The sequence below is a fragment of the Clostridium sp. UBA5119 genome (genome assembly GCF_002414285.1).
GTDB classification, from domain to species: Bacteria; Bacillota; Clostridia; order Clostridiales; family Clostridiaceae; genus Clostridium_J; species Clostridium_J sulfidigenes.
This window is the reverse complement of record NZ_DHYX01000013.1, coordinates 64,889-107,811: the sequence shown is the minus strand read 5'-3', so window position 1 is coordinate 107,811 and position 42,923 is coordinate 64,889. Positions and strand designations below refer to the sequence as shown.

The window sequence follows — 42,923 nt, the reverse complement described above, 5'->3', positions numbered from 1 at the left end:
ATGGGATATTTGGGATGAATTTTTGGATGGTGATATTGATAGGAAGATAGCATGTGAATACAAACTTTATCGCAGCCCCATGTGGCAGATGGGTTTCACAAAAACTTTAGAAAATGGAGAAACTTTACTGGCTATTGGTGCTGAAGCTGATGAAAATGTTGTAACGGATTTGCAAAGCCATACTATACCAGCAGGAAAATGGGCAGTATTTACTGCAAGAGGAAGCCTCAATGGCAAGGCGCACCCAATTGATGTCATGTGGACGAAAATAACAGCAGAATGGCTTCCTAACTGTGGATATGAAAGAGCAGCAGACTATGAACTTGAAGTTTACCTACCAGGAGATACAAATGATGATGATTATGCCTGCGAAATATGGGTTCCTATTACTAAGAAGTAGATATATATATTCTAAACTTAAAAATATCTATAAAAAATAAATATTCATTGGTTAAAATACCGTAGTATTCAGTAATGATTACACGGTGTTTTAATTAATTAAATATATTATGGAAGGAGTAGTATAAATGGATTCTAAAGAAATATTAATGCTTATAGATAATATATCTCCCCATGCAAAAGAGTATGTAGAGAAAGCATTTGAAAATAATCAAGTTGATATAATATATTCTGTATCAACAGAGGAAAATAAGGGAGTATTTATAGCTGTTGACAATAAAGATTGTTGCATTTTTTATGCTTATTTTCTTAATGAAAACAGTATAGAACAAATTTTAGATATTATAAAAAATAAGACTAAAGAATATATTTTAAAACTTGACTCGAAAGAAATATGCTTTAACGTGTACGGTAATAATCTAAAAATAATTAATGAAGTGAGAAAATTAGGTTTTAAAGTAGATGTTGAAGGATATCATCTTGAATTCATTGGTAAAGAGTTACCCGAGTTAAATTGTTGTAATTTAATTGATAAAGGATTCAAAAGTGATATGTTAAAAGAATTTATTAACTTATTTGATAGTTCATATTATCAGTTATATAAAGATAATGGTTGGCAGGTAAATACTAATGCCATAAATGAAGAACAATTTTACAAAAAGCTTATTGATTTAGATAAGCATAGCCAAGTACGTTCATTCTGGATAAATAATGAGTTGGTAGGTGCATATATTTTCTGCAAAAACTATATAACTGATATCGTCGTTAAACCTACAGTTCAAAATAAAGGATATGGAAGTTATATATTAGCACATTGTATTAGAAATATGAGTATGAATGAATCTATTAGAAACATAAGACTTCGAGTAGCTAAATCAAATACTGGTGCTAAAAAGTTATATGAAAGAAATGGTTTTATTGAAATTGCTTATTTTTCAGAACATACATATGAATAAATATGATTAGCTTATTAAATTTAATACCTGAACTATTTGTAGGGATGTTAGTAAGTAAATATAAAAAAAGAGAATAATCAATATTAAATAGTTCATGATATTTTTATGAATGATGCATTTCTAAGATAGTGAAGCAAATTTAAGGAGGAAATTATGAATGCTATAGAACAAGTATTACAGACAGAATATAGTGAAGAATTTGATAAAGTAAGAAAAAATAGAATGTTTGTCAGTTATCATAAATATGGTCCTATAAAAAATAACTATGGTGAGGGTTTAATTAATTCAATTGAAAATCTAGAAATAAGATTAAAAAAGTATAAAGAAACTGGTAATACGGAATTTTTAGTTGATGTTGCAAACTTCGCTATGATTGAATTTATGTATCCTAAACATGGAAATGCTCACTTTGATAGTGAAACCCACGGTACTAGATTAAAGGGAATGACTGTTAATGACTTGAAACAGTTATGATACATAATTCAACTACATAGGTAAGATGCAAAAATAATGGTTGATAAAATTCTAGTGTAGATAAATGAGTTAGATAGAATATTTATTTTTTAGATATAACGGAGGTAAGAATGATTAAGGATATTATGAATGAAACAGGATTTAATATAGAAACAAGCAGGTTACTCCTTGTACCTATTTCAGAAGAATTCGCATATGATTATTTTACTGAATTTAATGAGAAAATAACAAAATACCAGTATCCTGAGCCTTTTAAAAGCGTAGATAGTACAAGAAAATTTATTGATGAGTTTACAGAACTTAAAGAATCGGGAACAAATTTGGTGTGTTGTATTTTAGATAAGGAATATAAATTCATTGGAAGTATAGAGATTCATATGATAGATACAAAAACTCCTGAGGTGGGTTTATGGATACGAAAGGATGAACAACGTAAGGGGTATGGATATGAAGCTATTACTGGTCTAACTAACTTTTTTCGTGAACATATGGATTTAGATTATTTTATTTATGAGGCAGATCGTCGTAATCCTAATAGTATTCAGTTAGTTAAAGCTCTAGGTGGAATAGAAGTTGGATTCAATAAAGCAGAAAGTAATTGTGGAAGTACTTTAGAGTTGAACATGTATTATATTAAATAGTAAGGTTATAAAATATCGGATTATTCAGAAATGAGTATACGATATTTTTTTATTTTCTAATTTTACTACATATACAAATATATGGATGAGAACCCGGTATAATATGGTATAATTTTATTAAGATTACTGTTTCTGGAGAATACTAGGGAGGGAGTTTAATGATACTTTTAAAAGAAGTTACGGAGAAAAATTAGAGAGAAGTTAACTCACTAGAAGTAGTAAGTTAATTATAATTATTCTATTAAAGAGAAGGGAAAATATGAAAATGGATAGTATTATTTTTGATTTAGATGGAACTATATGGGACTCAACATCTAGTGTTATAGATTCATGGAATAAAACTATAGGTAACTATGATGAGGTGATAAATAAACTTACGCTTGATGATATGAAGGGTGTTATGGGGTTAGTAATAGAGGACGTTGCATTGAAGTTTTTTCCATATTTAGAAGAAGAAAATAGACTTAAAATAGTTAAACATTGCTGTAAGGATGAATGTAATCATTTAGGCAAACATGGTGCAATTCTATATGATAGGGTAGAGGAAACTTTAAAGGAATTATTTAAAAAATATAAATTATTTATTGTTAGTAACTGTCAATGTGGATATATAGAAGCCTTTTTTAAATCACATAAGTTAGATAAATATTTTATAGATTATGAGAATGTAGGAAGAACAGGTTTAAGTAAAGGTGAGAATATAAAACTAATAATAAAAAGAAATAACTTAATTAGTTCAGTATATGTTGGTGATACTGAGGGAGATTTAAAAGCATCACGAATTGCTAATATACCCTTTATTTATGCACAATATGGTTTTGGGGAAGTTAAAGAATATGATTATGTAATTAATAGCTTTCACGAACTTTTAAAGTTTGTGTAACACTATAAGAACATATGTTTATAAATTATAATACATAGATTTATTAACAATCTGTAGATTATATTGTAAGGTAAAAAAGGGGAGTATAATCAATGAAACCTTATGAGAAATTAGTAAAGTTTTATAAAAAAGGTAAATGTGAACTTGGACTTGCCCTTGCTAATAATAATTATAAGGGATTAGGTTATGGAACTGAAGCAGTTAAATTGGCAATAGACTATGTATTTAATATATTAAAACTTAAATGCATATATGCTGATACAATGGGCTCAAATAAGAGAATGCAAAGTATATTTAATAAATTTGGATTTAAGTTTATAAATAAAGAAGAGCATTTTTATGATATGCATGATAGATGGGAAGATAAGTTAAATTATATATTAAGAAATCCAGAGGTACTGTACTAACTAAAGAAGATGATAATATTGGGGAGAAAAATGAAAGGGTGGATATTAAATGAAAAGAAAGTTAGCAATAGTGTTGTTGGTAGCAGTATTTGCAATAAATATCACTGCCTGCAATAATAAAGTTAACAGCAAAGAAAAAATTTCTACTAATAATAATGTTAAAGAAGAGGTGAAAATTGAAAGATTTCCGTACATGGCTGATTTTGGAAGAGGGAGTATAAATAACATTGAAGAACTCAAAGATGAGTGGGGAAAAAATAGTAGTGATTTAAGAGGATATGACCTTGAGAAACTTGATTTATCTGGGGAGAAAGATAAGCTTTTAAATTCAGTGTTTGATAGTAAAACAAAATGGCCAGGGAAACTTCCAGAGGAGTTTAACCCTGAAAGTTTTTTAGAGTTTCATAAAAATCCAGGTCTTGAAATAAAAAAACTTCATGAAAGAGGAATAACTGGTAAGGGGATAAACATAGCATTTATCGATTATTCTCTTTTAGTAAATCATGAGGAATATCATGATAGAGTAAAGATGTATGAAGAAATTCATTATGAACCAGAAGAAGCACAGATGCATGCTCCAGCAGTGGCATCAATTGCAGCAGGTAAGAATACTGGAGTTGCATCGGAAGCAGATTTGTATTTTATAGCATGCGAAAACTATAACTTTGTTAATAGTGAAATGGAACTAGACTTTTCTTGGACAGCAAAAGCAATTGAAAGAATTATTGAAGTAAATAAATCTTTGCCAAAGGATGATAAGATACGAGTTTTATCTATATCAGCAGGATGCAAGCCTGAAAGTAAGGGGTATAATGAATTTATAGAAGCAATTAAAAAAGCAATTGAAGAGAATATATTTGTTATAACAGTAAATATGTTTGACACATATGAGGATAAGTTTTATTTCCATGGATTAGATATAGATTCCCTTGCAGATAAAGATGATATTTCTAATTATAAAGTTACAGAATGGAAAAAGTGGGTATCAAAAATAGAGCATATTGATGAGCTTAATAAGTATTATGAAGAGAAATTTAATATGGACAAACCAGAAGAATTACTACTTATTCCTATTGATTCTAAAACGGTAGCTAGCCCTACAGGAGAGAAGGATTATGTATTTTATAGAGAAGGTGGATGGAGCTGGTGTATGCCTTATCTTGCTGGACTTTATGCTTTAGCTTGTCAAGTAAAACCCAATATTACGCCAGAAGAATTTTGGAAACAAGCTCTTGCAACAGGAGATAGCAGACAAATAGAAAAGGGAACAGAAAAATATAAGGGAAAAATAATAAATCCTGAAAAATTAATCTCTAGTTTTGAATAAGAATGCAAATTTTATGACCCGGAGTTTGGACTTCTTGAAGAATGTCATCCTGATGGAAAGATAACATCATTCTTGGAGATTTATTAATATAGGTATATCTGATATTTGTTCTAAAAATTATAAAAGTGGCTACTTCCATTTTGAAGTAACCACTTTGCTTTTTCTTGTAGAATAAATTAACTTATATATAAAATATATACATAGCATTAAAATAAATGTTACAATGAAAACATGCTTAAGGAGTGGTTATGTAGGTGATAAAGTACTGATAATTTTATAGGAGGAAAACACATGGAGTATTTTGATATTTTAAATAGAGATGGTAGTAGAAGTGGTAAAATAGCACCAAAAGATGAAGAGCTTTTAGAAGGACAATATGATTTAGGAGCGCATGCATATATACATAACTCAAAGGGAGAATTCTTAATTCAACAAAGAGCAAAAACAAAAGAATTCTTACCTGGTGGATGGGATATTCACATGGGACACGTTATAGCTGGAGAAACAAGTAAAGAAGCTATTATTAGAGAGATACATGAAGAATTAGGTATAAAGATAGATGATATAATTTTTCTTAAAAGAGTTTTTTGGGAAAAATACAATCATTTCATTGATATTTTTGTATTATGTAAAGAGATTGATACTTCAGATTTAACCTTACAAAAGTCAGAGGTAGACGATGTTAAATTTATTTCAGCCCAAGAGATGATTAATTTGATAAAATCCATGGACTACAGACCTGAAGAATATAGAACAGTTATGAATGACTATGTTAATAAAATTATTTTAAATTTTAAGTAGAATAAAATAAATATGTAACTATTTATATATGAAAATAGTTATATAGGAAACTATACAACTATTTAACTATTTAACTATTTAACTATTTAAATAGTTGTTGTCATACCAAGGGTTTCAGCGATTTTGATGTTTGAATAACATGAAATTCATAGCCACATTCATAATAAATTATCTTTATATATTGGAGGAGAATTAGCATGAAATATGCAATAGAATTATATTTTGATAAGGAAACAGAGGAAAAAATTATTAAATTAGTTAAAGGAATTGCAAGAGAGGGAATCAGTGAAAAATATTTAGAATGGAAGACTCGTCCTCATATTACCATAGCTATATTTAATGATATTGATATTGAAAAGTGTGACAAGCTATTAAAAGAAATAGCTAAGGATACAAAATGATTTCCCGCTTTGCTTTCTAGTATTGGGGTATTTAATAATACCCGAACTGTATATCTTGCACCAGTTGTATGTGATGAATTAATTGCTTTACACAAAAATATACACGAAACTTTCGCGTTTTGCGATCATAGTGGTTGGGAATATTACACAGCTGGACAATGGGTACCTCATTGTGCCGTTATGCTGGGAAATGAAGATAAAGAATCAGCATTAGTAGAGGCTACAAAATACGTAATCGAAAACTATGAGGTTTTTCCAAACAGTAGATATGAAGAAATTGGTTTTGTTGAAGTTGTAATGCCTGTAAAAGAAATAAAACCTCATAAGCTCAATATTTTCATGTAATTATAATTATTATAAGAAGTTTTTCAGAATAATTTATTTAAAAATCTAGTCTTAAAATTGAAAATAATATAATAAATAAAAATTTTAGTGAGGAAGTAATATGAAAAAAATTACTATGTCAAAGGGCGAATTGAGAAAATTTCTGGTTATGTATCAAGGTTTATCTTCATCAAAATCTTTTGATGGTGAAGATGGTATTAAGAATTTTATAAATAGAGTAGGGTGCATACAATATGATCCTTTAAATATGGTAGGTAGAAATGCTGATTTGGTACTTCAGTCCAGAGTTAAAAATTATAACCCTATGATGCTAGAAACTCTTCTTTATGATAAAAGAGAGATCATAGATGGTTGGGATAAAATGATGGCCATCTATTCTGTCAATGACTGGCCTTATTTTGAAAGAGTTAGATTAAGAAGAAAAGAAGAGATTGAGAGAGTATTGAATCATAGAAATTCAATTGAAGCAATTAACTATGTTGATGTAGCAAAGGAATATATAGAGAAAAATGGTGCTACCTTGCCTTCAAAGCTGGATATTGGACGTGTGAAAAGTGGAGTTTGGGGTCATGGGAAACTTTCCAGCGCTACCATGGACTATATGTGGAACAGCGGAATTTTGGGCGTTAAAGAAAAGAAGAACACACAAAAGGTTTATGATTTGATAGAAAACCTATTGCCAAAAGAACTACTGGAAATGAAGGAACCTTTTAATAATGATAATGATTTTTATAAGTGGTATTTTAAAAGGAGAATAGGAAGTATAGGGATTTATTGGGAGAGAAGTGGTGAAGGATGGCTTGGTCATTTTGTATCCGATAAAAATCTTAGAAAGAAAATATTAAAGGAACTACTAGAGGATGGTGAGCTTATACTTGTAAAAGTAGAAGGACTAAATGAAACTTTTTATATAAGGGCTGACGATACATCAATGTTAGATAATCTTAATTCTAGCATTGATAAAAAAGCAAGTTTTCTGGCTCCACTTGATAATCTTCTTTGGGACAGAAAGTTAGTTAAAGATATTTTTGATTTTGAATATAGTTGGGAAGTATATAAACCTGTTTCAAAGAGGCAGTATGGATATTATGTATTACCAGTTTTATATGGAGATAAGCTTGTAGCAAGATTTGAACCTGAAATACATCGAGGAAATGAACCATTGATAATAAAAAATTGGTGGTGGGAAGAGAACTATGAAGTAACAGAAGAGGTTATAGTTGCTATGATGGGATGCTTTGAAAGATTCTGTAAGTATCTAAAAGCAGATGGATTAGAAGAAAGTTCATGGAGGAAAATAAAAGGCTAGATTATAGTTAATGTTTATTATGTAAAGTTCTTGATATGATTACATCACCAACAATTCGTCAAAGATTTCAAGCTTATTTAGATTTTGATGGTGATGTTCAATATTTAGCATATGTTACAAATCCAGAATTTGATTTACAAGTTAGTAGAAAGATATAAGGGGAATTCTTTTATGAAATTTATTTATTGTCCTATATGTGGTAAAGAATTAGACGAAAAAAGTATTGGGGATGAGGGATTAGTAAGATATTGCATAGATTGTGATAAACCATATTTTGATGGCCCTGCCAGCTGTGTTGAAGTTCTAGTTATTAACGAAAATAATCAGATATTGCTATTAAAGCAAAATTATATTTCCAAAACTCATTGGGGGGTAGTTTCTGGTTATGTAAGTAATGGTGAAACATTGGAAGAGACAGTAATAAGAGAAGTTTTAGAAGAAACAGGTCAACAAGTTGAAAAAATGCAGTATGTAGAAAGCTATTACTTTAAACCAAATGAATTAATAATGGCTGGATTCATTGCCTTTGTTAAGGCAAAATCATTTAATAATTCTAATGAAGTTGATGATATTATGTGGTGTGAAATTGATGAAGTTAATAAATATATTGCAAGAGTAAATAATATGTCTGGCATTCATTTTGATAATTCAATGAAATTGCTAAACTTATAAATATTACAAAGGAAGGGTTTTATGAATAAATTTATTTTAATGGAAGAGTTAATTAGACAAGTAAAATTACCAAAAGGAATTTATATTAGGCAATTTAAAGAAACCGATTTTTCTTCTATTCAAGTATTATATGAGAAAGAAGGATGGATGACATTCTTAAAAAGATCAGAAGATGCATTAAAGGCATGGGAAAATTCTAATATTACACTTGTTGCATTAGATGGAGACATAGTAGTTGGATTAATTCGTGCATTAACAGATGGAGAAATTACTACTTATATAGCTGAAATTATAGTTGACACTAGTTATAGAGGAATGGGCATAGGAAAAGCTTTAATTGATATATGTCATAATTTATATCCGAATACAAGATTAGATTTACTTTCAACGGATGGAGCGGACGACTTTTATCAAAGAAATAGTTTTAGAACGAATATAGGATTTAGAAAGAGTTATTCTTTGGTAAGAGAAGTGTAAACTGGAATAGGATAGAGGGGCTTAATAATTTTTCAAGTGGACAATATACAATTGAATGGATTAGTGAAAGTTCTGCTATTATAAAATGTGCTGGTGAACATTATGGACAAGTTAATATAGATTAATAGTATTTCAATTAAGTTATAAATTTAAGGAGAGTATTCATAATGAAAGTTACTTTAAACAATTATTATATAAAAAATTATGAAGATAGAAATAAAAAGCAAAATTCAAAAGGAGAATTTTTAAAATTATTGGAAGAATCAAAAGTTAGTAATACTGAAATAAAAACATCAGGTAAAAGGAAAATAGAGTACATACTTGAAGGTGGTATTATAAAAGTTTATGTTAGTGATGGTAAAAATCCACCTAAGTGTATAAAGAGTATTCCAGCAAAATCTGCATCAAAGGAATTATTGGCAAGAGTGAAATGCTTAACAATAGCAGATTCTTTATACATTAATGAATTAATGAAGTCTAAAGGGGAATCTGATGAAAAGGTAAGTGGAGATACTGCCATTAATGAAGAGAGCATGATAAATAATTACGATTAAATTAAATATTTTAGGGCTGATAAGGAAATACGAGAGAGTTAGAATGTTAACTTTAGTTGACAAATTTCCATTTTAACTTGATAGAAAAGGTGTTTAGTTTTTAGTATACTATAGCTACAAGTTAACTTGGATTTTAGGAAAGGCTGGTGATAGTTATGTCATTAGGCGAAAAATTATTATATTTACGTAAAAAGGAAGGTTTATCTCAGGAGGATGTTGCAGAGAAATTAGGTGTATCTCGACAAACGGTAAGTAAATGGGAGACCGACCAAACGGTTCCTGAACTTATTAAAGCAAAATTACTAAGTCAACTTTATAATGTAAGTTATGATTATCTTATTAGTGGAAGCCATATTAGTGGTGATGTTACTGGTATTGAAATGATAGTTGATGAAATTGACTGGACAGGTGCGTGGAGTAAAAAGTATCCAATTTTGGCTTCATACCAAGGGATAAAAGGGATATATACTTATAGTGAGAAAATATCTGAGTTATATGATGCTTTTAAAATTGAGTTTGGGTTTGACGACGTGGATACTGTTTTAGTTTTAAAAGATATTCTTTACCAAAAGTATAAAATGGCAAAAAAGAAAAACAACCAATAAGAACGTAATTTGTGGTAAATTTAATATTAACAAGGTGTATTAGTATATTTTGTAATAAAAATTAATTAAATTACGTTGTCAGTATATAAGTATAAGCATATATTGTTAATGAAGTATTATTTAAAGGGAGAAAATATGTTATCTAAGGAGAAGTTTATTAAACAATCGCTAGAATTAAATCTATTCTTTTTAAGAATAATGAAGGAGCATCTAGTTTTTGTTGGTGCATCGTTAATGCCTAGATCTCAAAATTACCTTCATTATGCAGATATGTTAAAGGAACAACTAGATGGATTGCTTAGAAAGACCATAAAATTATCTAGTGGAATTATCGATCCAAACATTGGTAATACAGGAGAAATAATTACAAACTATACACTAGAAGCAGAAAGAGCTACAGAATTTTACACTGGAATTAATATCAATACAAATACAACTGAAATGGAATTATCTTTAGGAGATTATCAAAATAGTAAAACTCTAGATGGTTTATCAGAAGAAGTATTTTATTTAAATAAAGAGATTATTCCTGTAGTAAATGAAACAGCTAAGTTAAAAAATAAAATAAAAGTAAATGTATTAAAGTGCAAGATGTTTACAGGTTCTTATCCACTTTTATTGGATCATATTTTAAGAGAAGCAATGTTCTATCTTAGAATGTTAGGAAGGTTACAGGAAAGAGTTGAGATGGACATTAATAAGGAAATGGTTGATCAGGAAGCTTTCTGGAACAGAATTATGGCTGAGCATTCTAAATTTATTAGAGGCTTTTTAGATCCAACAGAAGAGGAGTTATTTAATGTTGCTAACAAGTTTGGTAAGCAATTTGATAGATTGACAGAAGAAGCACTTACTATGCACGATAATACAATTTCATTAGCACATATATCCACTGTGACTGAAGAGAGTAGAGAGGCCACTAAAGATATTAGAGATTTCAAGATGAAAGGAACAGAAGGATTATTAAATTGCAAGATTAAGTCCATAATTTTACCACTCTTAGGAGATCATGTTCTAAGAGAAGCAAATCATTATCTAAGATTGCTAAATAATTATAAAACAAAAACATATTCTTCATATAGATAAAATTGATATAAGAATAAATGGTTTTCTAAAATACTGTGAAATTTAGTGATGAATTTTACGGTATTTTTATTTTTCAATAATTAATTTATATTACTATTTAAGTATTAAAACTTGAATAATTAATGTTTAAAACCGAAGAATATATTGTCAGAAGAATGTGATATATTTTAGGATTTTCATTAAAATTATATGTTATAATTTCCTTAAAGAATTATTTGTAATTAATTTAAATATATAGTAATTATTTTAAAATAGATATGTTAAGGAGATTTATATTATGAAGGCAGAATTATATAAAAAAATGTTGGAAACTGAATTGAAATATATAAAATGTTTTTCAGATTATGCTGAACTGAAGAAATCTATCATTTTCACAGATAAAAAGCTACTTGATATGTACATGCATAATTTCGTTTTTTTGAAAGAATTAATGGAGACGGATGAACTAAGAAGCTTTATTGAAAATAAGCTTATTGAAATGCAAAAGTCAAATAATGAACATCTGCATATCATGATGGATTATAGTGTGAAGTGGGATGAGTTAAAAAACTTGATTCAAGAGCCTGAGATTACAGAATACTGTTTTATGGCTATAGAGCCAAAAGATTTTAAGAAATTAAAAGTAAAAGATGACTGCATAGTTTTAAAAGCAGATACTCTTGAAATCCTTGATGATGGATACAAGGCAGATGTACAAGCAAACAAGGCAGCCATGGGGGAAGAGTTTGCTTTAAAAAGAAGTAAAAGAAAGATGGAGGTATATAAGGACAATCCTTATTTGAACCTTTATGTATGCTACAAGGGAAAGGAACCTATAGGTAAATGTGAGCTTTTTATAAAAGATGGCATTGCAAAGATTGAGGATTTTGATATTATTAAGGAATATCAAAAACAAGGATATGGTACTTCTATGTTGAATAAATTACTAGAAGAATCTCTTAATGTTGGAGTTGATATAGCATACTTAATAACAGACAATTTCGATACAGCAAAGGATATGTATAAAAAATGTGGGTTCTCAAAATGTGGTGTTAAGACATCAATATTATTTATAAGGTAGTTATAGATTACAAATTTGAGGGGGAGAAATATGAATTTTATCGTATATACCTGAGAAGTTGATAATGTAATTAATATTATGAAAGAAGTTGCTTCTTGGGGACGCTCTGTTGGATTAAATGTATGGAAGGATGAACACCTTACAAGAGAAAAATTAATGGTAAATGTTATGGAAGAAGATTTTTGTGTAGGAAAATTTTCAGGAGCTAATGCATGTTGTATGATATTACAATGGAGTGATACTTTTTTTGGCCAAATTCAAAGGAAAATGAAGCAGGATATATACATAAACTGTGTGTGAGAAGAGAGTATGCAGGAATGGGACTACCATGCAAAATGGTTAAATTCGCGATAGAAGAATGTAAAAAAAGAAATATTAAATATTTAAGATTAGATACAGGATGGAATAATAAGAAATTATGTAATCTTTATAAGAGTCTAGGATTTGAGATAGTTGATAAGTTCTTATTAGATAATGGTGGATCATTTGCGTTATTTGAGATGAAAATAGAATAAATAAGCTAACTTATTAATAGGAAGTATCATACTGCCATGGAAAGATTATTCACATAACAGGAGGTGAAATGTTTGAGAGATTACTTTATGAAAACAGAGCGTATAGGTTTCTCAAATTGGTCAGATTGTGACATTACACTAGCTCATCAGCTTTGGGGAGAAAAGGAGGTTACTAAATTTATTTGTGCTACAGGAGAATTTACAGAAAACGATATCCATAATCGTTTAAATATTGAAATTTATAATGGCAAGGAGTTTCATGTTCAATATTGGCCTATATTTAAAATAACAACAGGAGAATTTATTGGATGCTGTGGTGTACGTCCATTTAAATCTAAACAACACTCATATGAAATTGGTTTTCATCTTCGTAAAAGATACTGGGGTCAAGGATATGGACATGAAGCAGCAAAAGCAGTAATTCATTATTGCTTTTCTAAGTTAAATGCAGACAAGCTTTTTGCAGGGCACCATCCACAAAATGTTGGATCTAAAAAACTTTTAATACGCTTAGGTCTTCAATATATAGGAGATAATTTCTATGAACCAACAGGATTGTATCATCCATCATATGAAATGACTGCTACAAGATTAAAATTATAACTTGTAGTAAGCTAAGTCCACTAGTGAACAACTCTATTAAAGGAAGGGGGAAATATCAATAGAGAATTATAATAGCACAAAAATATTTTGGGACAATATATTTAAAGCAGTAATACCAAATAAATATGAAAATGCAGATTTGGGACAAGAAGATTTAAATGACGCTTTAAAGTGGTTAAGTAGTGGGACAAATAGCATTGTAGATTATGGATGTGGAAGTGGGGCATTTTTGTTTCATTGTGCACTTTGTGGAACCAAGCGTCATGTAGGAATTGATATTTCAACAGATGCAATAACTCTTGCAAAGGAAAGGGCAAGATATTTTGAAAGGGATAGCTTTGAATTTATTCAAGGGAGCTTAGAGTGTTTAAATAAAATGGAAGAAAATATTATGGATGGTGCTATATTATCAAATATTGTTGATAATATGATTCCTAAAGATGCAGAACTAGTGTTGAGTAATATTCATAGAATAGTTCATAAGGATGGTAAGATTTTATTTAAGGTAAATCCAATATTCAATGAAAAACAGATTAAAGAGTGGGGTATTACACACTTAGGCAATGATTTATTACTTGAAACAACAGGATTATATTTATGGAATTTAGAAACAGAAAAATGGGTTAGTATATTGGAAAAATATTTTAATATATATCTTAAAAAGGATATTTACTACAATCAACATGAACAGTATAATAGATTGTTTTTATTAGTAAATAAATAGAAAAAATTTGAAGTATAAGGAGTATTAATAAAATATGCATAATCTTATAAATGCTATTCCGTTATATAATTTCTTAAAATATTGTAATAACAATTCCTCTGAAAAAATTATATTAGACTGTGGTGCTGGGGGTTCTAATCCACCTCTTTCTTTATTTTATGAATTTGGATATGAAACCTATGGAATCGAAATATCTAAAGAACAGTTGGAAAAGGCAAGCATATTTTGTATAGAACATAATACAGATTTAAATATTATATTTGGTGATATGAAAAAGATACCTTTTGAAAATGAGTTTTTTAGTTTTTTGTATTCTTATAATACATCTGTTCATATGAAAAAAGAAGATTTCTCACTTGCTTTATCAGAATTTTATCGAGTGTTAAAACCTGGAGGACTATGCTATGTGAATTTTTTAGGTGAAGAGTGTGATACTTATGGTATAGGAAAAGAAATTGGTGAAGGAGAGTTTTTACAAATTGAAGATAATGATGAAGTGATCTATTGTCATTATAAAGATAACGAAATTGAGCAAATCTTTACAAAATTTGAAGTTATATATAAGGAAAAGAAATCAGTAAAAAGAAAGCTCGATGATAAAGAAAATACATCAGTTTATCTTGAATATATACTAGTGAAAAAGTAATTGAATGGGATTAGTTGTATTATTGGAGGATGAATCAATGATTGAAATTAGACAATTAAAGGAATCTGACATGCAGCAAGCCTTAGAACTAAAGATTTTGTGCTGGACGGAAGAGTTGGCAGGTAAGGCTGAAAACACTCTATCAGTTTCTCAAGAATTGGACTTCTGGATAGAGTGGATGCATACAGGGAAAGAAAATAATGATATTCGCTTGTTAATTGGAGCATTTGAAAACGACAAGATGCTTGGAGTAGCTTTTAGCAGTTTTGCAGAAACCTTTGATATACCTGAAAAGGGTATAGGGCTGGGTATATCCTTANNAAAATAGGGGGATTTCTCTCATGATGATTATTTACACATTGAATTTCTACATGTCTATGGGTATGGAAAAAATTGTTGTCTATAACCATCATTATGCATCATCAAATCAGTTTTATCGAAAATTTTGTGGACAAGTTACAAAACAAGAATATCAGATGGAGGGTAAACTTTTGGTGGATGTATTCTTAACGGACATATTATCAATGAAAAGTAGAATGGAGCAATCTTTAAAGAAATATATAGGAGAATATGCTTAGAAGTGCATTAATGATACAGTGTACTTGGAAGAAATAGGAGGATAAGTAAATGAACATACAACTTAGAAAGTAAATTAAATACTTATCTATCAAGGTTTATAGAGGGAACCTTAGACCCTGATCTTTCTGCTAAAAAACCAGATAAGTTTATTGAAAATCTTAGGAATAATATTTTAGGGGATTTTTCAAAACGATATATTATAACTGCACAATGCAAGGATGAAGTAATAGGTATTTTAATAGCTTTACCCGGAAGTGTGAATGATATGCATAAAAAGAATATAGAAGATATTATTATAGATGTACATATAGACAATAAACCTGCCTATGATCTATATAAAAAATTTGGATTTATTGAAGTTGAGAATATAATTTAATAAAGGAATAATGTTAAGTATATTAAAGCCATAGATATTAATAATTAAATTAAATAAAAAATAATAATGAATATTTAGAAAATATGCTATAATAGAAATATTAAAAACAGAATAATTATAATTTAGTTTTAATAGTGGTAACAATTATCTAAAGAACGGAGGAAGGCTTTTGATATACATTACAGAACCTGGATTTGAACCGAAGCATATAAATCCATTTACAGAAGAAAGATATACTGATGATTGGATTGTATTTTGCTTAACTAATTCTAAGAATTATGAAATAACCAATGGAAGAGGTAATTCATCTGTATATACTTTAAAGGTAAGTAAAAAGTGTAAGCAATGGGAATTTAATCTTATGGATTTTATAGAATATGAAAATAGCTATTGTAAGAATATGATTTTGTCGGTAAATGAGGAAGACTTAATTAAAGCAAAGGAAGCATATGAAAATCATCATTATAATGAAGCTTTTTTAAGGGAAAATGAACCTAGGGTTCTTATTCATAGTACAATAATGAAAAATTGGGAAAAAATTAAGAGCGATGGATGTTTAAAGTCGTGGAATATACTAAAAAAGGAAGGCTATAATTACAAGGACAAGCCTATAGAGGAACTTCTTGGTGATCCGAAGGACTATAGTGATTATATTATGTTTTCTAACGGGAATGTTTCAAGTGAAATTGCCAAGGAAAATAATAAAATTATTATGGATGAGAAAATGAAATATAAAATAGGTGCAAGGTTATATTTTGATATTGAAAAAATAGCTAAAGATGGATTATTAGTTCGTGATGGTTGTCATCTAAAGATAAAGAGCATGTTACCCCTAGATAAATATCTAATCTGGACTGCTACATGGGAAAATCTTAATCTAGAAAATAAATATTCTACACCTGAAAACTTTACAAAAATAGCAAATGAAACCTTCAATTCTCTCTTTGGAGATGCACTTATTAAATAAAAGTTTATATATTAAAAAAGGAGAGAAGTAAATTTGTGTTTACACAAACTTACTTACTCTCCTTCATATTTTAAAGGATTAAAAAATTCTTTGTTTTAACATTTCTTCATAAATTCTTCAATTTCTTCAACAGTTTTTATAATCTCATCAGACAAGACTTTACATCCATTTTTAGTTATAACTACATCATCCTCAATTCTTATTCCTATGCCTTCTTGGGATCAATATAGGCCAGGTTCTACTGTAATTACCATGCCTTCTTCAAAAGGCGCATCATAATCTTCTACATCATGGGTATCTAGTCCTAAATGATGACTTACTTGATGATAGTAATAGTTAGACAATTCACTTTCATCCGTTATTATACCAAGGTCAATTAATCCTTCTGTTAAAGCTTTCTTTGTAACATCATTTATTGACTGAAAAGTATGACCTGGTTTAAGAGCTTTTATAGTTTCAAGTTCAGCATTTAATACTATATTATATATTTGTTTTTGTCTTTCAGTAAACTTACCGTTAACAGGGAAAGTTCTAGTTATATCTCCATGATAATAATTCCATGCTGCACCTACATCACATAAAACCAAAGAGTTATCATCAATTTCACAATTATTCTGTTCATAGTGAAGTATAGTACCATTTTGCCCACTGGCAATTATGCTTGGAAATGAAAAATCCTTAACACCATTGTTTTTTAATTCAAAATCAAAATATGATTCTAATTGATATTCCATAATATTAGGTTTAGCATTTTTCATCATAGCCTCTATTCCTAATTTAGTTTTCTCTATAGCAGCCCTAATTTCTTTAATTTCCTCTTTTTCTTTGCACATTCTTAGAATGGATAATTTAGGATATACGTTATGTATAAAAACTTGAGAATATCTTTCCTTTAAATCTTTGGCAAAGCAACCATTAGGGGTTAAATCATCTTCATAGGCATCTTTTTCTAAATCTAAGTATATATGGACTAAATTTTTAGTTGATATTAGACTATTTAAATCTCTTTTAAAGTCATCTATAAATCTTACATCATCTATTCCAGATACTTCTTTAGCTATGTCAATATCAATACTTTTGCCTATCCACTTAGATCTTTTTTCATCGCATTGCCTAATATATAAGCGTTCATCCATATTTCCATTTTTGTCTTTAATAACTACAAGGTTTATATACTCCTCATCAATTCCACATAGGTAATAGAAATTTCTATTTGGTGTGAACTTATAATTATAGTCATTTGATTTCTTCGGTGCTCTTCCAGCAAACATTATTAATATGGATCCATTAGCTAATTCCATTGATAACTTTAGCCTATTCTTCTTGAAAAAATCTTTATTCATCTCAAACAACCCCTTCATTAAGTAATAGATAATAGTTAAGTTCAAGTCACATAAAATTTTTTATAAAAGATGTTTATATAATAATATTAACCTAATTTCAGTTAGTAGTAAATGATTACATAAGTGGAAATATAAAAATTTATTCATGGATAAAAATAATTTTTTTTCTTAAAGATATCTTCAATATACATATGTATGGTAAAATATTACCTATAAGTAATAAATACAATAATTAGTTTTTATATTCCTTATCATTGTTATATTGGAGGTGAATAAATGGCAAAGATTAGAGAAATTACTTGTGATGTAGCGTGTAATAAATTAAAAAGAAAAATACCCTTTGCCTGGGATTTAAACATATACAGAGGTTGTGAACATGGCTGTAAATATTGTTATGCTATGTATTCACATCAATATTTAGACTCAGATAAATATTTTGAAGACATATATGTAAAAACTAATGTGGTTGAGCAATTGGAAAAACAACTGAGTAGTCCTTCTTGGAAAAGGGAAGTTGTGAATATTGGAGGGGTAACAGATAGCTATCAACCAGTAGAAGAACAGTATAAACTAATGCCGGATATATTAAGACTTATGATAAAGTATAAAACACCATGCATTATTTCAACTAAGTCAGATTTAATTTTAAGAGATTATGATTTAATAGATGACCTTTCTAGGGTTACCTATGTAAATATAGCAGCTACAATTACATCTATGGATGAAAATATACGAAAATTAATTGAACCAAATGGAGTAGAATCTTTAAAACGATTTACAATGTTAAAGGAATTTAGTAAAACCAATGCATCTACTGGACTTCATTTTATGCCTATTATTCCATATATAACAGATGCTTTTGAAAATATAAATTCTCTATATTTTCATGCTAAAGAATGTGATGTGGATTACGTTCTACCAGGAACTCTTTATTTAAGAGGTAGTACAAGAAAAGTATTTTTAGATTTCATAAAGAAAGAATTTCCAAAGATATATGATGACCTACTATTATTATATAAAACTGGTGGAGCAAATAAGGAATATAAAAATAATTTATATAAAACAGTAAATGCTTTGAGAGAAAAATATGGTTTATCAAGTAGTTATTCTAAACAAATGAAAGAGAAGTTAAATCAAGAATGTCATACTCAATTATCAATTTTTGATTAAAATTGGAAAATATTTAAGGGTATAGAAAGGTGTTATAATTATGATGAAGAAAAAAGATCACAATGAACTTATAATTAGAAAAGCAACAGTTGAAGATTCTAATGAAATTGTAATGTTGGTGAAACAAGTAATGGGCGAGGTAAGTTTCTTTCCTAAAGAGCCAGACGAATTTGACTTAACAGCTGAAGACGAGGCAGAATATATTAAAAATACATCTTTATTTTTAGTAGCAGAGATAAATGAGAAAATAGTAGGCTCTACTACATTACAAAGGGGTAGCACTAAAAGGACAAGTCATGTTGCAGATTTTGGTATAACAATTTTAAGGGAATACAGTGGGTTAAAAATAGGAACTTTGTTAATGGAAGAGGTTATAAAGTGGTGCAAAGAAAATCAAGTTGAGAAAATTGAATTAGAGGTTTTTGAAGAAAATACACCTGCTATAGCACTTTATAAAAAGTTCGGATTTATTGAAGAGGGAAGAAAAAATAAAAACATAAAAATCAAAGGTGAATATAAAAACACATTGTTACTAGCTAGATTTTTAAAAGACAGTTAGGTATATTTTTTTAAAGGGGAGTCTTTTGTGCAACGGGTTCCGTTTTGAGGTGCAAAGTTATAAATTCTCATAAGAAATCACAATAAAAATCTCATACAGAATCACTTAATAAATCACTAAAGTTCTAAGTTAAATAAATGACTTAGAACTTTTTTCATTATATATATAATGAAAAGGAATTTGTAAGTAAAGGTATGTATATATTCTTTATAGGTTTTAAATATTATCTTGTGTTACTATTGAGTTTTTAAATATTATTTGACTATTATTTCATTCATAATGCAATATATATTTTACATTTAGCAATTTATACTATATACTATGTAATATAAGGAGGTGCTATATGAAAAATAAACGAATGAAAATCGCTCGTATTGAATGCGATATGAAACAAGATGATTTGGCTAAAGCAGTTGGCGTAACAAGGCAGACTATAGGGCTTATTGAATCTGGTGATTATAACCCTACACTAAACCTTTGTATAGCAATCTGTAAAACACTAAACAAAACATTAAATGATTTATTTTGGGAGGGATTAGATGAAGAATAATAAAATTCAAGATGAAAGAATACTTTTGGAGAGAAGAAAAATCCAAAGCGAGGCATACGGATGGCTGGTGACTGGATTGATGATTTCTATTATTGTACAGCAATTTTTTATGAATGCTCCATTCGCTCAATATGCAGTTGAATTTTTTGCATTAATATCATGTGGGTTATTTATTTCAATTCGCCATTTTAAAAAAGGGATTGACATCTGGAATCCCAATGGTGATAGTAAGAAAAAATTATTATTAAACACAGTTATAGCAGGGATTGCTTCCGTAATTTTATTTGCAATATTAAGCGGTCAATATGATATAAAAAATTTAGCATTATATTTTGTTAGTTTTGTTCTTTTCTTCTTTGTATTTCGTTCAGTAATGATAATTATAAATAAAAAAAAGCAACAAGTTATTGATAGTAAACTAAATGAAGATGATGTTGATAATTAGACTTAGCATAATATTAAACTTGATTTCAGTATATTGGTATTAATTAAAATAAAGTTTAAATGACCGACTATTAATAGCCAGTCATTTAAACTTTATTTATTGATATTTAGTTATTTTAAATATAATATATCCTCTATTTTATATTTCTTATTTGCTATCCCAAGTCTCATAGAAGTTTAAATATGTTCTTAGAATTGTTATTCATATATTGAGCATATTTAGGATTAAAGTTAGCATATATATAACTTTTACCTTCTCCTTTGCCCCCCGATAATGGTCTTTCTAATATTGATATCTTTCTTCTTAAAGTGTTTATAGACCTCAAATCTACTTTGTACATTATCTCTGCTAATTCATAACAATTAAGATCAGATAAATCTGTAACACAATTAACATATCTGTTTCCTTCATCATTATAAGGAAATGGATGGGGTATATAATCATTAGTTTCAACAACATAATCTTTTCGTTAATTGTTTTAGTTATATATATTTCATTATTAAATATTGTATGAGCCAATAGGTCTATCGCTGATTTGTCCAAACCTTCTATTAAATTATTAGCCTCTTGCCATAATTTAATATTTTCTTTATGAGTTAAATATTGTTTATATGCTTCATTCTTATCTAATTCTTTATCAACCTTACAAGTGAAAATATGAGTATCTTTATTTGAAATACCTTCTTTATGTATCCTTAAAAGAAAAGTCAGTAGAGCAGTATCTTCATCAATTTCTTACCTTCATATCTCTCAAGAAATTCTAAACACCTTCTATATAGCCACTCTAACTTATTGTAGTAGGTGCTACTGCCAATATCTAATATTTCACATATTCTTGTTACAGGAGTTCTACTTAGTATTAGTTTCATAAATAGAGGAAGTATATCATTCTTCTTCTGATAATAAGTAAAACATTCTTTCTACTCTGGTAAGACATTTGCAATTTTCTTGCATAATTTACACTAATACTTTTGAGAGTTGCTTGAACTTTTACCACGTCTATAAAAACTATTAGGATTATCAAACGGATTTAAATCTTTTTCAGAAGAATCTTCTTTATAGAATATATAATCTGGCTCAATGGGAACTGTAGTGTTAATATCTATTAACCTTTTAATTTCTTCTGCCATTGCCCAATTTGAATAAGGAGCTGTATAACTTCTTATTACAGGATTATCAATAGTATCATCGTTAATATCATTACATTTTATTGATTTGAAATTCTTTCCTGTAATCATATATCCAGAAGCATTCCCCTTTAGGTTCTTATACTTGAATTGCTCTTTCCCATACCATTTAAAAAAAGGATTAGCACAAAAGTTAGTTTGAATGTTATAAGACTTTTTATCAACAACTAATTCTACTGGGGTATATAGAAGGTATCCATATTTTCTCGAAAACTCTATCTTTGATAAAGTGGTATAGTCTATTTCCCTCTGATTAACTTCTTCTTGAGTAATAGGAGGAATAACTTTTGCTTTACTAACAGTTTTATCTGACAATCTCTTTAGTTTCATTATCTTTTAACTCCGAATCACTAATAGTATCATACAATGAAGCAAGTATTTTCTTATTGTATCTTTGCTTATTAACCCATTCTATAAAATCAGTATCTTCTAATAGGTTTAATAAAAACATATCCAGTATTTCCTCTTGGCTATATTGAGTGTATTTAGAGTAATGTTCTAATATGGCAAGTGTTCTTGTTGATAATTCAAAAGAAACCTTTTTCTTATTTTCTTTTTTAGGTTTTATATACTTCACCTCCGCAACTCCTTTCTTTAGGTATAAATCACATATAAAATCACATATATATTCACAAAGATAATAAAACTATTATTTTTTTATTTTATATGTGATTTACTCTGTGATTTTAGTTGAGATTTTAACTTGATTAGCAACTTTTGCACCTATAAACGGAACCCGTTGTCTTTTGTGACTTCCCTTTATTTCTTTTACTAAAAGATTAATTAATTCTTAGAGTTATTATAAATTATAAGTTGTTGGAAATTTTACTAACTTCTAACTAGATGCATTATCAAATTATCTCTATACTGACCTTCATGAGATTCTCTTTTTTAAAGAATTTTTATAGCCTTGAATCCACATCTTTCATAACATTTAATAACACATTTATTCAGCCTAAGATTTAATGAGGGTTAAGCCTATTATACCATTATTTACCATATTAGAATATATATTGATTTAAAATATCTTTTTATATTTAGGGAAATAGATTAAGAAAAATACTTACTGATAAGAATAGATAGTTATTACGAATATACATAAATAGAAAAAATTTGTAATAAATTTAAAGGTTTTGTATAATAAAGAAAACAAATAATTGTAAAGATTAACAATGATAAAGGATTAAAGTTCAAAAAATATTATGGATAATACAAAAATTGTCTAATATATTTATAAAAGGGAGTAATTATATGATTAAGATACGAAGGTATGGAAGTGAACCATATAATATAGCAGTTATTCACGGAGGACCTGGTGCGCANNGCCAGGTGGAATGGCACAAGTAGCAAAAGAAATATCAAAAAAGTATGGAGTTTTGGAACCTATGCAATCAGAAGACTCTATTGATGGACAAGTCTCTGAACTTAAAAAATTGCTTGAAAATAATGGACAATTTCCAGTTACACTAATTGGTCATTCGTGGGGAGCGTGGTTAAGCTATATTTTTGCATGGAAATACCCTGAATTAGTAAGCAAGGTTATGCTTATAGGAAGTGGCTCCTATGAAGATATATATCTTTCATCAATGAATAGTAAAAGAGCTAACAGACTTACAGAAGAAGAAAACTTAAGAGTTGGGACATTATTTCAATTATTAAATGAACATAATAATCCAAACAAAAAAGAAGTATTGCGTGAATTTGGAGAATTAATGGCAAAGGCGGATTCTTTTAGTCCAATTTCTATTGAAAATGAATCTCTAGATTTCCAACCAGAAGTTTTTCAAAGTTGTATGAAAGAAATTAATAAATTAAGAAGCAATGGAGAACTTTTGGATTTTGGAAAGAATATAAAATGTCCTGTAATTGCTATACATGGTGAATATGATTCTCATTCTTTTGAAGGTGTTAAAAAGCCACTGACAAGAACCATAAAGGATTTTAAATTCATATTATTAAAGAAATGTGGACATAACCCTTGGAATGAGGTTTATGGTAAAGATAAGTTCTATGAAATAATCTTCAGAGAGTTAGAATCAAGATAGATAAGGATAGAGCTAAAGTAAAAGCACTAACTTAAGGAGGAGATTAAAATGATAAGGAATGTTTATGAGCAGTGCCCTATATTAAAAAATGATTTGACTACATTAAAACAGACAACAATTAAAGATGCAGAGGAATTGCTAAAGTGTTATTCAGATAGAGAGGCTATGAAATTGTTTAATTCTGATAACTGTAATGGTGATGATTTCTATTATACAACAGTTGAAAGAATGGAGCAGGCAATTAAATTTTGGACTTTTTCCTATGAGAATAAATACTTTGTGAGATGGACGATAATTTTGAATGATACAAATGAAAAAATTGGAACTATTGAAATGTTTAAAAGAGAAGCAGAAGATGAGTTTAACCATTATGGGTTATTGAGAATAGATTTGCATAGTAAATATGAAAAACAGAAATATATAGATGATATTTTAGAAATTGTAAATAAGAATTTTTTTGAACTCTTTAATGTTAAGGAAATTCTTACAAAAGCAATTCCAAATGCAACTGAGCGTATTGAGTCATTAATGAAAAAATATTATGTACCACTAAATAGAAAAATGATGATATATGATGATTATTTTATGAGAACAAAAGTNNTTTAAATTTAAATAACTTAAAATAGGAGGAAAACTATGAGTAAATTATCTGACTTACCTAATATAGGTAAGAAACTAGAAGAACAACTTAATGAAATCGGTATAAAAACTGTTAAACAATTAAAAGAAGTGGGGAGTAAACAAGCATGGTTAGATATTAAAGCCATAGACGCTTCTGCCTGTATCAATAGGTTATGTGCATTAGAGGCAGCAATACAAGGAATCAGATGGAACTCTCTTTCAGATGAAGTAAAGCAAGAATTAAAACAATTCTATAATACAGTAAAAAACTAAGTAACTCTAATAGTCGTATAATATCACCAAACAATATATGTAATGATGCTAAGAATAAAATTATAAATCAAATTACTAGGCTAAGAGAAATATTAAATAATTATAGACAATTCAAACTGTATAGTAATGATTTATTAAAAAATTGAAATATATTGGATAATAATTATAAAAATAGCTCACAAAATATTGCCTGGTGAATAATCTGTCAATATACTTATTTCATTGATGGAGGTAATAAGTGGGATATTATATTAAAGTTGAACCAAATGTGAAAATTTATGTAGAGGATCTTAACCCAAAAGGAAAGAAAACAATTCTATTTTTACATGGTTGGCCTGGTAGCCATAAGCTGTTTGAATATCAGTTTGAACAACTTCCAAAGCATGGGTATAGATGTATCGGAATAGATACTAGGGGGTTTGGAGATTCTGATAAACCTTATGAGGGGTATGACTATGACCGGTTATCTGATGATGTTAGATATGTAGTAGAGATCCTAGATCTTAGAGATTTCGCTCTAGCAGGACATTCAACAGGAGGAGCTATAGCTATTAGATATATGGCTCGTCATAAAGGGTATGGAGTATCTAAGCTAGTTCTTATATCTGCAGCAGCACCTAGTCTTATTAAGCGTAAAAACTTTCCTTATGGATTGGATAGGGAAGAAGTTGTTAAAATTATTGATGGGACATATAATGATAGGCCTAAAATGCTGAGAGATTTCGGAGATATATTTTTCTTTAAATATATATCTGAACCATTTTCTCAGTGGTTCTTTAATCTTGGACTACAGGCAGCTGGATGGGCTACAGCATCTATTGCAAACACGTGGCTAGGTGAGGAAAAATTATTTTCTGATTTAGAGACTATAAGAGTTCCAACATTAATTCTTCATGGTATTCATGATAAAGTTGTATTATTTGAATTAGCTAAAATACAAAATCAATACATTAGAAATTCAAAACTTATACCATTTAAATATAGTGGTCATGGAGTATTTTACGATCAGAAAGAAAAATTTAATGAAGAATTAATGAGATTTGTTGAAGAATAGAAGTTTATAACATAGGAGTATTTAATAAAAATTTAAAATGTTTATCTATAGAATACCGTACTATTCATTAATGTATATACGGTATTTTCTATATAAAATTATTATGGAGGTATAATAATGGATATAAATACTATAAATAAGTTAAAAGAAAACTTTAGGATGAGAAATATAGAGGTTGAATGTTTTGAAGATTTAACTGAAGTTAAGAATCATATATTAAAAATCATAGATGAAGAATGTACCATTGGAATTGGTCATTCAGCTACTCTTCAGAAAATGAATATAGTAGAATCACTGATGGACAGAGGAAATGTAGTTTATGATAAAGAACTTGGAAAAACTAAGGATGAAACTAAAATGCTGAAAAAGAAAGCTCTTATAACTGATTGGTATATTACTGGTTCTAATGCTGTGACCAATGATGGGAGAATTATCAATGTGGATCATAGTGGAAATAGGGTAGCAGCAATTACTTTTGGACCAGATAAAGTAATTGTAGTTGTAGGTAAAAATAAAATTGTAGACAATGTTGAAGAGGGAATAAAAAGAGTTAGAAATATAGCCTGTCCTTTAAATGCAAAAAGAGTAGGTTATAATCCACCATGTGTAGAAATAAATAGATGTGTAGATTGTACATCAAAGGAAAGGGTTTGTAATGTGCTTTCCATAATTGAGGGACAAGCAGATAAAAATAGGATGAAATTATTTATAGTTAATGAGGAATGTGGTTTTTAATATGTATTTAACTCAATAGTTACATGAAAGGTAGAGATAAATATGATAATTAGGACGGGCAATTTGAATGAATTAAAGGCTTTATGGAAAAATGAATCTCCAACTAAAGAATATTTCATTAAAGAAATTGAAAAAGATAATATAGAGTTTTGGACAATTGAAAATGAGAAAGATAGCTCGTTAATAGGAGAACTTTATATATTTTGGAATTCGGAAGATAAGGATGAAGCTAATGGTAAAGACAGAGCCTATCTTTGTGCTTTCAGAGTAGAAAAGGACTTTAGAGGATTAGGACTTGGTAAGAAGCTCATGGAAAGGGTTCTTCAAAGAATTGAAGAAAAAGGATTTAAAGAAGTAACAATTGCTGCTGATAACGATGATGTAGAAAGATTAACAGCTATGTATAAATCTTGGGGATTTATTGAATTGGTAAAGTTTCAAAACTATGATTATCATTATATTGATAACAATAATAGTCCAACCTACTACGAGATTCCATTTGGATTATACTTAAAAAGATTATAAAAAAAGAAAAAATGAATAGTATGAACCTTTTTACAATATTAGAATAAGAAAGTATTTACTATATCTTTTAGAAAGAAATACAACTATGAAAATATCGATAACGGTTTTATAGTTGCTGATTATATGTCAGAAGATATATATCATAATATAAGTGGATATAAAAGGAAAAATATTATTAAAACTTTTATAAGGGAGATTCAAGATTAATAAGAGGATATATCAATATACCTTGGTTAAATTAGGGGGCATAGTATGGAGTACATGGGAAATAAGGAATATTGGGATGATAAATTTGAAAATAGAAGTGACAAGCCTTTAAGTGCTGAAAAATCAATAATTGAAAATATAGGATACTTTAAAAAAGGATCTGTTCTTGATATAGCATGTGGAGATGGTAGAAATACTTTATTTTTTCTTGGAGAAGGATTTCAAGTAACTGGAATTGATTTTAGCAATAAAGCACTTGAAAGGTTAAATAGATTTGCAAAAAGAAATAGTTATTTGGTTCATACAAAGCAAATTGATTTAAGTGTAATAAATTCTTTAAAAAATATTGGAACATTTGATAATNNAACCATTATAGATTAAGCAAGAACCAGCTTGAATATGTAGGAGAATGTATAGCTGATGATGGCATTTTATTTGTATGTGGTTTTGGATGGAAGCATAAAGTAGATACTAAAATTAGAAAAGATGACTTGATTCAGCAAACTGATTTTGAAGATTTAAATAAGTCATTTAAGTTAATTAAATATAGTGAAAGTCAAGATGATAGGGGCTTTATTGTTACGTATATTTTTAAAAAGATAAAATCTTAATATACAATGGATTAATAGAGAGAACATAATAGAGAGGATAGGTGTAATAAAATGAAGAATAAATGGTTTTGTTATATAAAAATTGATGAAGAAAGTAATTCTGTGTTTACATCAGGAATGACCTTTAAGGACTTTATGAGTGGAATTAAAGAAATACCTAATAACATTCTAGTTTTAAAGGGATTTCCAGATGAGGGAGATTGGAGCCATAAGTTAGGTTTTGAATATATTTTGCAGAATAACATGGAAAATTTTCTAAAAGAAGATGTATATAGTTATGGAGATTTTTGCTGGATAGATTTTCAATGTGAAGATGACCTTGAGAAAGTTAGTAATGAGGAACTGGCAGAGTTATTGTATTTAGCACATCGAGTTGAACCTTTAAGGAAGTTTACTTTCGATAGTTTACAAAATAGATATGCTTATCTTTGCCATGATGATGATTATATAGTAAAGGTTTATATGAATGATATAAAAGTTTATAAAGAGGTTATTCATCACAAAATTCTTAGTGAGTTAAAGGGAAGAAAAAGAAGTATTGAACCAGTACCATCAGAGATATTAGACAAGCTTTATGATATGTTTAAGGGTGGGGCAGCATTTGATTTTGAGAATGCTTATAGTAATGGTGTCAACATATATCCCATTAAAAAAGATGGTTACATTGATGATATACACAAAAGTCTTGATAGAAAGAGAAATATACCTGGATGTGGAATATGCCTTGATTATAATCCTAGAACTAAAAAGTGGATGATATACTAGAAGATTGAGATGGAAACACTATTGATATAACAGGAAGATATTTTAAAGAGGTGAAATAAATGTATCTAGAAATGAGGGATAAGGTTAACTTGTATGTAAAGCAATCAGGACAAGGTATTCCATGTATATTTGTCCATGGTGGACCAGGGGAAGGAAGTCTTGATTTTGAAGTATTAGGTGGAAATGCATTAGAAGGTTTTATGAATATGATATATTTTGATCAAAGAGGAAGTGCAAGATCAGAAGGAGACGAGGAAACTGATTACTCTATTGATAGACTTGTAGAGGATATGGAGGAAATTAGAAAAAAACTAGGCATATCAAAGTGGATAGTCATGGCTCATTCCTTTGGAGGAATTATTGCAACAAACTATGCTAATAAGTATGGAGAGGCTATAGACAAGCTTATTTTATTAAATGTTACCCTTAGCATGGAAGACTCATTTAAGAGTCAAATATATCATGGATCAAAATTATTATCTGAAAATGAATTAAAGTCCATAGAGGCTAAATCATATATGGAAAAATGGCAACAGATAGTTACTAGACTTATTGAAAAAGATATCTTTTATAAACTGGAATATAAGGAATATGATAATTTTTTAAAATTAGGAGAAGTAAGTAATACAATAGATAGTTTTAATGCATCCATGGCAAATCAAGGACTTAGCAATAAAGAGTATTTAAAAAATTATTTTGATGTTACTAAAAAAATAAACATTCCAGTACTTGTATTAGCTGGCAATGAAGATTATGCTGTAGGCCAGAACATCATGAAAATTTTATATTTCCTAACATGAAGATTAAAATTATTTCAGGAAAGCACATGTTATATATGGAAAATAAAGAGGACGTTAAGTCAGTAATTGAAGCATTTATAAAGAGCTAATTTAAGTAGCAAAGATGCTGAAACCCGCATGAACAGAACAACTATTTAAATAGTTAAATAGTTAAATATTTTTATATATGACTATATAACTAGGTTCATATGTTAATATTTATATAGTTTCATATCTATGGGAGGATATGGACACTTTAGTAAAGTTATAAGTTTTAGAAAGGGGATTAATTCCTTGGAGTATTTTGGGTTAATTGCATTTGTACTAGTCCTATCTCAGATAGGATATTCATCAAAAATAAAAAAATTAGAAGGTGAATTAAAGCGTTTAAAAAGAAAGATTAAGGGGGAAGAGGCCTTGTCAAAGTTATTAAAGGATCTAATTGGTGTGAAATGTATTATTGATTGCGAGGGAGCTGTAGTATTTACAGGCAAAAGCGAAATGGAATGTGAAGTTCTTGATGTAGATGATGAGTGGGTTAAGATAACCTATAAAGATAAAAAGGATGTTACTAAAACTAATATTATCCGTATTGAAAGCATAGACAATATAGAGATAATAAATTAGATAATCAAGTAAAGGTTAATAATTAAGCACCTTCTTAATAATCTTTAAGAAGGTGCTTTTAAAATTTAATAATATTAGATATTTATTCTTTCTTCTGTATCTTTATCAAAAAAATGAAGTTTGCTAGTATCAATTGCTATATTTAGTTGTTCTGATTTTATATCTGCAGAAGATGGAACTTTTGCTATTAACTTGTTACCATTACAATCTAGATATAAGTATGATTCTGATCCCATTAGTTCAGTAATATCAACTTTAGTTGAAATAATATTACTTAGACTATCTTTAATAGTGTTATTCTCAACATATATATCTTCAGGTCTAAAGCCTAAGATAATAGATTTATTTGCGTAGTTGTTAAATAAAGACTTAATTTTATCTGTATTAGGTAATTTAATTGTAATGCAATTAAGTTTAGCATAAAAATTGTTGGAGTTGTTTATAAGAGTAACTTCTAGAGTATTCATTTTAGGAGATCCCATGAATTCTGCTACAAATAAGTTACAAGGATTATTATATAGATTCATAGGGGTATCTACCTGTTGAATAAGGCCATCTTTCATTAGTACAATCCTATCTGCCATGGTCATTGCTTCTGTCTGATCATGGGTTACATATAGAAAGGTTGTACCTAAAGTTTTATGTAGCTTGATTATCTCAGTTCTCATCTGAGTTCTAAGCTTTGCATCTAGATTTGATAGAGGTTCATCAAGTAGAAACACCGATGGATTACGAACAATAGCACGTCCTAGTGCAACACGTTGACATTGCCCCCCTGACAGCTGCTTAGGTTTACGATATAATAGTTCTTCAATGTCTAGAGTTTTAGCAACTTCAGTGATCTTTTTATGAATTTCATCCTTTGGTACCTTTTTCATTTCAAGTCCAAAAGCCATATTTTTATATACAGTCATATGGGGATATAGAGCGTAACTTTGAAATACCATGGCAATATCTCTATCCCTAGGAGCTACATTGTTTACTAATTTATCACCAATGAATATTTCACCCTCTGTAATACTTTCAAGACCTGCAATCATTCTTAAAGTTGTAGATTTTCCACATCCTGATGGTCCTACTAAAACAATAAATTCCTTATCTCTTATTTCTAAGTTAAAGTTTTCAACAGCAATATTGGTTTCATCATATTTTTTAACAATATTATTAAAGGTTATATTTGCCATTTTATTACTCCTTTTCATAAGATTTAAATAGGATAACATAGATTATAGCATACTTATTTGAAAGTTTTCATCATATTTTCTTTTAACTATAAAGATTTATATATTTTGGTAGAATATTATAATATATAGTATATTAACTATGAAGGTATATATTATTTGTTTTAGGGGTGTTTACAGTAAATTTAAATGCAAATAGGATTGTGGAGGAAAAATGATGTTTAAAAGTTTAGGAGAAAGCACAGTAACTTTAGTAATTACTATTTTACTAGTAATAGCTTTAGCTACATTATGTGTATTTCTATTTTCAAAGTTACTTGAAGGATATAATTTAAAGAAGAAAAAGAAGAGTCATGAAGAACAAGTAGAGGCAGTGGTTACAGTTGATGAAAAAACTTTTGACATTAAAGATGATATAAGGGAAAAAGTTAATAATCAGATAAGTAAAGTAAAAAGAGATGTTATAGAATATGCAAATGATAGAGTTAACAATAGCATGTCTGAGGTTTTAGCAACCACTATGAAAGGGAAAAAAAGATTTGTAGAGAAACAGATAGTCAATGAAATAGGAGAAACTGTTAATAATACTTATGAAGATGTAATAAAAGAGGCAAGAAACAAATTTTCACAGAATAATGAGGAGCTCATAGAAATTATAGAAACTAAAATAAAAAATTATGTTAGTGATAATAATAAAAAAGATTACAGGGGAATTAATAAAGAAATAAATGAGCTTTTAAATGAAAGTATGAATATTTATACTAAAGAAGTAGAACAAATTTTAACTAGACAGAGCACTTCATTAAAGATGCAAATAGGAATGAATATAGACAAGCAGTTCAAGTCTATGAAGGGAGAGATTAAAAATAGCAGTAACATAAATTTAGATGGCTTTGAAAAAAGCTTAAAGAGTCATACTAATAATGTTATGGATGTTTGTATAAGACAAAGTGAGAGACAAATTAATCAAATGGTGGATAACATTACTGATGAGTTTGAAGAACTAAAGAAAAAAGGAAATTATGAAAAAATAAGTGAAAATATTAAAAAGAATATAGAAGAATTAGAAGAGAGTTATATGACTTCAGTTCAGAAAAATGTAGATTGTACTATAGAAATAGTTAATAGCTTATCTCGACTAGGGGTAACTGATTATAAAACTATAAAGGATGATGAAATTATTGATATTTTTAAAGAAGCTTTAATTGCAGCTAAAAGCGAAATAGACATAGTTACTCCTTGGATAAATAATCATGTAATGTATAAGGAAAAAGTTTATAGTCTTTTGAAAGAGGCATTAAACAGAGAGGTTAAGGTTAGAATAGTTTATGGCTTAGGTTCTAATAAAGATTTGAATATGGAAGAAATGGAAAGAGGATCAGAAAGAATAGCAGATATCATTAAAGATGATTTTAATAACTATGGTAAACTTTTTGAAATAAAGAAGGGTGATACCTGTGAAAGGGTGTTGATTTGTGATGAAAATCTTGCTCTTATTGGAAATTTTAATTTCTTATCCTTCCATGGAAAATACTCAGAAAATAAGAATTTAAAAAGTCAAGTTGTAGCAGTAATTACAGAAAAAAGAGTCATACAAAGACTTAGAAAAGAAAAAATAAGATTTTAGTTTTGCATAAAGACTGTCTCATAATTATTGTGAGACAGTCTTTTATTTATGTATAATGTATGAGAAGCAATTCAGATAAGGGGAACTTACTGGTGTTATTTCTATATAATAATAAGAAGAGAGAGTTTACAGTTTAGATTCTAGATTTTATCAGTAATTTTATGAGGAGAAGTTAATATGAACATAGATTTTCATGTCCATGGATTGTTGAGCAAGAGAAAAGATTTTAATGAAAGATTTTTTATTGAGGAAATTGAATATGCAAAGCAAAATGAATTAAATGGAATAATTATGTGTGAACATTTTAATGCTATAAATTTTAGAGAAATATATAAATATCTTGAAGAAAACTATAAATACAAAGATCATAGGTATTTAGTTAAAGGAGTTTCTGTTTTTCCTGCTATGGAAGTGAGCATAAAGGATAAGGGACATGTTGTCTTAGTAGGAAGGAGAGAGGCTATATTAGAGATTCACGAAAGGCTAGAATCTTATATGGATAGAGAAAACCTAGTGGAATTTAAAGAGTTATTAGATTTAGCTGATGAGTATGGATGTTTAAAAATAGGAGCACATCCTTTTAGAAGAGGACATAAATTATGTAATCATCCTGAAGAACTACTAAAGAGATTAGATGCTATAGATTTAAATGCTAAAGATATATTTAAAAAAGGTGAAGAAGAGGTAAGAAGAGAGTTATATGAATTATCTAGTAAAATAGGAGTTAATGTAATTACAGGTAGTGATAGCCATACTCCATTACAATTGGGTGGCATATATACTAAATTAGATAATCCATGTTATACCATAGAAGAGCTTAGATTAGCTATAAATAGTGGAGATTATTCCATAAAAATAGAACCTTCATTAGATTTTAGAGTATACACTTCTAAAATATTAAAAAGATATTTAATTGCTAGAACAGATTATAACAAAGATATGGATTTTACTATATAAATAGAGTTCATAGGGAAGAGACTAATTGGAAAATATTACAAGGTTAAGTTTATATTTAAAGAATTTTAAAGAGAGAGGATTAATATGGGGTGTTTTTTGTGTAAAATTAAGAAAAATAGGAAAAAACAAAAGAAAAGAAATAATAAATATATATCAATAGAAGAAAGATTAAAAGCTGATGAAGAAAAAGAGAAAAGAGAGGAACAGGAAGAAGAAATAAGAGAGATGGAGGAATTTAAAAGAGAAATTCTAGAAGAGTATATTTTAGACATTATAGAAGATGAAGTAGATAGAATGGGTGGAATTGAAGGGGTAGATGGAGAAACTATAAGTGATATTTTAAGTTACTATATTAATAATGATCCTAGGTTTCAGATTAAATTACAAAGGGAATTAACGCGAAGAAGGCGACTATAATTTATTGAATTTAATGTAGGACTAGATGAAAATTTATAATTATTCTATGTTAGCAAATAGCTAAAGAATTATTCATATAGTCCTTTTCATGGGTTATATAGATTTATGAGAAAATGTAGATATTATATTAATAAAAATGGTAGAATAAAATGAGGATGAATTATTAAGGATAAATATGGGGGATAAATATGGGGTTAGCTGAATTGTACTTACAGAATATGCCATGGTCTGCATGGATTGCAGATATAGATAAGAAAATTATCTTTATTAACAAAGCCTGTGAAGAAAATTATAATTTAAAATTAGAAGAAGTAAAAGGTAAGACCTATGAAGAAATATTTCCGAAGAAAGTAGTAAGTGTATATAACAAAAAAACAAGGGAATATTTTAAAGAATTACCGATATATGATTATAATGAAACTAATAGAGAAATAGCAGAAGAGTGCTATGTATTCCCGATAAAAGATATTAATGGTGATGTTAATGCTGTAGGTGGTATCATTGTAAATGTTGAAGAAGAAAAAAGAAGAGAACTAGAACTTCAAAATCAAAAAAGTATTCTTAGAACTATAATAGATTCGTTACCAGAAGCTATTTTTTATAAAGATAAAGATTCAAGATATATTGGTTGCAATAAAAATTTTAATGACTATTATAAGCAATTTGGAGTAGATGATGTAATTGGAAAAACTGATCTAGAAGTTTATCCAGATAAGGAAATTGCAGAAAATTTTATTAAAGTAGATAAAGAAATAATGGAGAATAAAGAAGCAAAATATATTGAAGGAATTACTTTGGATGAATATGGGAGTAGAATTATAGAAGAAAGTTTTAAGGCTCCTGTGATAAATAAAAAAGGTGAAGTTTTGGGAATAGTGGGACTAGCTAGAAATATTACTAGTCAAAAAAAATTAGAGGATAGACTCAGATATTTGAGTTATAACGATGCTCTAACAGGAATATATAACAGAACTTATTTTGAAGAAAAGGTTCGGGAATTAAATAATGAGCAGCATCTTCCTTTAGGAATAATTATGGGAGATGTTAATGGTTTAAAGCTAGTCAACGATTCTCTAGGACATCTAGAAGGAGATAGACTACTAAAAAGTATATCTAGTGTTCTTAATAAAGCTTGTACTGATAAAGGCTTTGTTTTTAGGTGGGGTGGAGATGAATTTATGATACTTCTGCCAAACTGTGATGAAAGTGGCTGTGAGAGAACTGTAGAAAAAATAAGGAGTGAATGTAAAAATTATAAACATAATTACATTGAACTTAGCATTGCTCTTGGCGAAGTGGTTAAGCGTTCTGTAGAAGAAGATATTGATAAGTGCATTAAAGAAGTAGAAGAGAGAGTGTATAGGCAGAAACTCTTAGAACATAATAGTGTTAGGAGTTCCATGATGAACTCGCTTAAAAAAAGTTTAGAAGCTAAGAACATGGAAACAGAAGAACATACTGAAAGAGTAGAATCTTACGCATTGGAAATAGGAAAGAGATATGGTTTTAAGAGTTCTCAAATGGATGAATTAATGATAATAGCTAGACTACATGACATTGGGAAAATTGCTATAGAGGAAGATATACTTTTAAAACCAGGTCCACTTACAACAAATGAATTTGAAGTGATGAAAACTCATGCTGAAAAGGGTTTTAGAATAATCAATGCTTCTAGTGAAATAATTAATGTGGCAAAATGTGTTTTAACTCATCATGAAAAATGGGATGGTAGTGGATATCCATTAGGCATTGCAGGAGAAGAAATACCTCTTATGGCAAGAATTATTGCTATTGCTGATGCCTATGATGTTATGACTCATGATAGAATATATAGAAAAGCTATTAGTAAAGAAGAGGCTATTAAAGAGTTAAAGAGATGTTCAGGTACCCAATTTGATCCAGTACTAGTAGAGCTATTTTTAAAATTTTTAGATAGCAATGAAGAAAAAAATAATTAAGAAAAAAGAGCTGACTAATAGCTTTTTTTTACTTTAATAATTTTACAATTTGAGATATAATTGTATACGAAGATATTTATCTGAGCATTGTAAATATAGGTAAGTGCTATGATATAAATTTAAATTTGACATAAATAAACTAAGAATGGAGTGTATTACATGGCAGTTTTAGTAACTGGAGGAATGGGCTATATCGGTAGTCATACTACTGTTGAGCTATTAAAAGAGGGGTATGAAGTTGTTATTGTAGATAACTTAAGTAATAGTAAAGAGTTAGTAAAGGATAAAATTAAGGCTATTACAGGAAAAGAGCCTAAATTCTATAAATATGATGTTTTAAACAAGGAAGATATGGACAAGGTTTTTAGTGAAAATACTATAGATTCAATAATTCATTTTGCAGGCTTTAAGTCTGTGGGAGAATCTGTGGCTAAGCCCCTAGAGTACTACCACAATAACTTAAATAGCACTTTTGTACTCTTAGAATTAATGAGAAAATATGGAGTTAAAAATTTTGTATTTAGCTCATCAGCTACTGTTTATGGAGATTCAAAAATTATTCCAATTACAGAGGAAGCATCACTATCTGCTACAAATCCATATGGAAGAACAAAGCTAATGTTAGAAGAAATTTTAAGAGATTTATACAGCTCTGATAATTCATGGAATATAGCATTACTTCGTTACTTTAATCCAGTAGGGGCCCATGAAAGTGGAACTATTGGAGAAGACCCATGTGGTATTCCAAATAATTTAATGCCTTTCATTACAAAGGTTGCTATAGGTGAGCTTAAGGAGCTTAGTGTATTTGGGGATGATTATGACACACCAGATGGTACAGGAGTTAGAGATTACATTCACGTAGTAGATTTAGCTAAAGGTCATTTAAAGGCATTAGAAAAATTAAAAACTAATTCAGGTCTTGTAACTTATAATTTAGGAACAGGAAATGGATATAGTGTTCTTGATATAGTTAAGGCATTTTCAGAGGCTAGTGGAAGAGAAATTCCGTATAAAATTACAGCGAGAAGACCTGGTGATATTGCAACCTGTTATTCAGAACCAAGAAAGGCTAATGAAGAGTTAGGCTGGAAAGCTGAAAAGGGCATAAAAGAAATGTGTGAAGACTCTTGGAGATGGCAAAGACAAAATCCAAAAGGATATGAAGAATAAAGTAAACTTTATATAGATAAATTGAAAGTGCTTGGCAAGACATCTTACATGAAATTAGTAAGATATTTTGAAAAGCACTTTTGTTTTCATTTTATCTTATGAAGTTGGTTCTTAATTTTTCTTCCTTTTTAGGTAAGGATATTCCTGCTTTTTTACCAGCTTCTATAGATTTTAATAGCCAAGCCATATTTTTACCAAGAGTTCTCATTGTTTGCATACCTTCAAGGTCTTGTTTTACTTCTTCTGGAGTATTGCCATGAACCATATTCCAATATTGTGAAGAAACTATTGGCATGTTTGAGATAGTAAAGTATTTATTTAATTGGTCAAAGGTAGCAGAGGAACCACCTCTACGACAACTTACAATAGCAGCCCCAGGCTTATATTCAAAGCCACTACCTGCATAGAAAAACCTATCCAAAAATGATGTAATCATACCAGAAGCACCAGCATAGTGAACTGGAGAACCAAAGATAAATCCATCAACATCCTTAGCTTTTTCTAAAGCGATATTAACAGTATCATCATTAAAAACGCATCTTTCACTACCACTTTTATAGCAGTAACCGCATCCCATACAGCCTCTAATAGGAGCTTTGCCCACATGAAATATTTCTGATTGTATATTTTCTTTTTCCAGTTCCATTGCTATTTCACATAAAGCAGTATAAGTACATCCTTTTTCATTAGGACTACCGTTTATTAATAACACTTTCATTTTAAAATTCCCTCCAATACAATATTATCATTAATAAATAAATTATAGCATTATTCATTTTAAAGTGTATGATTTATAAAAAGTAAATTAGAATTATTATAATTAATCTTTTTAAGATTTAAAAGAGTAAAAATGTGTAAAAGTTATAGGGATATAGTTAATAATAAGGTATAATAATTATATATTGTAAAAATATACAAAAGTAATTAGTCTAAGGAGTTTAGATTATGATTAAGTTAATGGATATCGAGGGAAGAAAGTTAGAATATTTAATTAAAGGAAATAGTAAGAAAACAGTAGTAATTATGCCAGGAATGGGTGGAAGTTTTTATGAATGGATAAATATTATAGATAAGATATCCTTATATACAAAAGTCGTTGCAATTCACAGAGCTGGTGTTGGAAATAGTGGGCTTAATAGTGAAGGTAGTAATACAATGACAACTGCAAAGGATTTAAATATATTATTAGATAACTTAAATATTAAAGAAAAAGTTACATTGGTAGGACACTCTTATGGCGGGCTGTGTGTTCAACATTTTGCAAGAATTTATCCTGAGAAAGTTGATAGTGTAGTACTTGTTGAATCTGCATCAATGAATAGAGAGGATAGATATGATAAGTTAGAAACTCCAATATCGGATGAAAGTACCTCAGATGAAGTTTACATAAAGTTATGGACAACATATTCTAAGTATAGTAAAGAACAATTAATAGAAGAGGTAAAACCTAAATTATCAGAAGTAGATTTAAAATTACCAATTAATATGAAAAAAGAACTTATGGAGTTTTATGTAAGACCAGAAATATATATAAATCAACTCTCTGAAATAAAAGACTTGAGAAGTAATGTAAAGTATATGAGTAAATATGGTGATTTTCCAGATTGTCCATTAATAGTACTAATTGAAGACCCAGTTTATTCTATAAATGAAATGATTGAAGAAGGAATACCTAAAATAGAAGCAGAAAGAATTGAAAGAGTATCACAAGAACTCTCTAGTGGGTTAAAAGAGTTATCCAGTAAGAGTGATGTAAGAGTAGTTAAAAATAGTAATCATTGTATAAATGAAACTCAACCAGATGCGATTATAGGTGCAATAAAAGAATTGCTATTTACAAATTAGATATTATGTAGGAGATAAAAGCACAATAGGTAATTAGGGAGGAAAAATGTATGAAGAGATCATTTATATTTTGGATTGTATTTTTTTTAGTTATAACTAATATAGTATTCATTGGTACAACTATTTGGTACAAAACTAAGCTGGATAACCAAGAATTTAAAGTGTATTCATTTCAGGGAGAAAACACAGATATAAGATTAACAGAAGGGTTAATTATTCTATTTCCTAACAGGCATATAGTTATTGGCGGCAATATACAGTATATAGGAAGCAAAGAAGAACAAATTGAATCATATTCTCAAAATATCTATTTAGATAAAGAAGGAGATAAATATTTAGTTTTATCAAAAGCAGTTTCAAATGGATGGGATAATAAAGGAACATCTTTATCTGATGAACTTTTGTTGAATAAAAGTATAGGAGAAATCAGTTCACAACAATTATTCAATGAAGAACAGTTGGGTCTTATTAAGAATAATCTTTATTTCAACCTTCAATATTCAACAATTGATGGAAAAATAGAAAATTCCATAATTATGCTAAATGTAGAAGAATTCAATATGAGGGAAAATAAATAAGTATACACAGAAACAATGAAAATGTTTACTGTAGGTTTGGAGGAAAATTATAATGAATATGAACAACATTAAAGCCATTTTATTTGATTCGGGAAGAACCTTAAATGTACCTAGGACAGGACATTGGTTTATTACACCTAACTTCTTTAATATTATTAATGACACAAGTTTTCAATATACAGAAGATCAATTAAGTGAAGCAATGAATAAAGCCTGTGATCATATTAATAAAATGTTATTAGTAAAAACAGAAGAAGATGAATTTACGATGTTCAAGGAGTTTTATGAAATAGTACTAAAAGAAATAAAATATATGAGTATAAATGAGGAAATAATTAATTCTTTGGCAAGTGATAATGTATATAATGATGATAAATTTTATTTTTTTGATGATGTGGAACCTGGGCTACAAAGATTAAAAGATAAATATATTTTAGGGGTTGTCTCAGATACATGGCCATCCTTAGAAAGAGTATTTATTAATAAGAGTCTAAGAAAATATTTTTCTACATTTGTTATGTCATCAATTTATGGCTCCTATAAAGCTGAAAAGGTACTTTTTAAAATAGCTATTGAAGAAATCGGAGTAAAACCAGAGGAAGTAATTTTTATAGATGATAGTGAATCAAATCTTATTGCGGCAGAAGATTTTGGTATGATTCCAATTCTAATTGATAGATATGATAGGAATGATATTGAAAGTAAGTACCATATAATTAAATCTTTAAATGATTTAAAATAGATAGTGATTTAACATTTGAATTTATTGGCAATGAAATTTTTAAGACTAGGATAATTGTTTTTGAAATTATTAGTCATTGTTTAACTCGTACAAGTTTATGTACTACAGTTGAAAATATACCTGAATGTAAGGAAGAAAATGGAGGTAAGTATATGGACGTTTCACATATTGTTAAAAGAATTAATGAACTTTTTAATGTAACAAGTAAGGAAATCTTTTCTAATGAATCTGGGATCACATATCATGCAGGTAAAAAAGTTAAAAAATTAGGATACTGTGTTAACCTAACCCTTGAAACTATAGAGGAAGCAAGAATTCATGGGGTTGATATGATGGTGACACACCACGATGCATGGGATGAAATATATGGATTAAAAGAGGCATGCAGAGAGAAATTGGAAGAGTATGGTATAAGTCATTACTATAATCACTTGCCACTTGATGACTGTAACTTTGGAACAAATGATAGTCTGTTAAAAAAATTGAATTTAGAAAATGTTAAAAGAACCCACCAATGGGAAGGATTATATTTTGGTAGAGTGGCGGAATATGATGAAGAAATTGAGTTTAATGAATTAGTAAAAAAAATTGAAAATCTGCTTGAAGAACCAGTTAAATCTTGGAAGTTTAATGACAAAAAAGTGAAGCGGGTAGGTTTAGTCTGTGGTAATGGAGGGCCAACAGATTGCCTTAAGGAAGCCGTCGAAAATAAGTGTGATGTATACATTACAGGTGAATGTAATTTATATACCATTCAATATGCTCAGTTTAAAGGGATAAATCTTATCATCGGTAGTCATACTTTTACTGAATTCTTTGGAATTCAAAGTTTAGCATTGAAATTGAATGAGAATATAAAAGAACTTGAAATAGTGAGACTTAATGAAGAGCATTATGAAGCAAATATAAAATAAGTAGGGGTAGGGTATACTACATTAGATGTGTAAAGGAGGTATAAATCTATGTCAATTAGAACAAAAGTTATTGTTATTGAGCCTTATAATGAAAAATGGAAGTTAGAATTTGAAAAAATAAGGGACATGCTAAATTCTTATATTGGAGATTTGGTTTTATCAATTGAGCATGTTGGAAGTACTTCAGTGGAAGGACTCTCTGCAAAACCTATCATCGATATAGATGTGGTTATGGATAGTTATGATAATTTCCCTGAAATAAAGAAGAGGTTAGAAGAAGCTGGATATCATCATGAAGGGAATTTAGGCATTGAAGATAGAGAGGCTTTTAGTTATGTGAAAAATAGATTTATGCCATATCACTTATATGTATGTCCTAAAGATGGTAAAGGATATTTAGAGCATATTGCATTAAGAAATCATCTTAGAACAAATAGAGATGCACGAGAGGATTATGCAGCATTGAAAACAAAGCTAGCTAAAGAATATAGATACGATGCTGATACTTACTGCAAGAGAAAGACAAAATTTATTCAGAAAATCTTAAATAAGACACTATACTCTAATAAGTCTTAGAGTTACTAATTATAAGAAATAGAGGATATGAAATGATAAGATTAGAACTAATTAAAAAAGAAGATTTATATAAAATTGTGGAATGGAATAGGAATAAATCTGCTAATGATCTATTGCAATGGGCTGGACCTTTATATGAGTATCCATTAACCCTTTCTCAAGTAGAAAAGTATTTCTTAGATGAGAAAAATAAGGAAGTGGTGGATACCTACATATATAAGATAATTTCCATTAGTACAGAAGAAATTATAGGAACAGTGGAGCTGCGTGAAATAGATAGAGAAAATAAGATTGCTAGAGTATGTAGATTTTTAATTGGAGAAGAAAAGGAAAGAGGTAGAGGCATAGGTGCTTTGGTATTAAAGGAAATCTTAAGAAGTGGATTTGAAGATAGAGGATTTGAGAAAATAACTCTTGGAGTTTTTGATTTTAATAAGGGTGCAGTTAGATGCTATGAAAAGGTTGGTTTTGTAATAGAAAAATTATTAAAGGATGTAAGAAAGGCTAAGGATGGTTATTGGAGCCTATATGAAATGTCAATTTTAAAATCTAAATGGACAAACGAAAATAATTAAATGTTGTACCACTCTGCTACCAATATATTGAGATTACACAACTGTTATACAAAGTGCCCAATGCTAATTAGCATTGG

At 28.8% G+C, this 42,923-nt stretch carries 54 protein-coding genes and 1 pseudogene; 50 read left to right on the top strand and 5 right to left on the bottom strand.

From position 1 onward, the window contains the following. Positions 1–88: 88 nt before the first annotated feature. The 25 genes from B2671_RS01975 to B2671_RS01855 all read left to right on the top strand — a co-directional run bounded on the left by B2671_RS01975 (position 89) and on the right by B2671_RS01855 (position 16,807). Positions 89–400 carry a GyrI-like domain-containing protein gene (locus B2671_RS01975; protein ID WP_346868913.1) on the top strand — a complete coding sequence of 104 codons (312 nt, stop codon included), beginning with the start codon at positions 89–91 and terminating at the stop codon, positions 398–400. A gap of 127 nt (positions 401–527) precedes the next feature. Next, on the top strand, positions 528–1,355 hold the full coding sequence (locus B2671_RS01970) for a GNAT family N-acetyltransferase (RefSeq protein WP_346868912.1): 828 nt from the start codon (positions 528–530) through the stop codon (positions 1,353–1,355). 153 nt (positions 1,356–1,508) lie between these two features. Then, positions 1,509–1,829 (top strand): hypothetical protein, encoded by a 321-nt coding sequence (locus tag B2671_RS01965; RefSeq protein WP_346868911.1) that lies wholly within the window; start codon positions 1,509–1,511, stop codon positions 1,827–1,829. Positions 1,830–1,939: 110 nt separating this feature from the next. Then, positions 1,940–2,470: a GNAT family N-acetyltransferase gene (locus tag B2671_RS01960; protein WP_346868910.1), complete on the top strand. Its 531-nt coding sequence runs from the start codon at positions 1,940–1,942 to the stop codon at positions 2,468–2,470. Positions 2,471–2,729: 259 nt separating this feature from the next. Continuing rightward, entirely contained in the window at positions 2,730–3,353 is a 624-nt protein-coding gene (locus tag B2671_RS01955; protein ID WP_346868909.1) for an HAD family hydrolase, read from the top strand. 92 nt (positions 3,354–3,445) lie between these two features. Further along, positions 3,446–3,760, top strand: coding sequence for a GNAT family protein (locus B2671_RS01950; RefSeq protein WP_346868908.1), 315 nt, complete (start codon positions 3,446–3,448; stop codon positions 3,758–3,760). 49 nt (positions 3,761–3,809) lie between these two features. Next, entirely contained in the window at positions 3,810–5,087 is a 1,278-nt protein-coding gene (locus B2671_RS01945) for a S8 family serine peptidase (RefSeq protein WP_346868907.1), read from the top strand. Between the two features lie 291 nt (positions 5,088–5,378). After that, positions 5,379–5,888: an NUDIX domain-containing protein gene (locus B2671_RS01940; protein WP_346868906.1), complete on the top strand. Its 510-nt coding sequence runs from the start codon at positions 5,379–5,381 to the stop codon at positions 5,886–5,888. Between the two features lie 197 nt (positions 5,889–6,085). Continuing rightward, positions 6,086–6,289, top strand: a complete 204-nt coding sequence (locus B2671_RS01935) for a hypothetical protein (protein WP_346868905.1) — start codon at positions 6,086–6,088, stop codon at positions 6,287–6,289. Between the two features lie 9 nt (positions 6,290–6,298). After that, positions 6,299–6,634 carry a 2'-5' RNA ligase family protein gene (locus B2671_RS01930; protein ID WP_346868904.1) on the top strand — a complete coding sequence of 112 codons (336 nt, stop codon included), beginning with the start codon at positions 6,299–6,301 and terminating at the stop codon, positions 6,632–6,634. Positions 6,635–6,734: 100 nt separating this feature from the next. After that, positions 6,735–7,943: a DNA glycosylase AlkZ-like family protein gene (locus B2671_RS01925; protein WP_346868903.1), complete on the top strand. Its 1,209-nt coding sequence runs from the start codon at positions 6,735–6,737 to the stop codon at positions 7,941–7,943. Positions 7,944–7,978: 35 nt separating this feature from the next. Then, positions 7,979–8,101: a hypothetical protein gene (locus B2671_RS01920; RefSeq protein ID WP_346868902.1), complete on the top strand. Its 123-nt coding sequence runs from the start codon at positions 7,979–7,981 to the stop codon at positions 8,099–8,101. A 13-nt stretch (positions 8,102–8,114) separates the two neighbouring features. Next, positions 8,115–8,615, top strand: coding sequence for an NAD(+) diphosphatase (locus B2671_RS01915; protein WP_346868901.1), 501 nt, complete (start codon positions 8,115–8,117; stop codon positions 8,613–8,615). A gap of 21 nt (positions 8,616–8,636) precedes the next feature. Further along, positions 8,637–9,092 (top strand): GNAT family N-acetyltransferase, encoded by a 456-nt coding sequence (locus tag B2671_RS01910; RefSeq protein WP_346868900.1) that lies wholly within the window; start codon positions 8,637–8,639, stop codon positions 9,090–9,092. Positions 9,093–9,259: 167 nt separating this feature from the next. Continuing rightward, the gene (locus B2671_RS01905) at positions 9,260–9,646 is read left to right on the top strand and encodes a hypothetical protein (RefSeq protein ID WP_346868899.1); all 387 of its coding nucleotides are present in this window, start codon (positions 9,260–9,262) and stop codon (positions 9,644–9,646) included. Between the two features lie 155 nt (positions 9,647–9,801). After that, a complete protein-coding gene (locus tag B2671_RS01900) occupies positions 9,802–10,251 on the top strand; it encodes a helix-turn-helix transcriptional regulator (RefSeq protein WP_346868898.1) in 450 nt (149 codons plus the stop codon). Between the two features lie 135 nt (positions 10,252–10,386). Then, positions 10,387–11,337 carry a DUF2935 domain-containing protein gene (locus tag B2671_RS01895; protein WP_346868897.1) on the top strand — a complete coding sequence of 317 codons (951 nt, stop codon included), beginning with the start codon at positions 10,387–10,389 and terminating at the stop codon, positions 11,335–11,337. Positions 11,338–11,614: 277 nt separating this feature from the next. Then, positions 11,615–12,397 (top strand): GNAT family N-acetyltransferase, encoded by a 783-nt coding sequence (locus B2671_RS01890; RefSeq protein WP_346868896.1) that lies wholly within the window; start codon positions 11,615–11,617, stop codon positions 12,395–12,397. A gap of 78 nt (positions 12,398–12,475) precedes the next feature. After that, positions 12,476–12,697: a hypothetical protein gene (locus B2671_RS01885; RefSeq protein ID WP_346868895.1), complete on the top strand. Its 222-nt coding sequence runs from the start codon at positions 12,476–12,478 to the stop codon at positions 12,695–12,697. A gap of 17 nt (positions 12,698–12,714) precedes the next feature. Continuing rightward, positions 12,715–12,912 carry a hypothetical protein gene (locus tag B2671_RS01880; protein ID WP_346868894.1) on the top strand — a complete coding sequence of 66 codons (198 nt, stop codon included), beginning with the start codon at positions 12,715–12,717 and terminating at the stop codon, positions 12,910–12,912. Positions 12,913–12,984: 72 nt separating this feature from the next. Then, on the top strand, positions 12,985–13,515 hold the full coding sequence (locus B2671_RS01875; protein ID WP_346868893.1) for a GNAT family N-acetyltransferase: 531 nt from the start codon (positions 12,985–12,987) through the stop codon (positions 13,513–13,515). Positions 13,516–13,654: 139 nt separating this feature from the next. Further along, a complete protein-coding gene (locus tag B2671_RS01870) occupies positions 13,655–14,239 on the top strand; it encodes a class I SAM-dependent methyltransferase (protein ID WP_346868892.1) in 585 nt (194 codons plus the stop codon). A gap of 34 nt (positions 14,240–14,273) precedes the next feature. Beyond that, positions 14,274–14,885 (top strand): class I SAM-dependent methyltransferase, encoded by a 612-nt coding sequence (locus tag B2671_RS01865; RefSeq protein ID WP_346868891.1) that lies wholly within the window; start codon positions 14,274–14,276, stop codon positions 14,883–14,885. Between the two features lie 341 nt (positions 14,886–15,226). After that, entirely contained in the window at positions 15,227–15,463 is a 237-nt protein-coding gene (locus B2671_RS01860) for a hypothetical protein (RefSeq protein WP_346868890.1), read from the top strand. 546 nt (positions 15,464–16,009) lie between these two features. Next, positions 16,010–16,807 carry a hypothetical protein gene (locus B2671_RS01855; RefSeq protein ID WP_346868889.1) on the top strand — a complete coding sequence of 266 codons (798 nt, stop codon included), beginning with the start codon at positions 16,010–16,012 and terminating at the stop codon, positions 16,805–16,807. 95 nt (positions 16,808–16,902) lie between these two features. Here the strand turns inward: B2671_RS01855 and B2671_RS01850 are convergent. Next, a pseudogene (locus B2671_RS01850) lies at positions 16,903–18,150 on the bottom strand (aminopeptidase P family protein). A gap of 276 nt (positions 18,151–18,426) precedes the next feature. On the opposite strand from B2671_RS01850, the gene B2671_RS01845 reads away from it, so the two are divergent. From B2671_RS01845 to B2671_RS01830, 4 genes are all read left to right on the top strand, one after another. Then, positions 18,427–19,320 (top strand): SPL family radical SAM protein, encoded by an 894-nt coding sequence (locus B2671_RS01845; RefSeq protein WP_346868888.1) that lies wholly within the window; start codon positions 18,427–18,429, stop codon positions 19,318–19,320. Positions 19,321–19,360: 40 nt separating this feature from the next. Further along, on the top strand, positions 19,361–19,879 hold the full coding sequence (locus B2671_RS01840) for a GNAT family N-acetyltransferase (protein ID WP_346868887.1): 519 nt from the start codon (positions 19,361–19,363) through the stop codon (positions 19,877–19,879). Between the two features lie 343 nt (positions 19,880–20,222). After that, on the top strand, positions 20,223–20,429 hold the full coding sequence (locus tag B2671_RS01835) for a helix-turn-helix transcriptional regulator (protein WP_346867773.1): 207 nt from the start codon (positions 20,223–20,225) through the stop codon (positions 20,427–20,429). Continuing rightward, positions 20,419–20,874: a DUF6773 family protein gene (locus B2671_RS01830; RefSeq protein WP_346868886.1), complete on the top strand. Its 456-nt coding sequence runs from the start codon at positions 20,419–20,421 to the stop codon at positions 20,872–20,874. Before B2671_RS01835 ends, B2671_RS01830 begins: the two co-directional genes overlap by 11 nt. Positions 20,875–21,836: 962 nt before the next feature. Here B2671_RS01830 and B2671_RS01825 read toward each other — a convergent pair. Further along, a complete protein-coding gene (locus B2671_RS01825; protein WP_346868885.1) occupies positions 21,837–22,391 on the bottom strand; it encodes a hypothetical protein in 555 nt (184 codons plus the stop codon). Then, entirely contained in the window at positions 22,366–22,638 is a 273-nt protein-coding gene (locus B2671_RS01820; RefSeq protein WP_346868884.1) for a hypothetical protein, read from the bottom strand. Before B2671_RS01820 ends, B2671_RS01825 begins: the two co-directional genes overlap by 26 nt. A gap of 757 nt (positions 22,639–23,395) precedes the next feature. Between B2671_RS01820 and B2671_RS01815 the strand changes: the two genes are divergently transcribed. The 10 genes from B2671_RS01815 (at position 23,396) to B2671_RS01770 (ending at position 30,303) form a co-directional block, all read left to right on the top strand. Beyond that, positions 23,396–24,106, top strand: a complete 711-nt coding sequence (locus B2671_RS01815) for an alpha/beta hydrolase (RefSeq protein ID WP_346868883.1) — start codon at positions 23,396–23,398, stop codon at positions 24,104–24,106. A gap of 48 nt (positions 24,107–24,154) precedes the next feature. Continuing rightward, the gene (locus B2671_RS01810) at positions 24,155–24,712 is read left to right on the top strand and encodes a GNAT family N-acetyltransferase (protein ID WP_346868882.1); all 558 of its coding nucleotides are present in this window, start codon (positions 24,155–24,157) and stop codon (positions 24,710–24,712) included. Positions 24,713–24,742: 30 nt separating this feature from the next. Further along, positions 24,743–25,000 (top strand): TfoX/Sxy family protein, encoded by a 258-nt coding sequence (locus B2671_RS01805; protein ID WP_346868881.1) that lies wholly within the window; start codon positions 24,743–24,745, stop codon positions 24,998–25,000. A gap of 238 nt (positions 25,001–25,238) precedes the next feature. Continuing rightward, the gene (locus B2671_RS01800) at positions 25,239–26,054 is read left to right on the top strand and encodes an alpha/beta hydrolase (RefSeq protein WP_346868880.1); all 816 of its coding nucleotides are present in this window, start codon (positions 25,239–25,241) and stop codon (positions 26,052–26,054) included. Between the two features lie 117 nt (positions 26,055–26,171). Then, complete coding sequence (locus B2671_RS01795) at positions 26,172–26,789, top strand: lactate utilization protein (protein WP_346868879.1); 618 nt, start codon at positions 26,172–26,174, stop codon at positions 26,787–26,789. A gap of 63 nt (positions 26,790–26,852) precedes the next feature. After that, the gene (locus B2671_RS01790; RefSeq protein WP_346868878.1) at positions 26,853–27,314 is read left to right on the top strand and encodes a GNAT family N-acetyltransferase; all 462 of its coding nucleotides are present in this window, start codon (positions 26,853–26,855) and stop codon (positions 27,312–27,314) included. Positions 27,315–27,566: 252 nt separating this feature from the next. Continuing rightward, positions 27,567–27,902, top strand: coding sequence for a class I SAM-dependent methyltransferase (locus B2671_RS01785; protein ID WP_346868877.1), 336 nt, complete (start codon positions 27,567–27,569; stop codon positions 27,900–27,902). A 281-nt stretch (positions 27,903–28,183) separates the two neighbouring features. Then, positions 28,184–28,897 (top strand): hypothetical protein, encoded by a 714-nt coding sequence (locus tag B2671_RS01780; protein WP_346868876.1) that lies wholly within the window; start codon positions 28,184–28,186, stop codon positions 28,895–28,897. 59 nt (positions 28,898–28,956) lie between these two features. Beyond that, positions 28,957–29,697 carry an alpha/beta hydrolase gene (locus tag B2671_RS01775; RefSeq protein WP_346868875.1) on the top strand — a complete coding sequence of 247 codons (741 nt, stop codon included), beginning with the start codon at positions 28,957–28,959 and terminating at the stop codon, positions 29,695–29,697. 273 nt (positions 29,698–29,970) lie between these two features. Then, on the top strand, positions 29,971–30,303 hold the full coding sequence (locus B2671_RS01770; protein WP_346868874.1) for a hypothetical protein: 333 nt from the start codon (positions 29,971–29,973) through the stop codon (positions 30,301–30,303). A gap of 74 nt (positions 30,304–30,377) precedes the next feature. Here the strand turns inward: B2671_RS01770 and B2671_RS01765 are convergent, their stop codons facing one another. Continuing rightward, a complete protein-coding gene (locus tag B2671_RS01765) occupies positions 30,378–31,487 on the bottom strand; it encodes a sn-glycerol-3-phosphate ABC transporter ATP-binding protein UgpC (RefSeq protein ID WP_346868873.1) in 1,110 nt (369 codons plus the stop codon). A gap of 214 nt (positions 31,488–31,701) precedes the next feature. Between B2671_RS01765 and B2671_RS01760 the strand changes: the two genes are divergently transcribed. From B2671_RS01760 to galE, 5 genes are all read left to right on the top strand, one after another. Beyond that, entirely contained in the window at positions 31,702–33,111 is a 1,410-nt protein-coding gene (locus B2671_RS01760) for a hypothetical protein (protein WP_346868872.1), read from the top strand. 177 nt (positions 33,112–33,288) lie between these two features. Continuing rightward, positions 33,289–34,068, top strand: coding sequence for a PHP-associated domain-containing protein (locus tag B2671_RS01755; protein WP_346868871.1), 780 nt, complete (start codon positions 33,289–33,291; stop codon positions 34,066–34,068). Positions 34,069–34,152: 84 nt separating this feature from the next. Then, positions 34,153–34,485, top strand: a complete 333-nt coding sequence (locus tag B2671_RS01750; protein WP_346868870.1) for a hypothetical protein — start codon at positions 34,153–34,155, stop codon at positions 34,483–34,485. Positions 34,486–34,673: 188 nt separating this feature from the next. Continuing rightward, a complete protein-coding gene (locus B2671_RS01745; protein WP_346868869.1) occupies positions 34,674–36,443 on the top strand; it encodes a sensor domain-containing diguanylate cyclase/phosphohydrolase in 1,770 nt (589 codons plus the stop codon). Between the two features lie 159 nt (positions 36,444–36,602). After that, positions 36,603–37,616 carry a UDP-glucose 4-epimerase GalE gene (gene galE / locus B2671_RS01740; protein WP_346868868.1) on the top strand — a complete coding sequence of 338 codons (1,014 nt, stop codon included), beginning with the start codon at positions 36,603–36,605 and terminating at the stop codon, positions 37,614–37,616. 91 nt (positions 37,617–37,707) lie between these two features. On the opposite strand, the gene B2671_RS01735 is transcribed toward galE, so the two are convergent. Further along, entirely contained in the window at positions 37,708–38,334 is a 627-nt protein-coding gene (locus tag B2671_RS01735; protein ID WP_346868867.1) for a flavodoxin family protein, read from the bottom strand. Between the two features lie 227 nt (positions 38,335–38,561). On the opposite strand from B2671_RS01735, the gene B2671_RS01730 reads away from it, so the two are divergent. The 6 genes from B2671_RS01730 to B2671_RS01705 all read left to right on the top strand — a co-directional run bounded on the left by B2671_RS01730 (position 38,562) and on the right by B2671_RS01705 (position 42,846). Continuing rightward, positions 38,562–39,461 carry an alpha/beta hydrolase gene (locus B2671_RS01730; protein ID WP_346868866.1) on the top strand — a complete coding sequence of 300 codons (900 nt, stop codon included), beginning with the start codon at positions 38,562–38,564 and terminating at the stop codon, positions 39,459–39,461. Positions 39,462–39,511: 50 nt separating this feature from the next. Further along, positions 39,512–40,039: a hypothetical protein gene (locus B2671_RS01725; protein WP_346868865.1), complete on the top strand. Its 528-nt coding sequence runs from the start codon at positions 39,512–39,514 to the stop codon at positions 40,037–40,039. 52 nt (positions 40,040–40,091) lie between these two features. After that, entirely contained in the window at positions 40,092–40,781 is a 690-nt protein-coding gene (locus tag B2671_RS01720; protein WP_346868864.1) for an HAD-IA family hydrolase, read from the top strand. Positions 40,782–40,933: 152 nt separating this feature from the next. Next, positions 40,934–41,695 (top strand): Nif3-like dinuclear metal center hexameric protein, encoded by a 762-nt coding sequence (locus B2671_RS01715; protein WP_346868863.1) that lies wholly within the window; start codon positions 40,934–40,936, stop codon positions 41,693–41,695. Between the two features lie 48 nt (positions 41,696–41,743). After that, positions 41,744–42,271 carry a GrpB family protein gene (locus tag B2671_RS01710; protein ID WP_346868862.1) on the top strand — a complete coding sequence of 176 codons (528 nt, stop codon included), beginning with the start codon at positions 41,744–41,746 and terminating at the stop codon, positions 42,269–42,271. A gap of 32 nt (positions 42,272–42,303) precedes the next feature. After that, positions 42,304–42,846: a GNAT family protein gene (locus B2671_RS01705; protein ID WP_346868861.1), complete on the top strand. Its 543-nt coding sequence runs from the start codon at positions 42,304–42,306 to the stop codon at positions 42,844–42,846. Positions 42,847–42,923: the final 77 nt, after the last annotated feature.

Coding starts and splice junctions, on each gene's coding strand:
- B2671_RS01715 (WP_346868863.1), top strand. CDS start 40,934: ATGGACGTTTCACATATTGTTAAAAGAATTAATGAACTTTTTAATGTA.
- B2671_RS01935 (WP_346868905.1), top strand. CDS start 6,086: ATGAAATATGCAATAGAATTATATTTTGATAAGGAAACAGAGGAAAAA.
- B2671_RS01780 (WP_346868876.1), top strand. CDS start 28,184: ATGAAGAATAAATGGTTTTGTTATATAAAAATTGATGAAGAAAGTAAT.
- B2671_RS01900 (WP_346868898.1), top strand. CDS start 9,802: ATGTCATTAGGCGAAAAATTATTATATTTACGTAAAAAGGAAGGTTTA.
- B2671_RS01860 (WP_346868890.1), top strand. CDS start 15,227: ATGATGATTATTTACACATTGAATTTCTACATGTCTATGGGTATGGAA.
- B2671_RS01795 (WP_346868879.1), top strand. CDS start 26,172: ATGGATATAAATACTATAAATAAGTTAAAAGAAAACTTTAGGATGAGA.
- B2671_RS01890 (WP_346868896.1), top strand. CDS start 11,615: ATGAAGGCAGAATTATATAAAAAAATGTTGGAAACTGAATTGAAATAT.
- B2671_RS01760 (WP_346868872.1), top strand. CDS start 31,702: ATGTTTAAAAGTTTAGGAGAAAGCACAGTAACTTTAGTAATTACTATT.
- B2671_RS01975 (WP_346868913.1), top strand. CDS start 89: ATGGGTTTCACAAAAACTTTAGAAAATGGAGAAACTTTACTGGCTATT.
- B2671_RS01725 (WP_346868865.1), top strand. CDS start 39,512: ATGAAGAGATCATTTATATTTTGGATTGTATTTTTTTTAGTTATAACT.
- B2671_RS01950 (WP_346868908.1), top strand. CDS start 3,446: ATGAAACCTTATGAGAAATTAGTAAAGTTTTATAAAAAAGGTAAATGT.
- B2671_RS01775 (WP_346868875.1), top strand. CDS start 28,957: ATGTATCTAGAAATGAGGGATAAGGTTAACTTGTATGTAAAGCAATCA.
- B2671_RS01925 (WP_346868903.1), top strand. CDS start 6,735: ATGAAAAAAATTACTATGTCAAAGGGCGAATTGAGAAAATTTCTGGTT.
- B2671_RS01970 (WP_346868912.1), top strand. CDS start 528: ATGGATTCTAAAGAAATATTAATGCTTATAGATAATATATCTCCCCAT.
- B2671_RS01835 (WP_346867773.1), top strand. CDS start 20,223: ATGAAAAATAAACGAATGAAAATCGCTCGTATTGAATGCGATATGAAA.
- B2671_RS01830 (WP_346868886.1), top strand. CDS start 20,419: ATGAAGAATAATAAAATTCAAGATGAAAGAATACTTTTGGAGAGAAGA.
- B2671_RS01705 (WP_346868861.1), top strand. CDS start 42,304: ATGATAAGATTAGAACTAATTAAAAAAGAAGATTTATATAAAATTGTG.
- B2671_RS01765 (WP_346868873.1), bottom strand. CDS start 31,487: ATGGCAAATATAACCTTTAATAATATTGTTAAAAAATATGATGAAACC.
- B2671_RS01920 (WP_346868902.1), top strand. CDS start 7,979: ATGATTACATCACCAACAATTCGTCAAAGATTTCAAGCTTATTTAGAT.
- B2671_RS01710 (WP_346868862.1), top strand. CDS start 41,744: ATGTCAATTAGAACAAAAGTTATTGTTATTGAGCCTTATAATGAAAAA.
- B2671_RS01945 (WP_346868907.1), top strand. CDS start 3,810: ATGAAAAGAAAGTTAGCAATAGTGTTGTTGGTAGCAGTATTTGCAATA.
- B2671_RS01965 (WP_346868911.1), top strand. CDS start 1,509: ATGAATGCTATAGAACAAGTATTACAGACAGAATATAGTGAAGAATTT.
- B2671_RS01895 (WP_346868897.1), top strand. CDS start 10,387: ATGTTATCTAAGGAGAAGTTTATTAAACAATCGCTAGAATTAAATCTA.
- B2671_RS01720 (WP_346868864.1), top strand. CDS start 40,092: ATGAATATGAACAACATTAAAGCCATTTTATTTGATTCGGGAAGAACC.
- B2671_RS01960 (WP_346868910.1), top strand. CDS start 1,940: ATGATTAAGGATATTATGAATGAAACAGGATTTAATATAGAAACAAGC.
- B2671_RS01745 (WP_346868869.1), top strand. CDS start 34,674: ATGGGGTTAGCTGAATTGTACTTACAGAATATGCCATGGTCTGCATGG.
- B2671_RS01940 (WP_346868906.1), top strand. CDS start 5,379: ATGGAGTATTTTGATATTTTAAATAGAGATGGTAGTAGAAGTGGTAAA.
- B2671_RS01955 (WP_346868909.1), top strand. CDS start 2,730: ATGAAAATGGATAGTATTATTTTTGATTTAGATGGAACTATATGGGAC.
- B2671_RS01755 (WP_346868871.1), top strand. CDS start 33,289: ATGAACATAGATTTTCATGTCCATGGATTGTTGAGCAAGAGAAAAGAT.
- B2671_RS01910 (WP_346868900.1), top strand. CDS start 8,637: ATGAATAAATTTATTTTAATGGAAGAGTTAATTAGACAAGTAAAATTA.
- B2671_RS01730 (WP_346868866.1), top strand. CDS start 38,562: ATGATTAAGTTAATGGATATCGAGGGAAGAAAGTTAGAATATTTAATT.
- B2671_RS01880 (WP_346868894.1), top strand. CDS start 12,715: ATGGGACTACCATGCAAAATGGTTAAATTCGCGATAGAAGAATGTAAA.
- B2671_RS01845 (WP_346868888.1), top strand. CDS start 18,427: ATGGCAAAGATTAGAGAAATTACTTGTGATGTAGCGTGTAATAAATTA.
- B2671_RS01825 (WP_346868885.1), bottom strand. CDS start 22,391: ATGAAACTAAAGAGATTGTCAGATAAAACTGTTAGTAAAGCAAAAGTT.
- B2671_RS01750 (WP_346868870.1), top strand. CDS start 34,153: ATGGGGTGTTTTTTGTGTAAAATTAAGAAAAATAGGAAAAAACAAAAG.
- galE (WP_346868868.1), top strand. CDS start 36,603: ATGGCAGTTTTAGTAACTGGAGGAATGGGCTATATCGGTAGTCATACT.
- B2671_RS01885 (WP_346868895.1), top strand. CDS start 12,476: ATGAAAGAAGTTGCTTCTTGGGGACGCTCTGTTGGATTAAATGTATGG.
- B2671_RS01915 (WP_346868901.1), top strand. CDS start 8,115: ATGAAATTTATTTATTGTCCTATATGTGGTAAAGAATTAGACGAAAAA.
- B2671_RS01735 (WP_346868867.1), bottom strand. CDS start 38,334: ATGAAAGTGTTATTAATAAACGGTAGTCCTAATGAAAAAGGATGTACT.
- B2671_RS01865 (WP_346868891.1), top strand. CDS start 14,274: ATGCATAATCTTATAAATGCTATTCCGTTATATAATTTCTTAAAATAT.
- B2671_RS01840 (WP_346868887.1), top strand. CDS start 19,361: ATGATGAAGAAAAAAGATCACAATGAACTTATAATTAGAAAAGCAACA.
- B2671_RS01805 (WP_346868881.1), top strand. CDS start 24,743: ATGAGTAAATTATCTGACTTACCTAATATAGGTAAGAAACTAGAAGAA.
- B2671_RS01815 (WP_346868883.1), top strand. CDS start 23,396: ATGGCACAAGTAGCAAAAGAAATATCAAAAAAGTATGGAGTTTTGGAA.
- B2671_RS01905 (WP_346868899.1), top strand. CDS start 9,260: ATGAAAGTTACTTTAAACAATTATTATATAAAAAATTATGAAGATAGA.